This is a genomic window from Flavobacterium sp., assembly GCF_027490375.1.
Lineage (GTDB): Bacteria > Bacteroidota > Bacteroidia > Flavobacteriales > Flavobacteriaceae > Flavobacterium.
Genome location: NZ_JAIXYH010000047.1, coordinates 1 through 57,671, shown reverse-complemented (window position 1 = coordinate 57,671; position 57,671 = coordinate 1). Strand labels below are relative to the sequence as shown.

At 40.9% G+C, this 57,671-nt stretch carries 47 protein-coding genes and 2 pseudogenes (1 of these 49 running past the window's edge); 27 read left to right on the top strand and 22 right to left on the bottom strand.

The window, feature by feature from the left end; translation table 11 throughout:
* On the bottom strand, positions 1 to 99 hold the start of the coding sequence (locus Q0064_RS05715) for a hypothetical protein (RefSeq protein WP_298145614.1). It extends 543 nt beyond the left edge of the window; 99 of the gene's 642 nt are visible here — the first part of the coding sequence; it begins with the start codon at positions 97 to 99; its stop codon lies off the left edge, out of view.
* 59 nt (positions 100 to 158) lie between these two features.
* Positions 159 to 2,033, bottom strand: coding sequence for an alpha-amylase family protein (locus Q0064_RS05710; protein WP_298145611.1), 1,875 nt, complete (start codon positions 2,031 to 2,033; stop codon positions 159 to 161).
* Positions 2,034 to 2,161: 128 nt separating this feature from the next.
* Here Q0064_RS05710 and Q0064_RS05705 point away from each other — a divergent pair, with 128 nt between their 5' ends.
* The 6 genes from Q0064_RS05705 (at position 2,162) to Q0064_RS05680 (ending at position 11,046) form a co-directional block, all read left to right on the top strand.
* Entirely contained in the window at positions 2,162 to 3,790 is a 1,629-nt protein-coding gene (locus Q0064_RS05705) for an OstA-like protein (RefSeq protein ID WP_298145609.1), read from the top strand.
* A 1-nt stretch (position 3,791) separates the two neighbouring features.
* Positions 3,792 to 4,985 (top strand): aspartate aminotransferase family protein, encoded by a 1,194-nt coding sequence (locus Q0064_RS05700; protein WP_298145606.1) that lies wholly within the window; start codon positions 3,792 to 3,794, stop codon positions 4,983 to 4,985.
* 174 nt (positions 4,986 to 5,159) lie between these two features.
* Positions 5,160 to 6,563 carry a tetratricopeptide repeat protein gene (locus tag Q0064_RS05695; protein ID WP_298145604.1) on the top strand — a complete coding sequence of 468 codons (1,404 nt, stop codon included), beginning with the start codon at positions 5,160 to 5,162 and terminating at the stop codon, positions 6,561 to 6,563.
* A 1-nt stretch (position 6,564) separates the two neighbouring features.
* A complete protein-coding gene (gene aroE / locus Q0064_RS05690; protein ID WP_298145602.1) occupies positions 6,565 to 7,317 on the top strand; it encodes a shikimate dehydrogenase in 753 nt (250 codons plus the stop codon).
* A 111-nt stretch (positions 7,318 to 7,428) separates the two neighbouring features.
* Positions 7,429 to 9,618: a DUF349 domain-containing protein gene (locus Q0064_RS05685; RefSeq protein ID WP_298145599.1), complete on the top strand. Its 2,190-nt coding sequence runs from the start codon at positions 7,429 to 7,431 to the stop codon at positions 9,616 to 9,618.
* Positions 9,619 to 10,533: 915 nt separating this feature from the next.
* Positions 10,534 to 11,046: a thermonuclease family protein gene (locus Q0064_RS05680; protein WP_298145597.1), complete on the top strand. Its 513-nt coding sequence runs from the start codon at positions 10,534 to 10,536 to the stop codon at positions 11,044 to 11,046.
* 22 nt (positions 11,047 to 11,068) lie between these two features.
* Here the strand turns inward: Q0064_RS05680 and Q0064_RS05675 are convergent, their stop codons facing one another.
* The 14 genes and pseudogenes from Q0064_RS05675 to Q0064_RS05615 all read right to left on the bottom strand — a co-directional run bounded on the left by Q0064_RS05675 (position 11,069) and on the right by Q0064_RS05615 (position 22,378).
* Positions 11,069 to 11,671: a hypothetical protein gene (locus tag Q0064_RS05675; RefSeq protein WP_298145595.1), complete on the bottom strand. Its 603-nt coding sequence runs from the start codon at positions 11,669 to 11,671 to the stop codon at positions 11,069 to 11,071.
* Between the two features lie 104 nt (positions 11,672 to 11,775).
* Entirely contained in the window at positions 11,776 to 12,333 is a 558-nt protein-coding gene (locus Q0064_RS05670; protein WP_298145592.1) for a GNAT family protein, read from the bottom strand.
* Positions 12,334 to 12,457: 124 nt separating this feature from the next.
* Positions 12,458 to 12,931, bottom strand: coding sequence for a DUF1572 family protein (locus tag Q0064_RS05665; protein ID WP_298145587.1), 474 nt, complete (start codon positions 12,929 to 12,931; stop codon positions 12,458 to 12,460).
* A 1,044-nt stretch (positions 12,932 to 13,975) separates the two neighbouring features.
* A complete protein-coding gene (locus tag Q0064_RS05660) occupies positions 13,976 to 14,575 on the bottom strand; it encodes a ferritin-like domain-containing protein (protein ID WP_298145584.1) in 600 nt (199 codons plus the stop codon).
* Positions 14,576 to 14,602: 27 nt separating this feature from the next.
* Positions 14,603 to 14,785: a hypothetical protein gene (locus tag Q0064_RS05655; protein ID WP_298145581.1), complete on the bottom strand. Its 183-nt coding sequence runs from the start codon at positions 14,783 to 14,785 to the stop codon at positions 14,603 to 14,605.
* Between the two features lie 319 nt (positions 14,786 to 15,104).
* Positions 15,105 to 15,407: pseudogene (locus Q0064_RS05650) on the bottom strand (HepT-like ribonuclease domain-containing protein).
* 7 nt (positions 15,408 to 15,414) lie between these two features.
* Positions 15,415 to 15,750, bottom strand: a complete 336-nt coding sequence (locus Q0064_RS05645) for a nucleotidyltransferase domain-containing protein (protein ID WP_298145579.1) — start codon at positions 15,748 to 15,750, stop codon at positions 15,415 to 15,417.
* Between the two features lie 100 nt (positions 15,751 to 15,850).
* Positions 15,851 to 16,360 (bottom strand): hypothetical protein, encoded by a 510-nt coding sequence (locus Q0064_RS05640; RefSeq protein ID WP_298145576.1) that lies wholly within the window; start codon positions 16,358 to 16,360, stop codon positions 15,851 to 15,853.
* Between the two features lie 282 nt (positions 16,361 to 16,642).
* Positions 16,643 to 17,644, bottom strand: coding sequence for a hypothetical protein (locus tag Q0064_RS05635; protein ID WP_298145573.1), 1,002 nt, complete (start codon positions 17,642 to 17,644; stop codon positions 16,643 to 16,645).
* A 161-nt stretch (positions 17,645 to 17,805) separates the two neighbouring features.
* A complete protein-coding gene (locus Q0064_RS05630; protein ID WP_298145571.1) occupies positions 17,806 to 18,675 on the bottom strand; it encodes a hypothetical protein in 870 nt (289 codons plus the stop codon).
* Between the two features lie 63 nt (positions 18,676 to 18,738).
* A pseudogene (locus tag Q0064_RS14730) lies at positions 18,739 to 18,894 on the bottom strand (hypothetical protein); the annotation flags it as partial.
* A 45-nt stretch (positions 18,895 to 18,939) separates the two neighbouring features.
* A complete protein-coding gene (locus Q0064_RS05625) occupies positions 18,940 to 19,203 on the bottom strand; it encodes a hypothetical protein (RefSeq protein ID WP_298145568.1) in 264 nt (87 codons plus the stop codon).
* A gap of 207 nt (positions 19,204 to 19,410) precedes the next feature.
* Positions 19,411 to 20,055: a hypothetical protein gene (locus Q0064_RS05620; protein ID WP_298145565.1), complete on the bottom strand. Its 645-nt coding sequence runs from the start codon at positions 20,053 to 20,055 to the stop codon at positions 19,411 to 19,413.
* 859 nt (positions 20,056 to 20,914) lie between these two features.
* Entirely contained in the window at positions 20,915 to 22,378 is a 1,464-nt protein-coding gene (locus tag Q0064_RS05615; RefSeq protein ID WP_298145560.1) for an aminoacyl-histidine dipeptidase, read from the bottom strand.
* Positions 22,379 to 22,415: 37 nt separating this feature from the next.
* On the opposite strand from Q0064_RS05615, the gene Q0064_RS05610 reads away from it, so the two are divergent.
* Genes Q0064_RS05610 through Q0064_RS05600 form a run of 3 tightly spaced genes read left to right on the top strand, consistent with a single transcriptional unit; the run spans position 22,416 to position 24,704 of the window.
* Positions 22,416 to 23,507, top strand: a complete 1,092-nt coding sequence (locus Q0064_RS05610) for a DUF3810 domain-containing protein (RefSeq protein ID WP_298145557.1) — start codon at positions 22,416 to 22,418, stop codon at positions 23,505 to 23,507.
* 44 nt (positions 23,508 to 23,551) lie between these two features.
* On the top strand, positions 23,552 to 24,046 hold the full coding sequence (locus Q0064_RS05605) for a sigma-70 family RNA polymerase sigma factor (protein WP_094487118.1): 495 nt from the start codon (positions 23,552 to 23,554) through the stop codon (positions 24,044 to 24,046).
* Positions 24,047 to 24,053: 7 nt separating this feature from the next.
* On the top strand, positions 24,054 to 24,704 hold the full coding sequence (locus Q0064_RS05600) for a hypothetical protein (RefSeq protein ID WP_298145552.1): 651 nt from the start codon (positions 24,054 to 24,056) through the stop codon (positions 24,702 to 24,704).
* A gap of 60 nt (positions 24,705 to 24,764) precedes the next feature.
* Here the strand turns inward: Q0064_RS05600 and glmM are convergent, their stop codons facing one another.
* Positions 24,765 to 26,153 (bottom strand): phosphoglucosamine mutase, encoded by a 1,389-nt coding sequence (glmM, locus tag Q0064_RS05595; protein ID WP_298145549.1) that lies wholly within the window; start codon positions 26,151 to 26,153, stop codon positions 24,765 to 24,767.
* 92 nt (positions 26,154 to 26,245) lie between these two features.
* Between glmM and Q0064_RS05590 the strand changes: the two genes are divergently transcribed.
* From Q0064_RS05590 to Q0064_RS05540, 11 genes are all read left to right on the top strand, one after another.
* Positions 26,246 to 26,830, top strand: a complete 585-nt coding sequence (locus tag Q0064_RS05590; protein ID WP_298145546.1) for an acyl carrier protein phosphodiesterase — start codon at positions 26,246 to 26,248, stop codon at positions 26,828 to 26,830.
* Positions 26,827 to 28,491, top strand: a complete 1,665-nt coding sequence (gene ggt, locus Q0064_RS05585) for a gamma-glutamyltransferase (protein WP_298145542.1) — start codon at positions 26,827 to 26,829, stop codon at positions 28,489 to 28,491. The genes Q0064_RS05590 and ggt overlap by 4 nt, the downstream gene beginning before the upstream one ends.
* Positions 28,492 to 28,494: 3 nt before the next feature.
* Positions 28,495 to 30,279 (top strand): chloride channel protein, encoded by a 1,785-nt coding sequence (locus Q0064_RS05580; RefSeq protein ID WP_094487123.1) that lies wholly within the window; start codon positions 28,495 to 28,497, stop codon positions 30,277 to 30,279.
* A gap of 197 nt (positions 30,280 to 30,476) precedes the next feature.
* Entirely contained in the window at positions 30,477 to 33,308 is a 2,832-nt protein-coding gene (gene uvrA, locus Q0064_RS05575) for an excinuclease ABC subunit UvrA (protein WP_298145536.1), read from the top strand.
* A gap of 110 nt (positions 33,309 to 33,418) precedes the next feature.
* Positions 33,419 to 36,118, top strand: coding sequence for a T9SS type A sorting domain-containing protein (locus Q0064_RS05570; protein ID WP_298145533.1), 2,700 nt, complete (start codon positions 33,419 to 33,421; stop codon positions 36,116 to 36,118).
* A 376-nt stretch (positions 36,119 to 36,494) separates the two neighbouring features.
* Positions 36,495 to 36,629 (top strand): hypothetical protein, encoded by a 135-nt coding sequence (locus tag Q0064_RS05565; protein WP_298145530.1) that lies wholly within the window; start codon positions 36,495 to 36,497, stop codon positions 36,627 to 36,629.
* A complete protein-coding gene (locus tag Q0064_RS05560) occupies positions 36,622 to 36,819 on the top strand; it encodes a type II toxin-antitoxin system PemK/MazF family toxin (protein ID WP_298145527.1) in 198 nt (65 codons plus the stop codon). Before Q0064_RS05565 ends, Q0064_RS05560 begins: the two co-directional genes overlap by 8 nt.
* A 311-nt stretch (positions 36,820 to 37,130) precedes the next feature.
* Positions 37,131 to 37,859: a TIGR00730 family Rossman fold protein gene (locus Q0064_RS05555; protein ID WP_094487004.1), complete on the top strand. Its 729-nt coding sequence runs from the start codon at positions 37,131 to 37,133 to the stop codon at positions 37,857 to 37,859.
* Positions 37,860 to 37,933: 74 nt separating this feature from the next.
* Positions 37,934 to 40,711, top strand: coding sequence for an aminopeptidase (locus Q0064_RS05550; protein ID WP_298145524.1), 2,778 nt, complete (start codon positions 37,934 to 37,936; stop codon positions 40,709 to 40,711).
* Between the two features lie 637 nt (positions 40,712 to 41,348).
* Positions 41,349 to 43,709 (top strand): alpha-ketoacid dehydrogenase subunit alpha/beta, encoded by a 2,361-nt coding sequence (locus Q0064_RS05545; protein WP_298145521.1) that lies wholly within the window; start codon positions 41,349 to 41,351, stop codon positions 43,707 to 43,709.
* A gap of 4 nt (positions 43,710 to 43,713) precedes the next feature.
* Positions 43,714 to 44,232, top strand: coding sequence for a hypothetical protein (locus Q0064_RS05540; protein ID WP_298145518.1), 519 nt, complete (start codon positions 43,714 to 43,716; stop codon positions 44,230 to 44,232).
* A 209-nt stretch (positions 44,233 to 44,441) separates the two neighbouring features.
* On the opposite strand, the gene Q0064_RS05535 is transcribed toward Q0064_RS05540, so the two are convergent.
* Together Q0064_RS05535 and Q0064_RS05530 are read right to left on the bottom strand one after the other, a co-directional pair.
* On the bottom strand, positions 44,442 to 45,221 hold the full coding sequence (locus tag Q0064_RS05535; RefSeq protein ID WP_298145515.1) for a sulfite exporter TauE/SafE family protein: 780 nt from the start codon (positions 45,219 to 45,221) through the stop codon (positions 44,442 to 44,444).
* A 3-nt stretch (positions 45,222 to 45,224) separates the two neighbouring features.
* Positions 45,225 to 47,201 carry a dehydrogenase E1 component subunit alpha/beta gene (locus Q0064_RS05530; RefSeq protein WP_298145512.1) on the bottom strand — a complete coding sequence of 659 codons (1,977 nt, stop codon included), beginning with the start codon at positions 47,199 to 47,201 and terminating at the stop codon, positions 45,225 to 45,227.
* Positions 47,202 to 47,395: 194 nt separating this feature from the next.
* Here Q0064_RS05530 and Q0064_RS05525 point away from each other — a divergent pair, with 194 nt between their 5' ends.
* From Q0064_RS05525 to Q0064_RS05505, 5 genes are read left to right on the top strand one after another with little or no spacing between them, the layout of a single operon-like run.
* Positions 47,396 to 48,346, top strand: coding sequence for a 2-oxoglutarate and iron-dependent oxygenase domain-containing protein (locus tag Q0064_RS05525; protein WP_298145509.1), 951 nt, complete (start codon positions 47,396 to 47,398; stop codon positions 48,344 to 48,346).
* A 53-nt stretch (positions 48,347 to 48,399) separates the two neighbouring features.
* Positions 48,400 to 48,729: a translation initiation factor gene (locus Q0064_RS05520; RefSeq protein WP_298145506.1), complete on the top strand. Its 330-nt coding sequence runs from the start codon at positions 48,400 to 48,402 to the stop codon at positions 48,727 to 48,729.
* Positions 48,730 to 48,731: 2 nt separating this feature from the next.
* A complete protein-coding gene (locus Q0064_RS05515) occupies positions 48,732 to 49,601 on the top strand; it encodes a nucleoside phosphorylase (protein ID WP_298145503.1) in 870 nt (289 codons plus the stop codon).
* On the top strand, positions 49,598 to 50,446 hold the full coding sequence (locus Q0064_RS05510; RefSeq protein WP_298145500.1) for an ABC transporter substrate-binding protein: 849 nt from the start codon (positions 49,598 to 49,600) through the stop codon (positions 50,444 to 50,446). Before Q0064_RS05515 ends, Q0064_RS05510 begins: the two co-directional genes overlap by 4 nt.
* A 14-nt stretch (positions 50,447 to 50,460) precedes the next feature.
* Positions 50,461 to 51,393 carry a transglutaminase family protein gene (locus Q0064_RS05505; RefSeq protein ID WP_298145496.1) on the top strand — a complete coding sequence of 311 codons (933 nt, stop codon included), beginning with the start codon at positions 50,461 to 50,463 and terminating at the stop codon, positions 51,391 to 51,393.
* 6 nt (positions 51,394 to 51,399) lie between these two features.
* Here the strand turns inward: Q0064_RS05505 and ung are convergent, their stop codons facing one another.
* The gene (gene ung / locus Q0064_RS05500) at positions 51,400 to 52,071 is read right to left on the bottom strand and encodes a uracil-DNA glycosylase (protein WP_298145493.1); all 672 of its coding nucleotides are present in this window, start codon (positions 52,069 to 52,071) and stop codon (positions 51,400 to 51,402) included.
* A 107-nt stretch (positions 52,072 to 52,178) separates the two neighbouring features.
* On the opposite strand from ung, the gene Q0064_RS05495 reads away from it, so the two are divergent.
* Together Q0064_RS05495 and Q0064_RS05490 are read left to right on the top strand one after the other, a co-directional pair.
* On the top strand, positions 52,179 to 54,344 hold the full coding sequence (locus tag Q0064_RS05495) for a DNA mismatch repair protein MutS (RefSeq protein ID WP_298145490.1): 2,166 nt from the start codon (positions 52,179 to 52,181) through the stop codon (positions 54,342 to 54,344).
* A complete protein-coding gene (locus tag Q0064_RS05490; RefSeq protein WP_094486365.1) occupies positions 54,341 to 54,772 on the top strand; it encodes a DCC1-like thiol-disulfide oxidoreductase family protein in 432 nt (143 codons plus the stop codon). The genes Q0064_RS05495 and Q0064_RS05490 overlap by 4 nt, the downstream gene beginning before the upstream one ends.
* A gap of 11 nt (positions 54,773 to 54,783) precedes the next feature.
* On the opposite strand, the gene Q0064_RS05485 is transcribed toward Q0064_RS05490, so the two are convergent.
* Complete coding sequence (locus Q0064_RS05485) at positions 54,784 to 56,031, bottom strand: cation:dicarboxylase symporter family transporter (RefSeq protein ID WP_298145485.1); 1,248 nt, start codon at positions 56,029 to 56,031, stop codon at positions 54,784 to 54,786.
* Between the two features lie 168 nt (positions 56,032 to 56,199).
* Positions 56,200 to 57,267, bottom strand: coding sequence for a chorismate synthase (gene aroC, locus Q0064_RS05480; protein WP_298145483.1), 1,068 nt, complete (start codon positions 57,265 to 57,267; stop codon positions 56,200 to 56,202).
* Between the last annotated feature and the right edge of the window lie 404 nt (positions 57,268 to 57,671).

Here is a 57,671-nt window from a genome sequence, read left to right as displayed (position 1 = left end):
GGGTGCTATTCCTACCGAACGTTTTCCCGTATCAAATTGTGCAAAAACACCACCCGATAGCAAAACAAAAAGTGCGATATATAATTTACCAAACTTCATACTACAAATTTAGCGCATCCACGCCAAGTTCAGTGTAAACTAACGTTTTGTTAGCAGTTTTATTTCTGTACTTCCAAAATTACTGACTCTGATGGCGCCAATTTTAGCTTTACAAAACCCTTGCCATTTTTAATTTCTAGCGTAGAAGTATGATTGCCGTACAGCTTTTCTTTCAAAGGATATGAACCATCCTTGAATTTCCAAGTCTTAATCAAGGCTTCAGGAACTTCCAAGGTAAAATCGGCTTCGCTTACCCATGAGAAATTTGTTACAATAATTAATTTTTGCTTAGCAGAATATCGTGCAAACGAATACAAACCGGGCTTATACTGCTCGCCTTGCTTTCTGTTTTCTGTTTGCAATTCCACGAAAGTGCCCGTCATGGCGTCGGCTTCCAAGGTAAAGTTGAGCAATCTCTTGTAAAAATCGCGAAGTTTTTTCTCCGAATCGCTCAATGCACCGCCGTCGAAACGTCCGCTGTTCATCCAACGTTGGTGACTCGGCACTCCAGCGTAATCAAAAATCGTTGTACGCGTCGGCTTTCCAAATCCCGAATCTAAATCGCCGCGCTCCCCTACTTCCTGACCAAAGTAAATCATCGTTGGCGAACTACTGATCGTGGCAGAAAGTACCATCAAAGGCATTCCTTTTTCTGGAGTTCCAGCGAAAGCATCCGAAGCCAAACGCTGCTCATCGTGATTGTCGAGGAAGTGAAGTAAATGATGTTCGATATCTTGAAAACGATTCTGAATATCGGTTACCGGATCAGGTAAACTTTTGCCTTGAATGACTTCTTTTAATTTGTCGTATAAATCAACTTTATCGTACAAATAATCCATTTTCCCCAATTTGATGTAATTGCGGTATTCGTTCGGATTGTAAACTTCTGCCAATAAAAAGGCATCCGGATTCTTCATTTTAATGGAGGAATTCATAAAACTCCAAAACTCATAAGGAACCATTTCGGCCATATCGTAACGAAATCCATCTACGCCTTTAGCAATCCAATACAAGGCAATGTCTCTAAATTTAATCCACGAAGAAGGTACCGACTTATCTTTCCAAAATTCGAAATGAGCTTTGTAATCTTTGGCGTCGTATCCTGCCGGCAATTCTGGGAAATCTTTACTTCCATCGGGACGAATACCGTAATTGATTTTAACTGTTTCGTACCAGTCGTTGATGTCTGGCTGCGCTAATCGGCTGCCATTTCCCGTCCATTTTGCGGGAACTTCATCAAAAAAACCATCTGAACCAGGAGCAGGATCGCCTCCTAATGGTTTGTAATCCGGGCTGTACGGAACTTTAAACGACGAATTTGGAATGTAATAGAAGTTATTATCACGGGCATATTCCACGGAAGTGTCGTCATCCGCACCAAAATCGCGAACTCCCGGCGGATTACTTTTCCCTTCGTAACGGCGCGCCACGTGATTAGGCACGATATCGATCAATAACTTTAAGCCTGCTTTATGTGTTCGAGCAATTAAAGCTTCAAATTCAGCCAAACGATTGGCCGGATCAACAGCCAAATCCGGATTCACGTTGTAGTAATCCTTAACCGCGTATGGTGAACCGGCACGACCTTTAACCACATCCGGATCGTCGTTGGAAATTCCGTATTTAGAGTAATCGCCAACTAAGGCATGATGCGGTACGCCAGTGTACCAAATATGAGTGACGCCTAATTTCTTTATTTCATCGAGAGCAGCTTCGGTAAAATCAGCAAACTTACCTACTCCATTTTCCTCTTTAGTTCCCCAGGGTTTATTGGTCTGATTCGTATTTCCGAATAATCGGGTAAAGACTTGATAAACAACTTTTTTCTGAACTTTCTCTGACACTTTCTTATCTTTTTTTGATTGAGCATTAACCGACTGTGCACTGATTCCGACTAGTGCAGCCAATACCAAAAGCTTGATTGTTTGTTTCATAACTAACTTTCTTTCGCTGCTAATGTCGCAATATTTGGTATTAGCACATAGCCTCTTTGGCAAAAATTTTTGTTAAGCCAACTGCCACCTCTCTGCAAAGCACTATTTTTGCGGCAAATTACAAGTCATTGAAATATTCAATTCTATTCCTTTTTCTGCTTTTTTCGTTTTGCAATTTTGAAGTAAACGCGCAAAACAAACCCATAGTGGTAGAAAATGCCGATAATTTCGATGTAGATGAACTGCAAATGCCCGATGCCGTTTTACTCACGGGCAATGTACTCGTGCGCCACGAAGGAGCTACGTTGCGCTGCAATAAGGCGTACTTTTTCAAGAAAGAAAACTACATTAAAGCATTTGGTGCTGTTGTTTTAAATCAAGGTGATACGCTGCATTTAAATAGTGATTATGCCGAATATGCTGGAAATTTAAAACAAGCATTTGCAACCGGAAACCCCATACTGCGTTCGCCAGAATTTACACTCACTACCGATACGATTAATTTCGATCGGAACATTCAGCAAGCGTACTACAAAAATTACGGGAAAATCGTTAATAAAGAAACTACACTTACCAGTAAATCAGGACGTTACTTTGCAAATGAAAAGAAATTTCGCTTCCTCACAGCCGTAACGGTAACCAATCCAAAAGTGGTTATAAAAAGTAATCATTTGGATTATTACTTTAATTCCGGACATTCTTATCTGCTTGGCGCATCGACCGTTACTAGCAAAGAAGATTTCATTTACACCGAAAAAGGATTTTACGACACTAAAAAAAACATAGCGCATTTCCTCCGAAAGTCATATATCAAATATAGAGACCGCAAAATCGACGGTGATTCGCTGTATTACGATAAAAATCGGGAATTTGCATCGGCTTCACATTACGTAAAAATTACCGATACGATCAATAAAGGTGTGGTACGCGGACATTACGCCGAGCTGTATAAAGCCAAAGATTCGATGTTTGTGACGAGAAAAGCGGTGGCAGTTTCGTTGATGGAAAACGACAGTGTGTACATTCACGGCACGCGATTAATGCTCACCGGAAAACCCGAAAACCGAATTATTCGTGCGTTTAAAAATGCGCGCTTTTTCAAATCGGACATGAACGGAAAATGCGACTCCATTCATTCTTCCACGAAAGTGGGACTCACCAAACTAATCGGCCGACCCATTATTTGGAACAAAAAAAATCAAGTAACTGGAGATGTTATTCATCTGATTGCCGATTTAGAAACTGAAAAAATCGATTCGCTGAAGGTGCTTAACAATGCCTTTATTATTTCGAAAGACACGATTGGAACCGGCTATAATCAAGTCAAAGGCTTGAATCTGTACGGAAAATTCAAAGACGACAAACTGAATGATGTGACTTTAGTCAAAAACACGGAAATCCTGTATTTCATGCGCGACGACAAAGACGAACTCATCGGAATTAACAAGAGCGTAAGTTCAAAGATAAATTTGATTTTGGAAGATTCGAAAATTGAAACGATTACGCAGTACGACCGACCAGAAGGCCAAATGTATCCCGAAAAAGAACTTCCCGAAAATGCACGCCGACTGCGAGGATTTATTTGGAGAGAAGACGAAATGATTAAAAATAAAGACGATGTTTTTCCTGAAGACGAGCTCAAATGGGACGAAATTGCTAGGAAGTACCGCGAAAAAGCAGAGAAATTGGCCGACAAGCCCATAGCCGTTCGAAAGGAAACCAGCGAGTACGATAAAAACGTGAAGAAAGGAAAATAAAATGCTGACGGATTTTTTTAAATATCAAGCCCAAACTACGCCACATCCGCTGGGAATGGAGGTTTCGCATGCCAAAGGAAGCTATATCTACGACATCCACGGACAAGCATACCTCGATTTTGTTGCAGGAGTTTCGGCAACTTCGGTCGGTCATTGCCATCCGTACTTAAACGACGCCATTAAGAAACAACTCGATTTGTACAGCCACGTTATGGTTTATGGCGAATTTGCGCAACATCCGGCTGTTGAATATTGCAAACAATTACAGAAGTATTTACCGGCTCCGCTAGAGAAAATTTATTTGGTTAATTCCGGAACCGAAGCTACTGAAGGAGCATTGAAATTAGCGCGCCGAATTACCGGTAGATCGGAACTGATTTCGTGCCATAACGCCTACCACGGAAATACTATGGGCTCGTTGAGCGTGATGGGTTACGAAGAACGCAAACAGGTTTTTCGTCCGTTAATTCCTGACGTGCGTTTTATTACATTCAATAATTTAACTGATTTAGAGCGCATTACTAAGAAAACCGCTGGTGTAATTGTGGAAAGCATACAAGGTGGCGCGGGCTTTATTCAACCTGAAAACGAGTATTTAATCAAGTTGAGTAAGCGTTGTAAAGAAGTGGGTGCAGTTTTAATTATAGACGAAATACAGCCAGGTTTTGGAAGAACGGGAACCTTTTTCGGTTTTGAAAATTTTGGAATTGTTCCCGATATCGTTATTGTGGGAAAAGGAATGTCGGGCGGTATGCCGGTGGGTGCCTTTATCGCTTCCGCAGAACACATGGATTTATTGCAAGATCAACCCAAACTTGGACACATAACCACTTTTGGCGGACATCCCGTTATTGCTGCCGCAGCTTTGGCTACGCTAGAAATTATCGAGCAAGAAAACTTAATGCCGCTCGCTTTGGAAAAAGAAGCCTTGTTTCGCAAATTGCTTGTTCATCCGCTGATCAAAGAAGTGCGTGGTCGTGGATTAATGTTGGCTGCCATGACGAGCGATGCTGCAATAACCAACGAAGTAGTTTTGCGCTGTTACCGCCGTGGACTCATTTTGTTTTGGCTCCTATTCGAAGGAAAAGCCGTTCGAATAACTCCGCCGCTCACCATTAGTTTCGAAGAAATTGAAGCCGGCTGCGCCATTTTGCTGGAAATTTTCGACGAATTGCTGTCAGAAGGTCATGTTTAATACCTCCTTGCGCCATAAGTAACAACAATTTGCGTTTTAGTAAAGAAGAAGTTAGCCCTTTGCTAATTGGTACGCCTTTTGTTAATTAAATTGTTCACAAGAATCGTGTAACCGAGCAGTTAGGCGGCAAAGTGCTTTCTAATTTTAAATAGCCGAATTCTAAATCCCAGAGTTATGCAATTAAGCAGCGAAGAAGAAGACTACAACCTGTCGTTATCGAAGTTTGAATCGATGCTGAAAACAAACAAAGTTTTGTTTTTCGACAGTGAGGAATTTGAAGACATAGTGCTTCACTACCTCGACATGGGAAAACTCAGCCTGGCTAAAAAAGCGCTGAAATTAGCACTTGAACAACATCCGAAATCCACAGGATTAAAGTTTGTTCAAGTGGAAATGCTCATTTACGACGACAAGCTCGATCAGGCCGAAAAGCTGTTGAACGAGTTGTACGCCATTGAACCTACCAACGAAGAAATTTTCATTCAAAAAGCAAGCATATATAGTAAACGCGACAATCATGACATGGCTGTCGAGATGCTAAAAACTGCTTTAGAATACACCGACGACCTTGCCGATGTGTACAATTTACTCGGTATGGAATATCTTTTTATGGATAATTTGGAACTCGCTAAAGAGAATTTCATCCGCTGTTTGGAAGAAGATATCGAAGATCAAGGCGCCTTGTACAACATCGTGTACTGTTTCGAATTCTTGGATCAGCACGAAGATGCCGTTATTTTCCTAAATTCCTACATCGATAAAAATCCGTACAGCGAAATTGCATGGCACCAACTCGGTCGGATTCTGTATGGCTTGAAACGCTACGAAGAAGCATTGCGCGCCTTTGATTATGCAACCTTAATCGACGAAGAATTTGTAGGTGCATACATGGAGAAAGCGAAATCGCTCGAACGCCTAAAACGCTACGACGAAGCCATCGAAGGCTATAAAAAAACACTCGAACTCGACGACGCAACTTCATATGCCCTTTTGCGCATCGGGAAATGTTACGAACGGAAAGGCGATTCGGCTACAGCCTTGAAATACTACAACCGAACTGTGCATGAAGATCCGCAACTCGACAAAGCTTGGATTGCCATCACCGATTTGTACCTCAATGCCATAAATTACCGCAAAGCATTGTATTTCGTAAATAAAGCGTTGGAAATCGATAACGAGAACTTTCGTTACTGGAAACGCTACGCTACCATAAATCGCGCGTTGAATTTCTTTGAAGAAGCTGAAATGGGCTACAGAAAAGCAGTTGAATACGGCGACGACGAATTAGATACTTGGATTTATTGGGTAGATGTGCTGCAATTTCTAGGCGAATTCGAAAATTGCGTAGATGCTCTATTGCAAGCCAAAGAATTCTATCCCGAAGCACCAGAAATTCTATATCGTTTGGCTGGTTTGTATTTGAGTTTTGATGAAGAAGAAGTTGGTTTAGAATTGTTGGAAGGCGCCTTGGAGCGCGATGCCGAAATGATCACGCTATTCACCGATTATTACCCAACAGCTTGCACCAACAAACGCGTTCGAAAACTTATTGCCAAATACACTAAAACCGATTTATAAATTGAAAATCATTGGTTTAATTGGTTCGAAACTCGGACACTCATTTTCGCAGTCGTATTTTCAAAACAAGTTCGAACAACTGCAAATAGACGATTGGAAATACCTCAATTTTGAGTTAGCATCGATTTCAGAAATTGAACAACTTAAAGCCGATGAATCAGTCATTGGTTTTAACGTGACATTTCCCTACAAAAAAGAGATTTTGCCGTACTTGAGTACGCTGTCGGATACTGCCAAAAGTGCGCAAGCAGTTAATACCGTTTTCATCGATGCAAACAGGCAATTGCACGGTTTTAATACCGACGTTTTTGGATTTTTAAAAAGTGTAAAAAACTGGACCGGCACTTCCGTGGAAAATGCACTTATTTTAGGAACGGGCGGCGCGGCGCAAGCGGTTCGAACTGCGCTCGACAACTTGGAAATCAACAGCGCTTTTGTGAGTCGTGATCCGCATTTCAATTTGATGTATCATGAAATTACACGCGAAATAGTCGAAAATACACAACTGATCATCAATTGCACACCGCTGGGTACTTTCCCTAATGTTTCCGAAATGCCGGATTTTCCAATCGATTTTTTGAATGAAAATCATTTCGTGTACGATTTGGTGTACAATCCCGAGAAATCACTTTTCCTAACGAAAGCCGAGCAGCAAGGCGCGAAAATCAAAAACGGACGGGAAATGCTCGAACTTCAAGCCGAAAAATCGTGGCAAATTTGGACTACCCTACTCGCCCAATCTTCGCTGTTGTAACCGATACAAATTAAAAAATCGACAGTAACGCGTTAAATCAGCTATTTTCTTTGTTTTTACTGCTGCCTTTACTACCTTTCGCCCGTAGTAAAAACTGTAAACATTCTTAAAATGTTAGAAGAAAAACACGATAACCTGTCAGCAGCTGAAAACACGACAGAAGGAAATCCATCAGTAGAAGCAAATACTGAAGAAACGCTGCAAACATCTGAAAACGAATCTACTGAAGTAGTTCAAGCAGAACCAGAAGCGGTAGTTGAACACGTAGTCGCGGACAACGCAACAACTCCAGAAGAACCAACTGCGGTTGCAGAAGAAGTTGTGGAAGAATCTATTTCACCAGAAGCGGAAACAGAAACCGCTGCCGAAGTCGAGCTTGTTGAAGCAGTAGCGGAAACCGCTGTAGAAACCGTTGAACTCAGCGAAGAAGCACTTGCCGACGAGCAACCAATTTTAGAAGAACCACAAGTTTTTGCAGGTGACGAGGCCATCACGCACATAGAGGAACAAAATGCAATTGCGGCCGAAGAACACGAACGCGAAACCAGCATTGAATTACCTGCAATTGACTACGAAACGCTCGACCTCGACCGACTAAATCAGCATTTAGAGCGTTTGGTAAACAGCGAACAAGTAGTTGCGATAAAAGAACACGTAGAATTGATTAAATCGGCTTTTCTAAGCAAATTCAATCATTTACTCGACGAAAAGAAACAGCAATTCCACGACGATCCTGAAAACGAAGGTCAGGAATTTCAATACCACCATCCGGCGAAAGCCAAATTCGACGAACTGTTTAATGCATTTCGCGATTTAAGAAATCAGCATTTCAAACGCCAGGAAAACATTCTAAAAGCCAACTTAGCTTTGCGTTTGGCGATTGTCGAAGAATTAAAAAACTTGCACAATCCGCAGGAAGACATCAAAGACGTTTTGAAGCACTTCAATGAATTGCGCGATCGTTGGAAAAATGCCGGACCTATTCCGCGCGACAAGTACAACCACGTTTGGAACAGCTATCACTTTCATTTAGAGAAGTTTTACGATATTCTCCACTTGGATCGTGAAGCGCGCGACTTTGATTTCAAACACAATTTAGAACTCAAGCAAAACATCATCAATCGGGTGAAAGTTCTGGTTGAAGAAAAAGATATCAATGCCGCTTTGCGCGAATTGCAAGATTTGCACCGAATTTGGAAAGAAGATATCGGACCCGTTTCTAAAGAACACCGCGAACGCATTTGGAACGAATTCAGCGAATTATCGCGTCAGATTCACAACAAGCGCGAACAATTGCAGGAACAAATTCGCGAACGTGAACAAAACAACTTGCGTTTAAAAGAAACGATAATTCAGCAAATTGAAAGCATTATTGCACAGCCTGCATCGAACCACAACGCGTGGCAAGAACAAGTAAAACAAGTTGAAGCACTGCGCGAAGAATTCTTCAAAGTAGGGAAAGTTCCGAGTGAAATCAGCGAGCAAGTTTGGGCTAAGTTTAAAGATATTGCACGCCAATTTAATGTTGGTAAAAACACGTTTTACAAGTCGATTAAACGCGAACAGCAAACCAACATGGATCGCAAACGCGCGTTAGTTGATAAAGCTAACGAATTAAAAGACAGCGATAATTTCAGAGAAACCACCGAAATTCTGAAGCAAATTCAAGAAGAATGGAAAACAATCGGGCACGTTCCGAAGAAATTTTCGGACCAGATTTGGAAAGAGTTTAGAGCGGCGTGCAACCACTATTTTGAGCGTTTAAAGGCGGCTCGTTCGGAAGTAAATCAGGAAGAAACCGAGGCATACGAACGCAAAAAGGCCTTTTTGGAAGACATCAAATCTTTTGAAATGACCGGCGTTCACAAAACCGATTTAGACAATATCAAAGCTAAAATCGAAGAATGGAAAACCTTGGGAAAAGTTGGACCGAACAAACGATACATCGACGGGAAATTCAACAAAGTACTCGACGGATTGTTTGAGCAATTGAGTTTGAGTAAAAAAGACTCAGAAATGATGCGTTTCAACAACCGTATGGGTCAGCTTACCGAAAGCAACGACTCGCGCAGAATTGATCAGGAACGTATTTTCTTGCAGCGCAAAATCGAGGAAGTTCAGGCGGAGATTAATCAGTTAGAGAATAATATTTTGTTCTTTTCTACAGCGAAGAATGCTAAAAAAGAGAACAGTATGGTAACCGAAGTCCGCAAGAGCATTGAACGCCATAAAGAAGAATTGGCCGTTTTGAAAGAGAAACTCAAGCAAGTACGACAGCTGTCTGAAAAGCCAGCCAATTAATAGAAAGCGCCTCCACTTGGGGGCGTTTTCTTTGAAGATTTTGAGATTGAGAGATTGGTCTTCGACAACCTCAGGCACCCACGATACGTGCGTTGGGTTGGGCAAAACGATACGTATAGTGGCGAACGTCGCGGAGTCTAGCTTCTAGCTTCTATCCCGATGGCTATCGGGACTAGCTTCCCAAAAAATGATACGTATAGTGGTGAACGTAACGAAGTCTTAATACTCAAATCTTAATACAAAAATCTCCATTAGCCTTCGACAGGCTCAGGCACCAACGAATTGTGGGTTCAGTTGGGTAAAGCGATACGTATAGTGGCGAACGCCGCGGAGTCTATTTTCTAGCTTCTAGCTTCCCAAAAAATGATACGTATAGTGGTGAACGTAACGAAGTCTTAATACTCACGTCTTAATACAAAAATCTCCATTAGCCTTCGACAAGCTCAGGTACCGGCGATGATTGGGTTAGGGTGGGAAAACGATACGTTTAGTGGTGAAATTATCGATTCCGACAGCTATCGGGACAAACGTCTCCAAAAACGTAACGTAGACTGTGAATTCATCTTATTTTCTGGTAACGATTTTCGCAGCCCGGATAGAGGCGGCATCCTTTTTGTGGCGCGAAGCAGAACAAAAAGATACAGCCGAAAGCCGGAAGAGCTGCCCAAAAAATAACAAGTAAATCTTTTATTTGGGCGGCATTTCGCGCTGTTCGTTTCAATAAACGCTTGCAGCAGCAGTTTCGGCTATTTTTCGCCCAGCTTCCGTTGGTCGCTAGCTAAAAATGCCTCCACAAGCCACTGCCACGCATTTATTTTCACTGCTATCGCGGCCGCGGGCAAACGTTTCCTAGAAAATCGTTCGCAAAATGCAGTACTTTGCAACGCAACTGCTCTAAAAATCGAATTCAAACTAATGCGAAAAAAACTGTACGTACTTTGCTTACTTTCTGTATTGATTGGTTACGCTACCGACAGCTCGGAAGACGCTCGTTCAATTAAAAACTTAACAACAAAAACGAGAAGTTATAAAGTGATTGGTATTAAAGACGGCGACACTTTTGTGGTTTTAATGAACGGCCGCGCACAAGTGGTACGACTCGAACACATTGACTGCCCTGAGAAAAAACAGGCGTTTGGAACCAAAGCAAAACAATTTGCATCGAATTTGTGCTACGGAAAATTTGTGCAGTTACAGTCGAAAAATAAATACGACCGCTACAAACGTTTAATTGCCGAAGTGATTTTACCTAACGGCTTGAATGTTAATAAAGCTTTGGTGAAAAATGGTCTGGCTTGGCATTACAAAAAACACTCGAAAAGCAGTGAATATGCGCAATTGGAACACAGTGCTCGGCAGCAAAGGCGTGGTGTTTGGAGTGATCCGAATCCTGTAGCACCTTGGGAATGGCGAAAGCGAAGGAGGTAAAGTGTGTTGTGAAAAAGTAGAATTACTTGATTTCAAATTGTTTTACCATCCAATGTTGCGAGTGATTTTTTAGTAAATCAGCTTTCAGATTTAACTCTTTAGAATCCATGTATTTATACACCTTTAAAGGTATTGAATTTGGAAAAAGTTGCAAGCCTTTAGAAATTACCTCAGCAGCTTCTGCAAATTGACGATTAGAATTTAATGCCTCAGCTTTGTAGATAAAAACTATAGTTGGAACAGTACCGTAGATGCTGATTATTTCCTTTTCTAAGTCGTTTATGATATCAACTTGAAATCTAGAATCTGGCTCTTTTCCTGCAGCTGCTGTTTCTGAAATATGATTTTGGTATGCAAAAAACATATTAAAGATTGATTTGTTCTTTGAATTTGGATTATTGTAAAACTCATTTATTTTTCGAGAGGTTTCGGTTTTTAATGCTCCGTCGTCTGCCTGCAAACAGTCGTTATAAAATGCCTCAAGAAGGTTATAAACTTCTCGATCTTTTTTGTCGATTACAGTATTTTTCCTCAATTCGACAAGATATTTGGCATATTTATCCGAATACTGTGCAAACAAATTTGACGACGCAAGAATTAGTAAGACAAGCAACCATTTTTTCATAACTCCATTGCAATTAAACGCATTTTAACGTTAAAGATACATGTTTTAATTACTCAAGATTAAGTTAAATAACTTTTGATGCAAAAAAAACATGTATGTTGCAGCTACTCAAAATATTCCCTTCTTAACAACGAAAACGCGATAGAATCTTCATAGCCATCGCCCACCGCGTAATGATCGCGTAGCACACCTTCTTTTATAAAATTCTGACTTTCAATTATTTTCAAGGACGCGACGTTTTCACTTCCCACTAAGGCTTCTATTCGGTTTAACTGCAATGTATGAAAACCGTAGTGAATTATCGCTGCAACGGCTTCCGACATGAGTCCTTTTTGTTTAAAACGCTCGTCGGACATGCTGTATCCAATTTCTGCGCGCTTGTGTTCTTTATTCCAGTTGTGCAGTCCACAGCGACCAATAACCTGCTGTGTTGGTTTGTCGCACAGCAAAAACATGAGAAAACTTCTGTTGTAGGTAGCGTAACCGTTTTGGTGTTTAGAGAGCTCACTTTGGAAGTCGGCTTCGTTTCGATGGCCGAGTACTTTCATGATGTCGGATTTCTCGAATTTTTCGAAAATGTATGAGATTTCTTCTACAGAATAACCGATTAGGTTCATTCTTGGCGTTTCGATAAGAATGGGATTGGGCTGTTTTAGTTGCATTTGCTGTTAATGAGCGTGTTTGATGGAACAATACTTACACGATGAAACGAATGTAACTCAAATTTAGAAAAATCGGATACCGTTTACAGTCATTTGTATTACAATACGTTACAGCTGTGATTTCTTATTGGTTTTGATCTTGGATAATCAGCTTTTTCAACAACGAAATCTGTCCTAAATGATAGTAACTGTGTTCAATTTGTGCTTCGATATTTCGGTGATAGCTGCCGTATTCTTCTTTCACAAAGGCTTGATTTAATGTAGTTTCGTCGAGTGCTTGCACATGCTGAATAAACTTTTCGGCGTTGCTTAAAAACTCTTGAACCAATTGATTCCAGTGGTTTTCACTGCTAATTTCTGGCATGTCGAAGCTGTATTTATCTTTAATGTCAAGAATTCCACCATTAAAAACTTGATTTAAACCTTTGAGATAGTAATTAATATGAAAGGTAAGCAGCGCAATTGTATTGAGATTACCAACTTTTTGTGTGGCTTGTTGCCAAGTAACGCTGGTAATTTGTTCTTTAAAATTAGTATTGGCAATCCACCTGCCGTTGAGTAATACTTCTTGGAGTCGGTTAGCGAGATCTGTGTTCATGGTTTTGATACTAAGTAAAAATAAAGCTATAAAATTCGGGTAGTTTAACTGAATTTTACGCGCATATGGATTAAAGATTTTAAAAATTCTTCTTGGTGAATTTACAGGCTGAACCTTTGACATGCGCAAGCCGTTTCTTTTTTTCGCACACAGAAACCACTGAAACCGGCAGAAATTAGTAGCATGTTTGGGCTGGTAAGGAAAACACAGAACGTGTTAAGTCGAAAAAAAATTGCACTGGCCTTCGACAGGCTCAGGCACCGACGATACGCGGGTCTGTTTGGGAAAATGAAACGTCAAGTGGTGAACGTCACAAAGTCTTAATACTCAAATCTCCATTAGCCTTCGACAAGCTCACTTACCAGCTTTTATAGCGCACAGAAAACACCGAAGTTCACAGATTATTTCGAAATATAGAACCGTTGAGGAAAACACAGAACGTGTCAAGCCACCAATAAATCGCACCAGCCTTCGACAAGCTCAGGCACCGACGATACGTAGATAAGGTTGGGAAGATGATACGTAAATTGGTGAAATCATCAAAATCTTAATACTCAAATTTCAGTACCTAATACTCTAATCTCAATCCTCCATTCCGCTTTGCGACCTTTGCGTAAATCTTCGCGTCCTTTGCGGTTAACCCCTTCATTACGCTGCCTTCGACCCGCTCAGGTACCAGCTTTTATAGCGCACAGAAAACACCGAAGTTCACAGATTATTTCGAAATATAGAACCGTTGAAGAAAACACAGAACGTGTCAAGCCACCAAAAAATTGCACTGGCCTTCGACAAGCTCAGGCAACGACGATACGTGGCTTCAGTAGGACAAAACGATACGTAAAGTGGTGAATTTATCGATTCCGATAGCTATCGGAACTAGCTTCTCGAAAAAGACACGTAAAATGGCGAACGTCACGATCCCGATGGCTATCGGGACTAGCTTCTCCAAAAAGAGTTGTGATAAACGCCAACAGGCGCCCCAATGTTTAAAAACACTGAAGTACCTGTTATACGAATAAAACGAAAACTCTTGAATTTAAATTTTTAGGCTTCGCTTTCTGCTGCTTCGATGTTAACGGCAGTTACCGCAATCTGTGTCAGTTTTTCATCCGCAGCTTTTTCTTCGTCGAGCGTGGTTTGCAATAATTTTGCAGCTGCTGTTAGTCCAAGGGTTTCGGCAAATTGGCGTAAAGTTCCGTAGGTGGCAATTTCGTAATGCTCGACTTTTTGTCCGGCAGATATAATGCCTGCGTCACGCATAGCGCCGGCTTCGCATTCTTCCATAATCTCCTCGCCTTCTTGCAACAAACCCGACATTGCCTCGCATTTCTTGGCAACTGCTTTTTTTCCGAGCAGCTCAAATACTTGTTCGACACGGCTAACTTGCTCTTCGGTTTCGGTTAAATGCGCGGTAAGTGCGTCGACGAGTTCTGTTGATGTCGCGTTTTTAATCAATTTTGGAAGCGCCTTTGTAAGTGCTTTCTCCGCCCAATAAATGTCTTTTAACTCATCTTCGAACAACTCTAGTAATTGCGACGATTTCATCCCGCGATTGGCGGTTCCTTTCTGGCTTCCTTCGGCACTGCTCGATTTTGAACTGTTGCTTTTTTGGTTGCCACCTGTGTTTGATTTTGAATGATCCATTGTAAACTATTTAAAAATTTATAAAAACTAATTGCTCTTTTTGTTTCCAAATCTCCTTATCGCAAAAATGATGATCACAAGAATTACCAGCGTTAAAAACACGCCAATGCCCATGCCTGTTTTGAAAATTCCGCCGATTAATTCGCAGGAATTAAACAAAAACGACATTGAAAATAGGAGCAGTACAGTTTGTAAAGTGGATTTTTTCATCGGTATAGTAGTTTAGAGAATGTCTACCACAAAGATGAACCGATTTGAAGGGGTGGGTATTACACGATTCCGCTAAACACTTACGGCATTCGTTTGGTTTTAATGTAATTAATTAAAAATGAGCGCTATACGATTTACAACAACAGTCTTGATGTGGATTGAAAGGGAAATTTGAAATACGAGGTTTTGTTTTTGGTTCTTGAAGTTCTTAATGTATTTTCTTAAAAGTGCTTAAACGAAGTGGTCATTCTAGCGTTTTTGAAGAATACGTTTTGCGGAGGCATTGTTTGCTGTTCGGTGAGATACAAGACAAGGTGCTTTACATACCTTTATTTTGAATCAACATTTGAATTTCGAATTTCAGTGGTACTAAGTGATTATGTAGAATTGCCCAAACTATGGCATTGTCTATGCTGTTGTAAGCATGCACTAATCGATTTCTAAAGGAAACAATTTGTTTATCGTTTTAAATTTAAATGCATGGCTCTATTTTTTTGAATTGGTTTAGTGCGTCGCCAATGATTGCCAATTGTCTTTCGACTGCACTTTGCGTTTTTCTATCATTTTCATACGAGGTAAAATCAATTCCAGTCGTAAACTCAGCAATTAAATCAATTGCCATCAAAATATCAGAAAGATACTTTTCGCTTTTTTCCGTCATAGATTAAAACTTTTGATGCATCGATACTTTTCCGAAGGATTGGATTTTTTATGGAGGAATTTGTCAGCAGATCAACTCTTCTTTGAAACAATTTTTCAAATTTATCCCATAAATCCATCAAGATTTCACCTCGTTTTATCGGATCTTTTGTGTTGACTTCTACCAACAGATCGATATCGCTTGAACTCTCATTGAATTTATCAGTTGTCGACGAACCAAATGCATACAAGCTAGTAACTTCGTGACTTTCACATAAAGACACAAACTCTTCGGAGTTACTGTATATAGATTCTTTCAGATTCACCTAGCTAAGATATAGATTTTTAAATTTCAATTTTTGGGTTTTAAGGATCCGGCGATAAAAAAAATAGATTGTGTGATGGAGCGGGTTGGCTGTAATTATATTACTTGAAATAAGTTTTGAATTCATTTTCCGAATCTGTCATACTTATTTTTTTAGGTTTCAATCTTGGGTTAAACAGATAAACTTGCCATAATTCATCGTCTCTAGTTAAATCTACAATTGCATAATTTCCGTTCTCCATAACAAACTTGATTATTTTATCTGTTTTTATCTTTAGAACAGGGAGATTGTTTTTACGAAAAGTTTCATACGACTCACTCAAGTACCACATATAATCATCAGCTCCGGTATAAAAATCTTCCTCGCCAATTTCTCTTATACGTTCTTCAATCCGTCTGTCGGTTGGTTCGATAATAATGGCAGTTTGATCTTTAAAAACAATTGTATCGATGCTGTTTTTTGAAAATTCAGAAGTGTCCTTTTCCTTATTCTCAACTTTTTTTTCTGAAATAGTTGTAACGCTTTCCGAATTGTCTTCTTTGTGATTTACTACTTGGTTACACGAAAATAACGTGAAAACTGCCAAAAAAACTGAAGTAAAATTTTTCATTCTTTGTTTTAAAACCGTGCTCTATTAAACTACATGATGCCATTTTAGATGCGCGAAATTGCGGATTTACGTACAACTTTTAATGTGAATAACTGCACTTGAGTGTAATTCAAAACTGTCAATTTGCACTAAACTAGCCATTACGCTAGCCGATGTTCTTGCTTTAGAACTAATAGCTTGAGGTTTAAAAGTACAATTAAATCTTTCTTGTCTAATGCAATAAAAAAACCTCGTTCAAAAGACTTAAACGAGGTTGAAATGGTATGTTTATGAGAAGTGTTTTTAATGGGAATTGTTAAGTGATAAGCTAGTTAAATACTGTTTTTTTTCATTCTCGGAGTTGACTTTAATGTGTGTCAATACTCGTTCGTGTATTTTGTGGATGATGTGGTTGCTCCAAATTTGCCAGTAAAATGTTGGACTTATGTTGTGATAATACCAAGTGGTACCTTCTAAAAGTGTGTTTCCGTTTGGTAATTTTGTTAATTTGAATTGTCCTTGTTTCGAAACAAAATAGTCGTGTAAGTGAGGCGCGTCAATATCCCAAAAACTTAGTTCTTTCATGGGTTCGGGTTGCTCAACAACATTAAATTTTAAAAGACGTGGTTCGTCCCAAACTGTAATTGGTTCTACAAAACTTCCAGTCGTGAAGTTGCAATATCTAACCGCTCCTACTCCGGTTCCTTCAATTTTTGCGTTTATCGGATATGCTATGCCTGTTTTAAAAATAAATTCAGTTGGCTCGTCAAGTTGCGGAAACTCAACAACGTTTTTCCAAACTGTTTGAGGATCTGCGTTAATTTCTATTGCGGTTACAACCGAAGTCAAGGTCGGTTCGTTGTCTTTTTCTATAAATGCCATCGTTGGAATGATACCGAATAAAATTAGGATAGTTGTAGGTGCGTTATCGGGTGATTTCTTAACGATTACATAGCCAATTAAACTTCCAATCCAAGTCAAGAAAAGTCCGATTGGAGCAGCCATTGCAATGCATATTAAACCTTCAATGGCAAGCACTAAAAGCCCAACCGTAAAAACGCCAAGCGAAAGAAGGCCAATTTGCCAAGCTCCTTTCATTGTTAACTCTTTTTTGAGGCCGTATAAAATCGACGAACACGCACCAATGAATACAGGTGTGAAAATAAACATAGCAATTCCATATTCTCCCATGTCGTAAATACCCCACACTGTTAATAGTCCGGAAATGATAACTGTAAGTCCGACTGAAATCAGTTTTCGTTTATTATCATCAGCGGGCAATATTCTTTCTAAATATTTTTTCATTATGGTGTCGTTTTAAATTGATTTAGGCAGTTTTATCGCTACTCGATAATGCCGATTTGGGAGCTTTGCTATCGTATCTTTTTGTTAACCTCAAAGTCGGGAGACTGTGAGGAGCGCAGTAGCTGCTGTTAGCCGCTGTGCTTCGTCCGTCCGTCATTGTGCTACTTGTCAAATGCTTTAGGATTAATTGCGAGAATTTTCTTTTCATAATCTTTCATTTTGTCAAGGTTGCCCATCGCCATTTCAATATTAAGTTTCATGAATAGAAAGTCAATGTCCTTACTGTCCTTTACAAGATATTTGTCCGAAATCAAGCCCGCTTCTTTAAATTGTCCAATTGTAAGTAAGTTGCTTGCTAATTGCAATTGGTTCTCTCTTGTTTCTCCTTCTTTAGTAATTTTTTCTTTTAAGAATTGTATTTCTGCATAAGTGTTTTCTTTTAGTCCTCTGATTTTATAAAGTGTAAGGGAGATTTTTATAACCCAGTCGCTATTGTCTGAACGCTCTATCATAAGTTGTTGCTCTGCTTTCATGTTTGTAGTGTCGCCTATTATGTTGTAGAGATAAGCAAGAGCAATATGTGGTGCTACTTTAGTTTTAATGTCAGGATAATTGCTAATGGTTTTAACCAAAGCTTTTAGTTCATTTGTCGCTGGTGGATAATTGGTTTTAACGATTGCTGCAACATCATTGTCAGGAATTCCAGTGGCTTTTAGTAAAATTGTTTCTGCCTCGTCTATATGTTGAAACATTGAATAAACTGAGGAATGATAGACGGCTAAACCCATGTAAATTTTATTGCCCTCTGATTTGTCTTCAATAGTTCCGATTGCTTTTTCAATGTTGCTCAATGCAGATTTATAGTCCTTTTGGTTAAGTGAATATTCCATTTTTTCAATGTAAGAATCAAAGTCATCCGTTCCATCAATTAATTGTCCTTCTTTATATTTCTTTTTGGTTGTTATTTTTCCATTCTCATCCCACCAAGTCCATTCCCCGTCTTTCACTCCATTTTTAAAAGCCCCAATCATTTTTTGTTTTCCATTCTCATACCAATCTTTCCAAGTTCCATCATTTGTTTCACCTCTTAATATTCCTTCCTGTTTTTTCTGCCCATTTTCATAATACCATTCCCATTTACCATCAGCAATGCCAGCATGGTAAATTCCCTTTTTGTTTATTTTACCATTTTCAAACCACCAAATGTATTCGCCTTCCTCTTTGCTGTTTACAAAAGCACCTTGCCTAATTTTATTTCCATTTTCATACCAAGCAGTCCAAACACCTGTTTTCTGTCAAATGATAAGTTGTCCTTCTACTTGTTTGTTTCCACTTGGATACCAACCTTCAATTTTTCCGCTGATTTTTCCGTCTTTGTATTCGGTTGAACTTTGCTTTTTACCATTCTCATTATAGGCAATAGCTTGTCCGGTGAAAGGCTTATCCTTCCCAACTTCATAAGAAAGTCCATTCCTTTGTTCTAATTCTTTTGCGTCAATCTGTTGTCCTGCCACAAAGAGTGGAAAAAGGAAGCAAAGGAGTAAGTGATATTTTTTCATGTCTAAAAATTATCTTTTATTTCTGTCTTTTTGATGTTGGAATTGTCGTCATAGCATTGCGGATAACAGTTTACGTAATGGCGATGGTGGGGCATTTGAAAAACGTCAGTCCAACATTTGCAAAAATGCCCAATAGAATTATAAATGTTGACTTTACAACTGTCAGCCCCACTATTGCCAATACGATGTTATGGTCAGTTTTTCGTCTTACCATATTTTCCACCACTTCTTTTTTGCCTGTTCTTCTATCATTTGTGTTGTCTTGGTTGGCTCAACTTTGTATTCTTCTAATAGTTTGCCGTCAAAATCAAATTTATATCTGTTATAATCCCAATCAGTCGCTAAAATGTGGTCGTCATAAACAGCAAATTCGTCAATTCCTTCTGCCGTTGTCCAAATGTCACGTCCACCTTGTTGCCAAATTATTTTACCATTTTTATCAAGTCGTGAAATTTCAAGCTCTCCGTGAACAACATAATCTTTGTCAAGGTAGTAAATACCAAAGCAAGATACTGTGTCAGCGATTGTTTTCCATTCCAAGTTTAAGTCAGGAATTGTTAACTTAAATATGGTGTTTGCACAACAGATTACGATTCCTCCATAACTTATGAGTATTGAATTGTCATTTATCCCTGTCACTCCTCCTTCTGAACCTATTAAGCAATTTGTAACCAATTTTTCATCTTCAAATAGCTCGACTCCAATTTGACTTATCAAAACTTCGCTGTCGCCACTTGTAAAAATTTTTTCGTATTTTTTGATGTTGTCAGAAGAGCCAAAAGTGTAATCAGTTTCGTTATAAAACTTAATTATGTGTCTTTCCAAAACTAATATTTCAACTGGTTCTATCATATTATAGTGGTAGTCTTAAAATTGCCGATAACTTAATAATTGGCGAAATCCCTTCCCCTTTTTCAATTTTCAAAAACATGCTTAATTTATTTAATCACAGCGAATTGCAGCGACAAATTTATACACATTTTTAAATATGTTAAATTGAATCCTTTTTTCGCCTTGTATCTTCGTCGAATTTACACTTTATCCACTAAACGTTAGTAACGTATTTCATAGCCCCGATGGCAGCGGCAGCCCGGAGGAAAAGACGGCTAGGTGAACCGCGATAGTAAACGGCGACCTCAGAAGCCGAACGCTGCGCGCGTGAACCTGCCGTATTTTACGAGGACTATAGCGGACAGCGGGAAGGAGCTAAAAATAGAAAAATGGAAAAAAGGGAAAAAAGGGAAAAAAGCTAAAAAGCTAACAGCTAACAGCTAACAGCTAACAGCTAAAAAGCTAAAAAACTAAAAAAGCTAACAGCTAACAGCTAAAAAGCTAAAAAGCTAACAGCTAACAGCTAACAGCTAAAAAGCTAAAAAGCTAAAAAGCTAACAGCTAACAGCTAAAAAGCTAACAGCTAACAGCTAACAGCTAACAACTAACAGCTAAAAAGCTAAAAAAGCTAAAAAGCTAACAGCTAACAGCTAAAAAGCTAAAAAGCTAACAGCTAACAGCTAACAGCTAAAAAGCTAAAAAATAGAAAAAAAGGGAAATGGAGCACAATGTTCCACAAAGTTTTTCACAACGTACACAATGTTCCTTTCGACGTGTTCATTCTCCGACAAATTGCGGGTTAGGATGGGTAAAACGATACGTGATGTGGTGAAATCGTTGGAGTCTCGCTCCTCGCCTCTCGTCTCTAACTTCTAAAAAACTACTTCCTCTCCGGAATGTTCTCCAAAACCGTACAAAACAATTTCCAGAATTTTCGTACCGAAGTAATTGAGGCACGCTCGTCGGGTGAATGCGCTCCTAAAATCGTCGGACCAAACGAAACCATGTCCATCTTTGGGTAATTCTTGCCTAAAATACCGCACTCTAAACCGGCATGACACGCCACAACACGCGGTTTCGAACCAAATAAATCGGTGTACGTTTTGGCGAGCAATTGCACAATATCCGACTCAGGTTTGGGCTTCCAACCCGGATAACTGCCCGAAAACAAAACCTCGCAACCCGCCAACTCAAAAGCCGATTTCAAGGCATTAGCCAAATCGTATTTCGAAGTTTCAACCGACGAGCGCGTTAAACACTGAATGCTCAATTGTCCGTTTTCAATGGTTACTTTGGCAATGTTGTTCGAGGTTTCGACCAAATCGGGCATATCGGCACTCATGCGATACACACCGTTGTGCGCCGCATAAATAGCACGTAACACAGCCTCCTGCGCCGCAACATCCATAACCGTTTCGGACAGCTCGGCCGGCACCAATTCAATTTCCAACTGCGGTTCGGTGGTCGCAAATTCAGCTTTGATATCGTCTATAATTTCTTGAATGTCTAATTGAAAAGCACCGTCGTACAATTGTGCAATCACAAAATGCGCCACGCTCTCGCGCGGAATAGCATTGCGTAAACTTCCGCCCACTATACTCGCAATTTGCAAACCAAAATTGTCGAAACCGCCAAAAAGCAATCGGTTCATGATTTTGTTGGCGTTGCCCAAGCCTTTGTGGATATCCATACCGGAGTGTCCGCCCTGCAAACCGCGCACAATAAGTTTAAAAGCTAGCGAATGTTCGGGCGTAGGTTCCGAATTGTAAACGGCTTGTGCGGTAACGTCTAATCCGCCGGCGCAGCCAATGTCGATTTCATCGTCTTCTTCGGTATCTAAATTTAGGAGAATATCGCCTGTGAGCACGCCGCCTTGCAGATTCATCGCGCCGGTCATTCCCGTTTCTTCATCGATGGTAAACAGTGCTTCGATAGCCGGATGCGGCAAATCGGTACTTTCTAAAACAGCCATGATGGTGGCAACACCTAGTCCGTTATCGGCGCCCAAAGTGGTTCCGCGCGCTCGAACCCAATCGCCATCTACATACATGTCGATACCTTGTGTTTGAAAATCGAAAACCGTGTCGGCATTTTTCTGGTGCACCATATCCAGATGGCTTTGCAGCACAACAGTTTGCCGATTTTCCATACCTGGTGTCGCCGGTTTTTTTATAATGACGTTACCAACCTCGTCGGTGTAGGTTTCCAAGTTCAACTTTTTGCCAAATTCTTGCATAAAAGCAATCACTCGGGCTTCTTGTTTCGATGGTCGTGGCACAGCGTTTAAATCTGCGAAGTTTTTCCAAATCGGGTTTGGAACTAAATTTCTAACTTGCTCGTTCATAAAATGGCGGTTTGAGCCACGAAAATACAACAAGCAAGTGAAGCAGGTCGAGAAATTAAAGCAGTTTTTAGAATTGTACAGCCCGCGTTACGGCAATTTAGCGCGCAGCCTTTCGTATTTGCTTGTTGTTGTGCTAGTTGTGAAAATCCTTGGCAACTCGAATACTTTTATTGCGTTCTATCAATCGAGCTTTTATCCCAAAATCGCTACGGCTTTGCGAACGATTACGGGCTATTTTTCGTTTTCGATTGGCGATATTGCCTACACCCTTTTAGGATTGTACTTGTTAATCTCAACGATTCGGAACCGGAAAAAGTTCATTCAAATTGTATTTCCGTTGTTGCTGCGTACGTGCGCCACTTTGTATTTGCTGTTTCACGTACTGTGGGCGTTCAACTACTACGGACCTTCGCTCGCTGAAAAACAAAACTGGAATTTGGAATACAGCGATACCGAATTGCATGCGTTAACGCGAAAACTGATTCGCGAAAGCAATCGGCTGCAGTTTGCAATTACTAAAAATAAGGCAACAGCTGTTCGGCAAACTGTTTCAGACGCAGCGGTTGAAAATACTGTTTTGAAATACTGGTATTTACCCGATTACGCATTGAACTATGAAACGCCAAGTGTCAAAAAGTCGTTGTACAGTTTGGCCTTAAGTTACATGGGATTTACGGGCTATTTGAATCCGTTTTCAGGCGAATCGCAGTACAATTACGAGTCGCCTAACTTTAACCGAAGTTTTACGATTGCGCACGAAATGGCGCATCAGCTGGGTGTTGGTAGCGAAAGTGAATGTAATTTTTATGCTTTTCAAGTTACGGCAGCGGCAACCGATTTACACTTGCAGTATGCGGCTCATGCCACAGCCTTGCGCTATTGTTTGAATATGTGGAAGTTTAAGAATCCGGTTGTTTTAAATTTCTATCAGAAATCGATTAATAAGGGAGTCCTTCGAAATTTTGAAGAAGCCGATGCGTTTTGGAAGGGAAAGTCCACTTTCGTGGAAAAAATATTCGAAACTTTTTACGATAATTTCCTTAAATTCAACAGTCAAAAAGACGGTATTTCGAGCTACGGAAAGTTTATTAATTTATTGATTGCCTCAAATCGAAATGATAAAATCTAGAGCGAAATTGTAACAAAAATGAGTGAAAACCTACTAATCGAACGATGGAGCAATCTTTAGAAAAAGACTTTGTAGAGAAGCTGAAAATGAATCAGAATTTGATTCACAAAATTTGTCGGCTTTATACGCAAGACGAAGATCAGCACAAAGATCTTTTCCAAGAGATTACGATTCAATTGTGGAAAGCTTACCCAAAGTTTCGAGGCGAAAGTAAATTTTCGACTTGGGCGTATCGGGTAGCTTTAAACACCGCGATTACCTTGTACCGAAAAGACAAGCGCAGCATTCAAACTTCGGATGTGGAAACGGCCAATTTGTTTATCAAAGAAGAGCAGTACAACTATGAAGAAGAAGAGCAGATTAAGCTGATGTATCGCGCGGTGCAGCAATTGAACGACATTGAAAAGGCTCTAGTTTTCATGTATTTAGAAGACAAAGATTATCATGAAATCGCCGAAACGCTGGGGATTTCAGAAGTAAACGCACGTGTAAAGATGAATCGAATTAAGGGGAAATTGAAAAAAATATTAAATCCGTAGCAAGCAGATGGAAGGATTGGATTTATTAAAGAAAGACTGGCAGAAGTCGACCAACTCGTTCACGCAAATCGGTGAAAATGAGTTGAGCAACATGCTGAAATTGCGATCGTCGTCGATTGTGAAATGGATTTTTATTGTTTCCATTTGCGAGTTATTGCTGGGTATTATTTTGGGCATCACGCTGTCGCTGAGCAAAACGCACGACGAAAGTAGCGAGTTACTACAGAAATGGGGAATTTACGAGTTTTATCTGGCTTGCAGTATTGTATTTTACCTTGTTGTTGTTTGGTTCATTTACCGTTTTTATCAGAATTACCGCAAGATATCTGTTGTAAGCAGTACCAAAGAACTCATTACCAACATCATCAACACCCGACGAGTGGTAAAGCGCTACATAGCTTTTAACCTAATTTCATTCGCTGTATTGTTTATCGTTGTTTGTAGTTTCGGATTCTATCACGGTTACACCACAGAAAGTGTGATGCACGACGGCAACGGACAAATGCCTCTCACGGTAATGATTACAGCAATTATCATCTTGATTCTTATCACCGCGGTTTTAACACTTATTTTCTGGCTGATTTACAAATTGATCTACGGAATACTATTGCGCCGTTTGAACCGCAGTTACGAAGAACTTAAGAAAATGGAATTATAAATTATACAACAAAAAAGCCTCCGATTTGGAGGCTTTTTTGTGGAATAAAACGATCGTACTTTAAATTCCGGCGAACGCTTTTAATTCCGATACAAATCGAACAGCCAGTTCATCCGCCGCGGCTTGCGAACCAGCTTCGGTATAAATTCGAATAATCGGTTCGGTGTTGCTTTTCCGCAAGTGCACCCAAGAGTTTTCGAAATCAATCTTCACACCGTCCACAGTAGAAACTTCTTCTGATTGATACTTATCCTCTACTTGCTTCAAAACCGCATCCACGTTAATGCTTGGTGTGAGTTCAATTTTATTTTTACTCATAAAATACGCCGGATAACTATCTCTGAGTTCCGAAACTTTCATTTTCTTTTCGGCTAAATGCGTCAGGAATAAGGCAATTCCAACAATGCTATCGCGTCCGTAATGCAAATCCGGATAAATAATTCCGCCGTTGCCTTCTCCGCCAATCACCGCATTTTGTTTTTTCATCAGTTCCACAACATTCACTTCGCCAACGGCACTGGCAAAGTAGGTGCCGCCGTGTTTTAGCGTAACATCGCGCAAAGCACGAGACGACGATAAGTTAGAAACGGTATTTCCAGAATTCTTCGACAAGATGTAATCGGCTATGGCAACGAGCGTATATTCTTCGCCAAACATCTCGCCGTTTTCGGATACAAAGGCAAGTCGGTCTACGTCGGGATCTACAACAATTCCGAAATCGGCTTTTTCTTCCACAACCAATTTCATGATTTCCGACAAATGTTCTTTCAAAGGTTCCGGATTGTGCGGAAAATGACCGTCGGGCGTGCAATACAACTTCACACATTCAACACCCATTTCCTCCAATAATTTCGGAACAATGATACCGCCGCTAGAATTCACGGCATCAACAACGACTTTAAATTTTGCTTCTTTAACTAAATCGATATTCACGAGCGGTAAATTCAATACCTCATCAATATGAATATCCATGTACGAATCGTTAACGATTAAAGTTCCCAGCGAATCAACATCGGCAAACTGATAATCGCCTGCATCGGCAATTTTTAGAATTTCTGCACCGTCGGCGCCACTCAAAAATTCACCTTTATCATTCAATAACTTTAACGCATTCCATTGCTTAGGGTTGTGCGAAGCGGTAAGAATAATTCCTCCGTCGGCTTTTTCTAAGGGAACGGCCACTTCAACGGTTGGTGTAGTCGATAATCCGAGATCAATCACGTCGATTCCCAAACCGATTAAAGTATTGGCTACTAAGGCGTGAATCATGGGGCCGGAAATGCGCGCATCGCGACCAATAACCACTTTGATGTCTTCTTTACCCAGTGTTTTCTTTAGAAATGTTCCGTAAGCGGCAGCGAATTTTACAGCATCGATCGGCGTTAGGTTGTCGTCGATCGCACCACCAATGGTACCGCGGATTCCGGAGATAGATTTAATTAATGTCATCGATTTTAACTTTTTTACAAATATAAGTTTTCGCTTTGCCTAGAAAAGAAAAAAGTGGCGATACGAATTAAAAAAAGGTTATATTTAGGCGTATGAATTTTCTTGCACATTTATATTTATCGGGCAGCGATACCGAAGTTCAGCTGGGGAATTTCCTAGCAGAAGGAATTCGAACCAAAGCGTATTTAGATTTTCCGAAAGGCATACAGCGCGGTATTTTATTGCATCGAGAAATCGACACCTTTACCGATGCGCATCCTGTTTTCAGACAAAGCACCAAACGATTACATGGCTCCTACCACCACTATGCACCCGTGATTGTTGATTTGTATTACGATCATTTCCTAGCGAAAAACTGGAGCGTGTATTCCCAAAAACCGCTCAACGAAGTCGTGCAAAACTTTTACAATTTGCTCAATAAAAATGCCGAATTATTAACGGTTAAAGCCAAATCTATTGTGCCGTACATGATCAAATACAATTGGCTACTTTCCTATGAATCGATTAACGGATTATCGAATATTTTCCGACAAATGGACGCAAGAACGAAGTTTCTATCGGGCATGAGTTCGGCAACCGAAGAACTTACAGCCGATTACTTTTTGTTTGAAGAAGAATTCACGAAGTTTTTTCCCGAAATTCAATTGTTCTGCGAAAAAAAGTTGAACGAATTATGAAGTCTTGGCAAATTGTACTGGTACTTTATCCTTTTCTAATATTCGCACAGCAACAGCAAATTTATTCGAAAGCTGCGGTGAGCTCGGCACGAATTGAAGCTTCTGAAATCGGCGCAGAAATTTTAAAACAAGGCGGAAATGCTTTTGATACGATGATTGCCGTAGAATTGGCCTTAGCCGTTTCGTATCCGTATGCGGGCAATATTGGCGGCGGCGGATTTATGGTTTACGCACAAGCCGATGGTTCAGTAGGTTCGTTAGATTATCGAGAAATGGCGCCGGAAAAGGCAAGTGAAAACATGTACTTGAGTGCGAATGGCAGCGTAAATACAGATAAAAGCAGCAAAGGTGCGCTTGCCGTTGGCGTTCCAGGAACTATCGCTGGGATTTTTGAGGTTCATAAGAAATTTGGTTCGCTACCTATCGAGCTGCTTTTTAAACCAGCTATTCGTTTAGCGCGCAAAGGCGTTCAGATCTCGGCGCTGCAGTATCAGCAGTGGCAAACACATCAAAAAACTATCATTGAAGTTTCTGGAAAAGAACTTCCTTTTAAAATCGAGCATAAAATTGGCGATCGAGTTACCTTTCGCGCACTAGCAAAGACGTTGGAACGAATCTACAAAAACGGTTCAGCCGAATTCTATTCGGGAAAAACGGCCCGAAAATTAGTCTCGGCACTGAGAAAACGAGGGGGAATCATTACGGCTAACGATTTGAAGAACTATCGTGCCACATGGCGAAAACCGCTGTGCTTCCGTTTTAAAGAATACACGATTTGCAGCATGCCGCCACCTTCATCGGGAGGCGTAGCATTGGCACAACTTTTTGGCATGCTCGAGAATTTCAAATTAGACACTTTACGCGTTAACAACTTAACATACATTCAGTTGCTAACCGAATTAGAACGACGCGCTTACGCAGATCGCAGCAAGTTTTTAGGGGATCCGGATTTTGTAAATGTTCCCGTTACAGAATTAACTGCTTCGAATTACCTTAAAGAACGGGCAGCCAGCATTAACTTTGATCGCGCCACTGCGTCGAAGGATATAGAAGCGGGTGCGATTACGATTTCAGAATCCGACGAAACCACGCACTATTCTATAGCCGATTCGTTCGGAAATGTCGTTGCCGTTACCACCACGCTAAATGGTGCCTTCGGTTCGAAATTGTATTTACCTGAACTTGGTTTTTTCTTGAATAACGAAATGGACGATTTCAGCGCCAAGCCGGGATTTCCAAACAGCTACGGACTTACCGGAAGCAGTGCCAACAAAATTGAACCCGGAAAACGCATGTTGTCGTCGATGACGCCCACGATAGTGCTTAAAAACAATAAGCCTATCTTAGCCTTAGGATCGCCCGGAGGTTCAACCATTATTACCACAGTTTTCCAAACTTTATTGAATGTACTTCAGTTCGAAATGCCGATTCAAGCTGCCATTGATAGTCCGCGATTTCACCACCAATGGCTGCCCGACGAAGTTTTATTCGAAAGAAATTTTCCAAAAGAACATTTTCATGCGCTTGAAAACAAAGGCTATAAAATAAAAGTCGGCGAAAGCCCGGTTATTGGGAAAGTTGATGCTATTTTTATAGATTCGCTTGGAAACAAACACGCCGGAGCAGATAAGCGCGGCGAAGATGCCACAGCAGGATTTTAACTCATGATTAGAACGATAAAAAAACGGTTTGAATTTGCTATTCATCTGGCCAAAGCCAATTTAACTGCCAAGCAATTTATATTTTTGGCCGCGGTTTTGGTAGGCATTTCGGTTACAGCAGCTGTAATCGTGCTTAAAACATTTGCACACAAAGTTTTCGAAATTGCCACCTATCTGAGTTCTAAGCTGCATCTCGGGTTTGTGAACGGTTTACTTCCGATCATCGGTATTTTACTGACGGTTTTAGTTGTAAAAAAATTACTCGGTGGCAGCATCGAAAAAGGTACGAGTCAGATTTTGTATGCCGTTGCCAAAAAAGCAGGAATTGTTCCGCGAAAGCAAATGTATGCGCAAATCATGACAAGCTCGCTCACCGTAGGATTGGGAGGTTCGGCTGGTTTGGAGAGTCCGATTGTAATTACCGGCGCCGCTTTTGGTTCGAATTTCGCGCAACAATACCGACTCGGCTACAAAGAACGTACCTTATTGATTGGCTGTGGCGTGGCGGCAGGAATTGCAGCAGCATTTAAAGCTCCGATTGCTGGCGTACTGTTCGCTATTGAAGTTTTATTAGTCGATGTAAGTATTGCCGCTTTTACACCGATTATGATTTCAGCTGCAACGGGAGCGATTTTGTCGGCCATTATATTAGACGACACCATTTTATTGACATTCAATTCCGAAAATTCGTTTAACTACAAGAACGTTCCGTATTACGTTGGCTTGGGCTTACTTACGGGCTTTGTCTCGGTTTTTTACATGCGGAATTTTCAAAGAGTTGAACGCGTCTTTGGGTTAATTCGGTGGAAACCCTATAAAAAAGCATTGATTGGTTCGAGTTTATTGGCTGTTTTGATATTTGTATTTCCACCTTTATTTGGTGAAGGTTACGAAGGTATTCGACTTCTTTCTGCCGATAAGGCTGCGCTGTTGCTCGAAGGAACGCTCTTTGAATCTTGGGAAAACAACAAATTTGCTATTTTGATTTTCGTTGGATTAATCTTATTTACCAAAGTTTTCGCGACAGGTTTAACCATTGGTAGCGGCGGAAACGGCGGAAACTTTGCTCCTTCCCTATTCATGGGATCGTACACCGGATTTTTATTTGCGAAACTGATCAACGTTCTCGGAATTCAATCGCTACCGATCGGAAATTTTACCATTGTTGGAATGGCAGGGATATTAAGTGGTGTTTTTCATGCACCGCTAACAGCTATTTTCCTTATTGCAGAAATTACAGGAGGTTACGATCTGATTGTTCCCTTAATGATGGTATCGTCGATCAGTTTAGCGGTAGCAAAACGATTCGAAAAGCATTCGCTTGACGTTAAAAATCTCGCTAAAAAAGGACAAGTGTTCACGGGAAATAAGGATTCAAACATACTTACAACAATCGATTTAAATTCACTGATTATTCCTGATGAAATGGTTCTAAAACCGGATGAAAATTTACAGCGATTGGTAGAATACGTATCGCACTCAAGCCAATCGATTTTTGCAGTTACGAATCACGAAAAAGAGCTTATTGGTTTGATTTACTTCGACGATATTCGCGAAATTATTTTCAGTAATTTCAAAGTCAAATACACCAAAGTTCAAGAAATTATGAAACCGGTTTTGTATTCGGTTCAAAACGACGAGTCGATGGCAGCTGTAATGAATAAATTCGACTTAACCGGTTTGGCATATTTGCCTGTACTTTACAAGAAACAGTACAAAGGTTTTATTTCTAAATCGATTGCTTTAGAAGCGTATCGCGACCGACTAAAAGCTTTAACAATTGACTAATTTACGATTGTTGAAGATCAATAAATGAACATTGTTTTCTAGCGCTTTCGCGGAATTTTCAGTAGCAAAAGAACTTCAACAAAGTGCGATTTGGATTGTGTTTTTAAACTCAAAAAAGAACGAATATTTTATTTGAAGCTTTGTTTTTGAGATAGTTTTTAGCAAAGATTAGCCGTATTTTTGCCTTTTTGAAAAAAATGCCTGAAATAGAAAATCATATAGAGGTTATTGGCGCTCGAGTTCATAACCTCAAAAACATAGACGTTAAAATTCCGCGCGACAAGCTCGTTGTAATTACTGGGCTGAGTGGTTCGGGGAAATCATCCTTAGCTTTTGATACCATTTACGCCGAAGGTCAACGGCGGTACATCGAAACCTTTTCGGCGTACGCGCGTCAGTTTCTCGGCGGTTTGGAACGTCCGGATGTGGATAAAATCGACGGACTTTCGCCTGTAATTGCCATTGAGCAAAAAACAACCAGTAAGAGTCCGCGTTCAACCGTCGGTACAATTACAGAAATCTACGACTTTCTTCGTTTACTTTACGCACGTGCCGCAGACGCTTACAGTTACAATACGGGCGAAAAAATGGTAAGCTACACCGACGACCAAATCAAAGATTTGATTTTGAGAGATTTCGCCGGCAAGAAAATCAATGTTTTGGCTCCCGTTATCCGAGCCAGAAAAGGACATTATGCTGAACTCTTCGTACAGATTGCCAAACAAGGATTTCTGAAAGTACGCGTAAACGGCGAGTTACGCGATATCGTACACGGCATGAAACTCGATCGGTACAAAACACACGACATCGAAATTGTTGTTGATCGATTGTTGGTAGATAGCTCGCCGGATCTCGAGAAACGATTGAGTCAAAGTATTGATACTGCGATGCGTCACGGCGAAAACGTCTTAATGATTTTAGACCAAGACAGCCATGAAATTCGCTATTTCAGTAGGAATTTAATGTGTCCGACAACGGGGATATCGTACGAAAATCCGGAGCCAAATCTCTTTTCGTTTAATTCCCCGAAAGGAGCTTGCAAAACCTGCAACGGCTTGGGAACGATTAACGAAATCAACTTCAAAAAAATTGTTCCAGACACTAAAATGTCGATTAAAGACGGCGGATTCCTACCGCTCGGTCCGTACAAACAAAGCTGGATTTTCAAACAATTAGAAACCATCGGCGAAAAATTTGGTTTTAAACTCACCGATCCGATTGAGAAAATTTCTGCGGAAGCGATTGATATTATCCTAAATGGTGGAAAAGATCGATTTTTAGTAGAATCGACCACTTTAGGCGTTACTAAAGAATACCGAATTGAATTTGAAGGTATAGCGCAATTTATTAAAAATCAATACGATGAAAGCGGTTCCGCATCGATAAAACGCTGGGCGAAAGATTTCATGGACGAAATTCCTTGTCCGGATTGCGGCGGAGCTCGTTTGAAAAAAGAAGCTTTGTATTTCCGAATTGATGAGAAAAACATCGCTGAAATGTCGGCTTTAGATATTTCCGATCTCGCAGCAGTTTTTCGCGATATCTCTAAAAAACTAAACGAGAAACAACTCATTATCGGTTCCGAAATCATCAAGGAAATTAACGACCGTTTGGCGTTTCTTCTAAATGTTGGTCTAGATTATTTGTCTTTGAATCGGAGTTCGAAAACACTGTCGGGTGGTGAAGCACAACGCATTCGATTGGCAACGCAAATTGGTTCGCAATTGGTAGGTGTTTTGTATATCCTCGACGAACCAAGTATCGGTTTACACCAACGCGATAACGAAAAACTCATTACTTCTTTAGAACAATTACGCGATATAGGAAATTCCGTTTTAGTCGTTGAACACGACAAAGACATGATTTTACGCGCGGATTATGTAGTAGATATCGGTCCGAAAGCAGGTCGACACGGAGGTGAAATCATTAGCATCGGAACGGCAAAAGAATTATTGACGCACGATACACTAACTGCAGCTTATCTCAACGGAAAAAAATCGATTCAAATTCCTAAGAAAAGACGCGAGGGTAACGGTAAATCTTTGAAGTTAACAGGCGCTACGGGCAATAACCTCAAAAATGTAAGTATCGAAATTCCGCTGGGGAAACTGGTTTGTGTTACAGGCGTTTCGGGTAGCGGAAAATCGACTTTAATTAATGAAACCTTGTATCCGATTCTGAATGCACATTTTTTCAACGGAGTTAAGAAACCACAACCGTACAAAAAAATCGAAGGTTTAGAACATCTGGATAAGGTAATCGACATTGATCAAAGTCCGATTGGGCGAACACCACGCAGTAATCCGGCGACATACACAGACGTATTTTCTGAAATCCGGAACTTATTTACGATGACCCCCGAAAGTATGATTCGCGGTTATAAGGCTGGGCGATTTAGTTTCAATGTAAAAGGTGGTCGTTGCGAAACTTGCGAAGGAAGCGGTGTTCGAACGATTGAAATGAACTTTCTGCCTGATGTTTATGTGGAATGTGAAACCTGTCAGGGCAAACGATTTAACAGAGAAACCTTAGAAATTCGATACAAAGGAAAATCGATTTCCGATGTGTTGAACATGACCGTAGATGAAGCCGTTCCGTTTTTTGAGAATATTCCAAAAATCTATCGCAAGATAAAAACCATTCAAGATGTTGGTTTAGGTTACATCACTTTGGGTCAGCAGAGCACGACATTATCCGGCGGCGAAGCACAACGCATTAAACTAGCTGGTGAACTTTCGAAAAAAGATACAGGTAATACTTTTTATATCCTCGACGAACCAACCACAGGATTGCATTTTGAAGACATACGCGTATTGATGGATGTAATCAACAAATTGGTTGATAAAGGCAATACGGTTTTGATTATCGAACACAATCTCGACGTAATTAAACTTGCCGATTACGTGATCGATGTAGGTTACGAAGGTGGAAAAGGCGGTGGAAAAATTGTAGCCACGGGAACTCCTGAAGAACTTATAAAAGACAAAAAGAGCTATACTGCAAAGTTTTTGAAGAGCGAGTTGCCTTAAAAATTAAAAATATATATAGTTGTAAAATTTTTCCGAAGCCATACTGTTTAAAAAAACTACTTTTGAAAACTTTTTGCTAAACCTAACTACTGCCGCTACGGCAAATTTCTATGAATAAAAAAATTACCTTTTTACTGAGTTTCCTTTTCTCAGTCGGACTATTGTCTGCCCAAAACAGTGGCGATCTGGATGTAACTTTCGGAAATAACGGAAAATTACTTACAGATATCGGGCAAGCCGATTTCACAATTACCAGTCAGGCTACACAAACCGATGGAAAAATTATACTCGCCGGCCGATTCAATAACTTTAATAATGTGTACGGATTTATAATTCGTGTCAATACCGACGGCACACTCGATACTACTTTCAATGGTACGGGAAGAGTGCTAAACGAAAGTGTGGCTGGTTTTCAAAAACTAATTCTACAGTCGGATGGTAAAATACTTGTTGGTGGTGGCGACAGTTCCGGCGTTGCAGTAGCAAGATACTTAACCGATGGCACACCCGATGCATCGTTTGGCGACAACGGCCAAATTATTTCCGATACAGAAAACAACTCAAGCTTTGTTTACTTTGTAGACTTTGCACAACAAGCCGATGGAAAAATTGTAGTACTATCCTATTACAACGCAAACCAACAGGATTACCGCTTAACGCGACTAAATACCAACGGCACAATTGATACAAGTTTTGGGACAAATGGCGCTACAATATCAAATATCGGAGCTGCAGAAATAACTAATTCTATCGCGATTCTAGGTAACGATAAAATAGTTGTAAACGGTATCAATATTGGAACCGACACACAAGCTTTCGTTGCAAAGTATACCGCGTCGGGAGTTCTCGATACTACCTTCAACACTACTGGTTTTCGATTGTTTACCTTCACGGGAACTGTAGGAACACGCCCTTCCAATGTTATTGCACAAGCCGATGGCAAGCTGCTATTCGCGAACGAAGTTTACTCGAACAGTTTACCACGGGTTTACTTAATCCGACTCACAGTTAACGGAAATTACGATACCACTTTTGATAGTGATGGCATTGCTATAGCTAATGCTCCGGATGACTTTTTCTCAAACAAAGGCATCCTCAAATTACTTCCTACTGGAAAATATATGTACTTTACCGAAACTTCAATTACTTTAAATACAATAAGTTATAGAAAAGCAACTGCCTTTCGCTTTAACTCGAACGGCAGCGCTGATGCTACATTCGACAACGATGGTCAGACGGTTTATACAATTTCGAATTTAAACGACAACATCGCCGACTTTTCTGTGGCTAACGATGGAAATGTCGTATTTTCTGGAAATGCCGATTTATCCTTCTTTCAAGATGGAATATATCTATGCAAAATCAACGGCAACGGCTCCTTAAACACAGGTTTTAGTACCGACGGTAAAGTGGAACTGTTCTTCCCATATCCCGCATACGACGAACTAAAAGTAGCTAAATTGCAAGCCGATGGGAAAATTGTTGCAGCTGGAGTAGCCTTCTTTAACGACGAGTTACGCTCGGTGGTACTGAGATATAACGCCAACGGAACTCTCGACACTTCTTTCGCAGATAACGGAATTCTGCGCTTATTTAATCAAGCACCTTACTACAATATTACCGATATTGAAATACTGCCAAACGGAAAAATTATAGTTGCTGCTGGCGACGTTTATTCTTACGTTTTGCAACTTAATGCAAACGGAACTGTCGATACAACTTTCGGAACAAACGGCTTTGTTCTTTTTACAAATAATTTCACAACTATTTACGATGTCGAGGTACTTAGCACCGGAAAAATACTACTTGCCGGAGATGAAGTTTATAGCATTGGATCAAGCTTTACAGAAAACTACAAACTAACGCGCTTAAATGCGAATGGTACCTTTGACACTACCTTTGGAACCGGCGGAACTTCAAACATACCCTCAACGACTGCCGTACAAGAAACCATATTCAAAATCAAAGCCCTTGCCTCGGGAAAAATAATCGCCGCCGGAACCATTTTTAACGGTAACGATGCCGATGTGATTGTTTTCCGATACAACTCTAACGGCACGCTCGACACCACCTTTAATGGAAACGGATCGGCTACATTCGGTGGCCCAGAATACGATTACCCAACAGCACTTCTCGCTAGCCCAAATGGTAAAATCACCGTTTGTTCATCCATCGGTGAAAACGAAGAAGCACTTATTACCCGATTCAATTCTAACGGCGAATTCGACACCACTTTTGATACCGACGGTAACCTACCTTTCGCTTTTGAAACGATAAACTTTCCAAAAGACTTGCACGAAGATACAAACGGGAAACTGCTAATCAGCGGAAGTTCTAATGCCAACAATGATAGCAATTTCGATTTCACGATAGTGCGCGTAAACAATAACGGCGATCTCGACGGTACGTTTGCCGATGGCGGAAAATTAACTATTGATTTCGATAATACAACAGATGGGGTTATGAGTTTGCTCGTTTCCGGAAATACAGCTATCGCCGCAGGCTTTGGAGGCGAAACACAAAGTACAACCGATTTTGCATTTGCTAAGTTCTTTATCGACACGGTTTTAAGTACATCGGAGTTTGAAAAAGCGCAAAACACATTTTATCCAAACCCCGCCGCTCAATTCATTACTCTTAACGAAACAATCACAAAAGCAGAAATTTTTACTATCGATGGCAAATCTGTTCCTACAAAAATGAACGGAAATCGAATTGATGTAAACCAGCTTCCAAACGGAATTTATTTGGTTAACTTAACGTATGCAAATAACGAAACTAAAACCGAAAAACTGATTGTAAGACACTAATAATTAGGGCAACTGCCTGGCGCGAAGTAGTGGAAACAAAAACGCCAGGCACCGCGCTTTCCAAGTAAAGGTACGGCAACAAAAACTACTGCTGCAGCAGGTCTTTCGGCTTCCGCTGGTCGCCAAAATCCGCTACGCAGCAGTACGTTTTTGTTCACCGCACGCTTTCTTTTCCAATCGCTGTTGCAGAAAATCGTGCACATTACACACATTATTTATCAAATGCATACCTAGGCAGATAAAATAAAATCCGAAAAATCGTAAATTTGAAAAAAAAGCAACGACTCGCCAAGCTATAATTGACAAAACGATACAAGCTATAAATCAGCTGCCCGAAGATAAAGCACTGGAAATTTTCAACTTTGCCGACTTCATCATGAAAAAATACAAAGAAAGAAGAATCAACGAAGGATTACAACAGCTTGCTTCACAATCAGCGACTTTCGACTTCCTACATGACGAAGAAGAAATTTACACCTTGAATGATTTGAAAGAACAGTATCGTGGTTAAAGGAGATATCATATTAATTACATTTCCATTCACCAATTTTAGCGGCAGTAAATTAAGACCCGCCATTGTTTTGATTGAAAACGATCTCGATATAACCGTTTGCTTTATCACTACTCAAACCACATGGCAAGAAGAAACCGATTTTATTCTCAAACCAAATAGCACTAACGGAATAAAAAATAGTCATTAGTCAAAACAGGGAAGATTGCAACAAATGACAAAAAATTTGCACAAGGACTATTAGGCCGACTCTCTAAAAGTGAAATTACGGTTTTGAACGAAAACCTAAAAATAGTGTTACAGCTTTCCTGATATTACCGAATGTGTCTATATATGTCCGTTTTTTCTCTATAAAATTGCTGACGAAGTACATTTACACCTTTCAAATACCCGCACATATCGCACAAAAACATTTACTAAAACCAAGGCTTTTTCACTAAATTTGCGGTCGGCTTTTTCGAAAACGATATTTTTCTGAGAAAGCTCATTAAAATTTAAACTATGCGAGTAGAAGATTTCGACAACGACGACGATAGAATCATCCAAGACCGATTAAAACAAAAAACATGGACGGAAATCCGTACCAACGACAGCTGGGCCATTTTTAAAATTATGGCCGAATTCGTTAACGGTTACGAAACCATGGGACGTATCGGTCCGTGTGTATCTATCTTCGGTTCAGCACGTACCAAACCCGATCAACACTATTACCAATTAGCCGAAAAAATTGCTTTCAAAATCAGTAAAGCGGGTTACGGCGTAATTACCGGCGGCGGACCAGGTATCATGGAAGCCGGAAACAAAGGGGCACACTTAGGTGGTGGAACTTCTGTGGGTTTAAACATCGAACTCCCTTTCGAACAACACTTCAATCCGTACATCGATCACGATAAAAACCTAAATTTCGATTACTTCTTCGTTCGAAAAGTAATGTTTGTAAAATATTCGCAAGGCTTCGTGGTTATGCCCGGCGGTTTCGGAACACTCGACGAAATGTTCGAAGCAATCACGCTAATTCAAACCAAGAAAGTAGCAAAATTCCCTGTAATTCTTGTCGGAAAAACCTTCTGGAGCGGATTAATGGATTGGATTAAAACCATTTTAGTAGAAAAATACGCGACTGTAAGCCCTGGGGATCTCGATTTGATCAAAATTGTAGACACCGAAGATGAAGTCGTTGAAGTACTCGACAATTTCTACAAGAAATACACGCTGAGTCCGAACTTCTAATTTTTGTAGGTACGCATACAATAAAGCAAGGCAAAACGAGTTTTTGTACTTGGCTATAGGCTATTCCCTAAAACATGTTGCTATTGCAAAGAGCTTTACGAATTGCTTTATTATTGTTTTCCGTTGTTGCCTGGTCGCAGCACCAAACTTCTATTGTAGCAACCGTAATAATCGAAAAAAAGATTGTTGACGTCAAACAATCATTCACCTACCAAAACGATTCGCAACAGCCACTTACCGAACTTATTTTCTACAATTGGAATAACGCATATTCACAAAAGAAATCGGCACTAACCCAACGATTTTCCGACGAGTTTGTGCGCAGTTTCTTTCTTGCCGGTCGAGCAGAAAAAGGATACACGCGAATAAATGCCATTACAGGAGCCGTTGCGAGCTACTCCGAAATGGGCAACGGAAAAGATTTGCTAAAAATTGTTTTAAAAGAGCCGCTCTTACCGGGAAAATCCGTCGAACTTAATTTCGATTACCAACTTCGAATTCCATCCGCAAAATTCAATGGCTTCGGCTACGAAAAAAACGGTAGTTTGCTGCTGCGCGACGTATTCTTAATGCCAGCCGCCCTTAAAGACGGTCGTTTCTTGGCCTACGAAAACGACAACGGTTCCGACGCTGCCGTAGCACCAACTCATGTACATTTCACCGTTAACAATCCGTATCAACTCGAATTAACAACCGATTTGATTCCAACCAGTGAAAACGTTTTCATTCAAAACAACAGTAAAAACTTCGATTTTTTCATCACAGCAAAAAACCGATTCACCACGGTGCAGCACAACGATTTAATGGTTGTAACCGACATTAAGCTCAGCGGAAAAAACGAATTCGAGAAAATCATTTCGATGAATCGCATCATCGATTTTACCGAAAATTTCCTTAATAGAAATCTGCAAGGAAAAATTTTGGTTACCAAGGCCGATTACGACCAACGACCTTTTTACGGACTTAACCAACTTCCAAAATTCTTGCGTCCGTTTTCCGACGAATTTGTTTTCGAAATCCAATTTGCAAAAGTATTCATTCAAAAATATCTTGAAAAAAATACGGAGATTGACAAACGCACCAATGGTTTTCTGATCGACGGGATCGCTCATTACATGCTTATGGCATACATCGACCAGTTTCATTCAAATCAAAAAATGCTCGGCCGATTAAGTCGATTTAAACTTTTGTCGAGTTTCAACCTTTCAAAGGTGTCTTTCAACGAGCAGTTTCATTACCATTACTTATTAATGGCGCGTAAGAACTTAGATCAAGCACTAAATTTGCCCGCCGATCAGCAAATTAAATTCAACCACAATATCGCCAATCGAGCAAAGTTTGCTACAGTATTACGATATTTAGATGGCTATCTCGAAAACAGTACCGTTACAGAAAGTATACGTGAATTTCTCGCACAAAAAGAACAATCTTTCGAATCGTTCAAGAGCATTTTGTCTCAAAAATCAAAGAAAAAAACAGACACTATTGTTGAAAATCTGATTACAAAAAGAGATGCAACCGATTTCATTTTCAGTGATATAAAAACCGAAAACGACAGTGTGTCTTTTAGATTACAGTCAACTAGTAACGTCTCGTATCCAGTTCCCGTTTACCTGCTACGTAAGAACCAGATCATCGACAAGAAATGGTTATGGACGAACACCGACACCATTTACAAGCTTCCAAAAAATGGCGCCAAACGTCTTGCGATAAATTACAAAAACGAGTTCCCGGAGTACAACCTACGAAACAACAGTACTTCTATCGATAATTCATTGCTCAATAAGCCCTTTAGTTTTGCGATAATGAAAGATCTTGAGGCGCCGTTCTACAACCAAGTGCTTTATGTGCCTTCGCTGTCTTATAACCTGTACGACGGTATTTCGCCTGGACTGCGGTTTCACAATAAAACCATGCTCGACAAGCCGTTTAATTTCGACGTGAATCCAATGTATTCACCAAACACACAACGACTTATTGGACATTTCTCTTTTGCGGGAAACCACAATTTTCGAAACAGTAATTGGTTCAATATACGATATCAGTTCGCCGGTTCGTTTCTTCATTACGCGCCCGACGCATCGTATTTAAAGTTAAATCCAGCTGTTTTTCTACGCTGGCGGAATCCGGATTTCAGAAACAACGAAAAGCAGTTACTTCTGGTCCGTAATGTGTTTTTGCAAAAACAGCCGTACATCTTAAATCCGCCGGACGACGTAAACAACTACAGCGTTTTCAATGTGCGATATGCTTATAGCAAGTCGGAAGTGCTAAAACACTTTTCCTTCACTCCCGACTTTCAACTGTCGCAAGACTTTAGTAAAGTATCGTTAGAGGTTGATTACCGGAAGTTGCTCACCAAAAACCATCAACTTACCTTGCGATTTTTCGGAGGAACGTTTTTATCAAATCGAACAACTTCAGATTATTTTAGTTTTGGTATCGACCGACCGACAGATTATTTATTTGACTACGTATATTACGGCCGATCGGAGAGTACGGGCATTTTCAGCCAACAAATCATTTTAACTGATGCAGCGTTTAAATCTATTCTTCCACAGCGATTTAGCAACCAATGGATCACCTCGCTCAATGCCGGAATTGGTGTTTGGAATTGGATCGAATTATATGGAGATGCTGCTGTTACTAAAAGTAGAAACACCAACGCAACTTTTATTTACGACAGCGGCATACGACTAAATTTAGTAACCGACTTCTTTGAAGTGTATTTGCCTGTAAACTCATCGAACGGCTGGGAAATTGCGCAACCCAACTACCAAGAGAAAATTCGGTTTATAGTTACTCTTGATCCTAAAATCCTATTATCGCTTTTTACAAGAAAGTGGTTTTGATGGCATTTCAGCGAGCACCGTTTCTGCCAGAACACAAAGAGAACCAGACATTGTGTGTTATGAAGTATTCTGTGGAACGTTGTAGCATTTCTAGAAGCTTGTCTCAATGAATTCAACCTTTTACGGATCATATTCCCGGTTCAACCCACGTATCGTCGGTGCCTGAGCTTGTTGAAGGCCGGTGCCTGAGCTTGTCGAAGGCCAATCTTTCTTTTTCTATTTTTCCCATTTTTTCGCTTCCGATAGCTATCGGAATTCGCTTTTGCACCTTCCCCGCGCGAACGGGTGCAGCGCTATCCTTTTGGCGCTAAGCTATTTCCACTGCTGTTTCGCCAAAAGATTTAGCGGAACACGTGACGGCGTGAACAACTTTTGCGCAGCGACGACTCGTTTGCCGGCGCGCCCAAAAAATTAAAAACAAGGCTTTTTTGTATACTTTTCGAGATTTTCTACCGATTTTAGCGGTAAGCCTCAATAAAACAAGTAGTTAAAATGCTAAAATCTCGTAGCTTTTTAACATTCAGAGAACTATTTCTGCAAAATCTAATTTCGATCGGGGACAAAACTGCAATTACAACGTTTTCGCTTTTAACAGATACCGCTTTTCGTTACATTTGTTTTTTCAAGACCTGTGAATATGACAGCATTAGAACACGCTTCAACCCTATCTTTCGAAGATTTCAAAAAAGCCGTTTTAGACGATTATAAATTGGCCGTTACCAGTCGCGAATGCAGCTTGTTAGGACGAAAAGAAGTGCTGAGTGGTAAAGCAAAATTTGGAATCTTTGGCGACGGTAAAGAAGTTCCGCAGCTCGCTTTAGCAAAAGCTTTTCAGAATGGCGACTTTCGCTCGGGATACTACCGCGACCAAACGTTTATGATGGCCATTGGTGCTTTGAATATTGAAACTTTCTTCGCTGGATTGTATGGAAATACCGACTTAAATCTGGAGCCGATGAGCGCCGGACGTCAGATGGGTGGCCACTTCGCTACGCACTCGCTCGACGAAAACGGGAACTGGAAAAATCTCGCTGAACAAAAAAACTCTTCTGCTGATATTTCGCCTACCGCTGGTCAGATGCCGCGATTACTCGGTTTAGCAGAAGCTTCAAAATACTACCGCCAGTTAACCGACTGGGACGAAGCTTCGAAATTTTCAAACCAAGGAAACGAAGTTGCTTGGGGAACCATTGGAAACGCAAGCACATCGGAAGGTTTATTTTTCGAAACCATAAATGCCGCTGGAGTACTGCAAGTGCCGATGGTTATGAGCGTTTGGGACGACGAATACGGCATTTCGGTACACGCGAAACACCAAACTACCAAAGAAAGTATTAGCGAAATTCTAGCCGGTTTTCAGCGCACCGAATCGAAAAAAGGTTTCGAGGTTTTAACTGTTAAAGGTTGGGATTACGCCGCATTGATTAAAACTTACGAAGAAGCCGCTCGCATAGCACGAACCGAGCACGTGCCTGTACTGATACACGTTCAGGAATTGACGCAACCGCAAGGACACTCAACGTCGGGTTCGCACGAGCGTTATAAATCGGCCGAGCGCTTGAAATGGGAACAAGAATTCGACTGTATTCGCCAAATGCGTTTGTGGATGATTGCAACCAATATCGCAAATCCTGAAGAATTAGACGCCCTAGAATCGGACATTAAGAAAGACGTTTTAGAAGGTAAAAAACAAGCTTGGAAATCGTTTTTAGATCCGATTAAAGCTGAAGTTCAGCAACTTTTAGAAATCGTGACGCAAATGCCTGGTTTGAGTCAGGAGCTTATCGACAATATCGCCGATCTGAAAGCAACGCGCGAACCTATTCGAAAAGATATTTTAAGCTTGGCGCGAAAAATACTGCGTAAAACTAGCGCCAATAATGAGCAATTGCGCGCGTGGACTGTTGCTTACGCAGAAAAATGTCAGTTGCTTTTTAGCAGTAATTTGTTTTCGGAAAGCGATAAAAACATTGCATCAATCCCTGAAATTGCCCCGATTTTAGATGCTAATGCAGAAACTGTCGATGCACGAATCGTGCTGCGCGATAACTTCGATGCACTTTTTACAAAATACCCACAGGCGCTTATATTTGGTGAAGATTCGGGAAATATTGGCGATGTTAACCAAGGTTTAGAAGGATTACAACAAAAGTTTGGCGCACACCGTGTGGCCGACGTTGGAATTCGTGAAGCTACAATTCTCGGGCAAGGAATTGGTTTGGCGATGCGCGGTTTGCGTCCTATCGCAGAAATCCAGTACTTGGATTATTTGCTTTACGCGATTCAAATCATGAGCGACGATCTTGCCACCTTGCAATACCGCACCAAAGGAAAGCAGAAAGCCCCCGTGATTATTCGTACTAGAGGTCACCGTTTGGAAGGCATTTGGCATTCGGGCTCACCCATGGGAATGATTATCAATGCTGTGCGTGGGATTCACGTTTTGGTTCCGAGAAACATGACCAAAGCAGCCGGTTTTTACAATGCGTTAATGCTCGCCGATGAACCTGCACTGGTTGTTGAATGCTTGAACGGCTATCGATTAAAAGAGCAACTTCCAGAAAATCCGGGTGAATACACTACACCGATCGGAATTGTAGAAGTATTACGCGAAGGAAAAGACATCACGGTTGTTTCGTACGGCTCGACTTTACGACTTGTACAAGCCGCAGCCACTGAACTTGCTGAACAAGGCATTGAAGTGGAAATCGTTGATTTACAATCGCTTTTACCCTTCGATTTAACGCACATTTGTGGAGCAAGTGTTTCGAAAACGAATCGTTTGTTGGTTGTAGATGAAGATGTTCCGGGAGGTGCCTCGGCCTATATTTTGCAGAAAATAGTTGAAGATCAAAATGCCTATCGTTTTCTCGATTGCAAACCGCAAACACTAACGGCTAAACACCACCGACCTGCATACGGAACCGATGGCGATTATTTCTCAAAACCATCGACTGATGATATTATCGAGAAAATTCTAGACATGTTAGCCGAATAACTTTATGAAACAACTTTTGCTTCTGGCAGTATTGCTTACCAACTTTTTTAGCTTTGCTCAACATTCATTTCCAGAGAGTTGGATTGGTAATTGGAAAGGAGAACTGGAGATTGTTGCGCCTGCGTCGGGTGCTGTGCAAGCAAAATTTCCGATGGAAATAAAAATTGGAACTACTGAAAAGGCAGGAGAATGGTCGTGGACAATTATTTATAATCACAAAGACGTTCGAAATTATCTGCTGCGCATGAAAGATAAAAGTCGCGGTTTGTATGAAATCGATGAATTGAATAAAATTGTCTTAGATCTCGCTGTTTTCGGAAATACCACGGTAAGCAGTTTCGAAGTTGATAAGATGCGTATTGTTGATTTCCACGAACTCAAAGACGGCAAAATGTACTTTTCGTTGATTTCTTACAACGAATCACAAACCAATTTATCGGGAAGCGGAACTGCCGAAATTCCGACGGTAAAAAGTAATGTCGTAACTGCGATGCAGCGCGCCGTTTTAGAACGAGAAAAATAAATTCAGTAACGTGAGTTCGATATAAAAATCACAGTTAGAAATCATTTAAATAGTTGATTACAAGGCGTATTTTCTTTGGGATACCGAAGTATCTCAAAAAAATACAACGACGTAAGCGACTGTTTAAATGATTAGCTATAAATAATAGTGCAATAAAATTATTAGTATCCAATCTATAGTTTTCATTTCAAGCGATCTAACAAAGGTTTTTATCTCGAACTCACGTTAAGAAGCAATACGAATCCGATCAGCAAGATAATTAACGCCAAGATTTTCTTGAGGAAGAAAACGTCGGCTCGCGATTGAAAACGCAATCCAATAAGCATTCCGGCGAGTGTTAGTGTCGTAAATGTAATCAGTAATTGCAAGTCGGGAATTTGCATTTGCGATAAATCGGCGATAAACCCTACTAAACACTGTACTCCAACTAGCGTTAAGCTCATTGCTGTAGCTTCTTTGAATGTCAATCCTCCAAAAAAGAGCAAAGCGGGTACTATTAGAAATCCGCCGCCAGCGCCCAAAAATCCTGCTGTAAACCCGATTAGAAATCCGAGTACCAACAAAATTCGCGCTGATGTTCGCTGCGTTCGAGCGCCTTTATTATTTCGCAACAATAGAATTGCCGCTGCAAGCATTAACAACGAAAAAAGAAACACCAGCAAATCGCCCCGTTTAATGGAAAGACTTGCAAACAGAATATTTTCGGGTATGCGTGGTAAAACGAACGAACGCGCAACAACGACACCTAAACTGGACGGAATTCCGAATAAAAACAGTTTTTTCCAAACGATATTTCCGGCAAACATCTGCTTGACACTTCCAACAATCGCCGGCACGCCAACAATAAAAAGCGAATAGGTTGTCGCTAAAATGGGTTCTAAACCAAAGAAGAAAATTAGTGCAGGAAGTGATAAAATACTTCCGCCGCTACCGAGTAATCCTAAACTTACTCCGATTAAAACGGCGGCGATGTATCCTGCAATTTCCATTTTTTAATACGCTAATAGCTCTTGAATTTGCATTCTAAAGCGCGATTTCGGTAAATACTGATCTTCTAGAACTTTAGTGAACGGAATCGGCGTTTCCAAACTGCCCACACGCAACACCGGAGCATCTAAGTATTGGAAACAATTTTCCATAATCATTGCCGATAAATCGCTCGCAAAACCACCAAAAATAGAATCCTCTTGAAGAATAATGCAACGAGAAGTTCGCTTAACCGACTCAAAAATCGTTTCCGTATCCAGCGGTTGTAACGTGCGTAAATCAATAACATCAATATCTGTTAGTTGTAGTTCGTCAATTACTTCTAAAGCCCAATGAATACCGGCGCCAAAACTTAAAACGGTAAGTCTGTTTCCGCTTCGAAGTGTGGCTGCTTCTCCTAAGGGAATGGTGTAATAGGATGTCGGTACATCTTGATAAACAGAGCGATAAAGCAATTTATGTTCAAAATAAATTACTGGATTCGGATCGGCAATCGAGGTGTTCAACAATCCTTTTGCATCGTACGGAAAGGCAGGATACACCACTTTAAGTCCGGGAGTTTTTGTAAACCAAGCTTCGTTAGTTTGCGAGTGGAAAGGTCCGGCTTGAGTGCCGCCGCCGCAAGGCATACGCACAACAACGTCGGCGTGTTCACCCCAGCGGTAGTGCGACTTCGCGAGTAGATTCACAATCGGATTAAATCCTGTGGAAACAAAATCGGCAAATTGCATTTCAACCACCGCTTTGTATCCGTTAATACTTAATCCCATTCCGGCACTTACAACGGCGCTTTCGCAGATGGGCGTATTTAAAATTCGTTCTTTTCCAAATTTCGCAACAAAACCGTCGGTGATTTTAAAAGCTCCACCGTATTCGGCAATATCTTGACCCATGATCACCGAATTCGGAAAACGCTCGAACGATTGCGACAAACTTTCAGAAATGGCGTCTACAAAACGAATATTTTTCACTTCAGCTTCAGGCGCAGTAATCGCTAATTCAAACGGCTTATAGACATCGTTTAGCTCTTCTTCCAAAACGGCTTCAAAATCAGGTTCCGAAATGGCTGCTTGCCAATTAGTGTCGATTTCAGATTTTAAAGCTGCGCTGATTTCCGCTTCTAATTCCGGATTTAAAACAGCATTATCTGTGAGGTATTTTCTAAAATTAGCAACCGGATCTTTCGCAGCCCAAGCATCCATTAGTTCTTGTGGTACGTATTTGGTTCCGCTGGCTTCTTCGTGTCCGCGCATGCGAAACGTCTTGAATTCGAGCAAGACCGGACGCGGATTCTCCATCATCGAGTGCTTCAAATCTTTCAACAAATGGTAAATATCTAAAATATTGTTTCCGTCGACGATGTAACTTTCCATACCATAACCTGCACCGCGATCGGCTAAATGTTCGCAATTGTATTGTTCGTTAGTTGGTGTCGATAATCCGTAGCCGTTGTTTTCAATAACAAACATTACAGGAAGCTTCCAAACGGATGCAATATTTAAGGCTTCGTGAAAATCGCCTTCCGAAGTTGCACCTTCACCCGTAAAAACTGCAGTTACTTTTTTCTCTTTGCGAAGTTTGTGTGCAAGGGCAATACCATCGGCTATTCCCATTTGTGGACCCAAATGCGAAATCATTCCAATAATTTTGTGCTCTTGCGTTCCGAAATGGAAACTGCGGTCGCGACCTTTAGTAAAGCCCGAGCGTTTTCCTTGCCATTGTGCAAACAACTTCTGCAGCGGAACTTTTCGCGTAGTAAACACCCCTAAGTTTCGGTGCATCGGTAAAATGTATTCATCTGCATCTAAAACCGAAGCAATTCCCACAGAGATAGCTTCTTGACCAATGCCACTAAACCATTTGGAAACTTTTCCTTGGCGAATAAGAATGAGCATTTTTTCCTCAATCATTCGCGGAAGCAATAAACTTTTGTAAAGGGAAATTAATTCTTGATCGCTGAGCGTTTTTCTATCGAAGTGCATAGGGTTTTGAGTCGTTTTTTAACGAGCGTAAAAGTAGGTATTTTATCAACTTCAATCGATGTAGTTAACAAGGTAAATTAGCGTTTTTTTGTTTTGACCGATTGAAAAACTCGGTTGCTGATGCTGCTTCAAATACTGAAAATACTATCTTTGTTTAAGAGCTTCGGCTCGATTATCGAAATTTTTAAAAGACTATGCAAAACATTCCAAGTGTTGACCTGCGTGATTTCCTTTCGGAGAACCCGGAACGCAAACAAAAATTTGTAAATGAAATCGGAAAAGCTTTTGAAGAAATTGGCTTTGTAGCCTTAAAAGGGCACTTTTTAGACGATCGTTTGGTAGACGATTTGTACAGCGAAGTTCGACAGTTTTTTGCACTTCCCGTAGAAGTGAAAGAAAAGTATGAAATTCCTGGAATTGGCGGACAACGCGGTTATGTTTCCTTTGGAAAAGAACACGCAAAAGGAAGAAAAGAAGGCGATTTAAAAGAATTCTGGCACTTTGGTCAGTATGTCGATGAAACTTCGCGCTGGAAAGATGAATATCCAGACAACGTGGAAGTTACGGAGCTTCCAAAATTCAATGAGATTGGAAAAGAAGCTTACAAAATGCTTGAAAAAACCGGCGTATATGTGCTTCGTGCCTTAGCTTTACACTTAGGACTCGACGAAAAGTACTTTGATGAATTTGCGTACGAAGGCAACTCAATTCTTCGTCCGATTCACTACCCGCCTATTACAAAAGAACCTGAAAATGCCATACGCGCAGCCGCACACGGCGATATTAACTTGATTACTCTACTGATGGGCGCGCAAGGAAAAGGCTTGCAAGTGCAAAACCATAATGGCGAGTGGATCGACGCTATTGCGGAAGACGACGAACTTGTTATCAATGTGGGTGATATGCTTTCAAGGCATACCAACAACAAATTGAAATCAACGATTCATCAGGTGGTAAATCCGCCGCGCGAATTGTGGGGAACATCAAGATATTCCATTCCATTTTTTATGCATCCGGTGAGCGACATGAAGCTGAATTGTTTGGAAAATTGCATCGACGAAAACAATCCGAAACTTTACGAAGATATTACTGCTGGCGATTTCCTTAACGAGCGTTTGATAGAATTAGGATTGATCAAAAAATAATATAGAACTTAATCGAAAAAGAGTGCGAATTAGCGTTCGCACTCTTCTTTTTTATGGACTTACAAGAACAACTCAAAAAACTGTTTCCCGATCACCAACCCTTACCTGAGGAAAAAACTGAACCTGAGCCCATTAGCGTTCAATTGCAAAAAGAACCGCTGATTTGTAAATACGAAAAGCGAAAAGGTGCGGCAACTACACTCATTGAAGGCTATGAAGGCAGCGAAGCCGAATTAAAAATATTAGCTAAAGAACTCAAAACATTTCTAGGCGTGGGCGGTAGTGTGAAAGATCATGTAATTATCGTTCAAGGCGATTACCGAGATAAAATAATGCAAAAACTAAAAGAAAAAGGATTTAAAGTAAAACGTGTAGGAGGATAATTATGATAGCAAACTCAGAACTAATATTAAATCCAGATGGCAGTGTTTACCACTTAAATTTACTGCCCGAACATATTGCAGATACCTTCCTATTTGTAGGCGATCAGAACCGTGTGGAAAAAATTACGCGGTATTTTGACCACATCGAATTTTCAACCCAAAAACGCGAGTTTAAAGCACAAACAGGAACATACAAAGGCAAACGAATTACCGTTTTAAGTACAGGTATTGGTCCGGACAATATCGATATTGTACTGAACGAACTCGACGCATTGGTGAATGTCGACTTAAAAACACGTACCGTAAAGTCGGAACTTAAAAAACTGAAAATCATTCGTGTAGGCACTTCTGGAGCGCTCCAACCCGATATTGCAGTAAACTCTTTTGTGGTGTCGCGCTTTGCCGTTGGAACCGACAATATGTTGCGTTCTTACGTTTTGAATGATCAAATTCTTGAAGATTTGTCCGACCATTTCGTTCAACATACAGCTTGGGACTTGCAAAAAGGAAAACCGTACGCGGTAAGTTGCAGCGACGAATTGCTTTCTTGGTTCGATAATCCGAAGTTTAAAAAAGGAATTACGGCAACGGCGGGTGGTTTTTACGGACCGCAAGGACGCGAAGTTCGCTTAACTCCTGCCGATAAATCCATCAATGAGAAATTACAAGGTTTTGGTTATGATGCCATTCCAATGACGAACTTAGAGATGGAAACGGCGGCGATTTACGGACTTTCCGCTTTATTTGGCCACGAAGCCCTGTCACTCAACGCAATTATTGCCAATCGAGCAAACGGTACTTTCAGTGAAAATCCGGAAGAAGCCATCGAAAATTTGATTCAAGAAGTTTTAGCCGTACTCGCCAAGCAATGAAAAAAGTAACGCTCGCCGGAGTTCCCGAACACTTTAATACGCCCATTTTATTAGCTTTAGAAGATGGTGCTTTTGCAGAAAAGGGAATCGATTTACAATTTATTACCGTAAAAGAAGGCACTGGAAAAATGTGCCAAATGCTCGATGCCCAGGAAGCCGATGTGTCGATTTTACTCACCGAAGGCATTTGCAAGCACATCATAAACGGCGGTAAAGCAAAATTGGTTCAGTGGTATACTAAAACACCGCTACTTTGGGGCGTTCATGTGGGATATGCTTCGAAATTTCAAAAGGAAACCGATTTAAAAGGAACTGTTGCTGCAATTTCCAGAAAAGGTTCAGGTTCTGAATTGATGAGCTTTGTACATGCCGCAAATATGGGCTGGAATACAGCAGAAGTGCGTTTTGAAATTGTACATACGATAGACGGAGCCGTGACGGCATTGACCGCTGGAACGTCGGACTACTTTATGTGGGAACAGTTCATGACACAGCCGTTGGTTGATCAAAAAATTTTTAGACGACTTGGCGTTTGCGCATCGCCTTGGCCTTGTTTTGTGATTGCCGCAAACACCAAATTTGCTTCTGAAAATCCGACCGATTTACAAACTGTTTTGGCTGTCATCAATCGTTATACATCGTCCTTTAAAAATCGAGCCACTGCGACAGCAGATATTGCCGAACGCTTTCATTTAGAACCTGCACAAGTACACGATTGGCTTCAGGTAACCGAATGGTCGCAGGAGCAAATTACTTCAGAAACGTTAAACAAAATTCAAAATCAACTCGTTTCATTTAACATCATCGATAAAAAAGGTACATTTGAGGAAATGGTAATTTCTTAATTCGAACGCAGCTGATGTCCACTTCCGTTAACATCAATTTTCAACAACTGAAAAGCAAGCTGCAACTTCCCAAGCCGTGGGATTCGATTATTATTTTCGTGCTCAACATCTTACTCACAATTCCCGTGTTTATTATTGTGCATCAGAATATTATCGATCCGCAATGGCCGTTTCATCTCGATCAAGTTTTTCTCTTCCTAATCATTGTTATCCTTTTTCAATTGTTGCTTCGCGCGCTGCGAACAATCATCATTATTGCCATTTTTGTTTACTTACTTGTTCTACTTTTCGGTACTGTAATCGGCGGTTATGGTTTTAACGCTGTCGCGGAAGATTATCGAGCGATGATGTATAGCATGGCCGACAATCCGAATCCGCAAGATGTGATTATCGCCAAGCTACTCCCCTTTCCAAATAAATCACAGATTTTAGAATCCATCGAATTTAACAATCCAAAAGTTCGAAACTTCGCACTTTACGCCACAACGCAGCATTTTAAAGACGTGAAAGGATATCACAAAGACCGAAGAATGATTCAATGTTTCGCCGTTTTTAAAGAAATTCGAAACCGCTGGAACTACGTAAACGATCCGAAAAATACGGAGTATATTGCAAGTGCTAGCGAATCGCTGGTGCATTTTTCAGGTGATTGCGACGATCATGCAATTTTGATGGCGGCTTGCATTCGTGCCATTGGTGGAACACCGCGATTGATACATACGGGCGGACATATTTATCCTGAAATGCTCATCGGAAAAAAAGCCGATCTTGAACAAGCGAACTATTTGATCAAAAACGTCTTGTTTAAAGAAGAAACACGCGGTAAGGAAATCCACTATCATGTCGACGAACGCGGACAGATCTGGCTCAACCTTGATTATACGGCGCGTTTTCCAGGCGGACCTTTTATGTCTGAGGAAATTCTCGGTGCGCTAACATTGAATTAAACGCACTTACTGCACCCATTTTATCGGTTCTTTTCCGAGGGAAACCAAAATTTCATTGGTCTTGGTAAAATGTTTGTGACCAAACCACTTGCCGTTATTTGCACTTAATGGCGACGGATGCCCAGCTTCTAAAACAAAATGTTTCTTTCGATCGATAAATTTGGCTTTTTTACTTGCGAAGTTGCCCCAAAGCAAAAAGATGATCTGTTCCGTTTCCTCGTTGATGATTCTAATAGTTTCATCTGTAAACTCCTCCCAACCTTTGCGCGAATGCGAGTGCGCTGTACCTCCGCGAACCGTAAGCGTACTGTTTAGTAACATCACACCCTGTTTGGCCCAATGCCGTAGGTTTCCGCTTTTTGGAACGGGAAGTCCGGTATCGCTGTGTAATTCCTTAAAAATGTTCACCAAAGAAGGCGGAGGCGGAATTCGATCGTTTACCGAAAAACACAATCCGTTTGCCTGACCTTCTCCGTGATACGGATCCTGTCCGATAATAACCACCTTAATTTTGTCGATCGGACATAAATCGTATGCCGCAAAGATTTCTGCCTGAGGTGGATAGCAGTGATAAATACGGTAATCACGTTTGAGAAAAGTCAGCAACTGTACAAAATACGGTTTTTCAAATTCGTGCTCTAACTTCTCGCGCCACAACGGATGTATACTCAGATTCATAATTAAGGGTTCCGATTTACTTAAACTGATGCTAATGCTTTCTTAAAAGAGCATAAAGTTATTAATTGCATCGCCGTATCTTTGTTAAAAAATACGAGTAACCGCGAATGTTATCTATAAGCCCAAAAACCATAACCGATTTACAATTTCCAACCATACTCGAAACGCTTGCCGAGAAATGCAATACCGAGCTCGGAAAAGAAAAAGCATTGCAAGTTACACCAATTGCCGATAAACTCGAGCTGCTCAAAGCTTTACAACACACATCAGAATACCGCTCCTCATTCGATAATAACAACGCCATTCCCAATCACGGGTTTGAAAGTATTGTCTCCGATTTAAAAATGTTACATATCGAAGGCAGCATGCTGGAAGTGAGCAGCTTTCGAAAATTCTTGTCGATTTCAGAAACTGCGGCAACTTTAATAAATTTTCTAAAGAAATTCGAAGATTATTACCCAGAATTAGCAGCAAAAGCTAGTGAAATTACTATTTCAAAAGACATCGCTAAACTTATTGATAGTGTGATTGATAAGTATGGCGAAATACGCGATAATGCTTCGCCTGATTTGGTGGAAATACGTCGGAATATGCAACAGGTTCGCGGAAAAGTGAACCAGAGTTTTGGTATGGCGCTCACCCAATACAACAGTTTGGGATATTTAGACGACATCAAGGAGAGTTTTGTGGATAATCGGCGCGTTCTTGCCGTGTTGTCCATGTATCGAAAAAAGGTAAAAGGCGCCATTTTAGGAACGTCCAAAACCGGAAGCATTTCTTACATTGAACCCGAATCGACTTACAAATACTCGCGTGAATTAGCCAATTTAGAATTTGAAGAACGCGAAGAAATTCGACGAATTTTATTGTTACTCACCGCTCAGTTGCGCCCTTTCGGGGAAGTTTTGGGAGCGTATCAAGACTTTTTGAGTGATATCGACGTGATTGCTGCCAAAGCCAAATATGCGCGTAAAATCAATGGCATTCTACCCGAAATCGATAATACGAACCGGCGTGTTTACTTTCGCGAGGCCTACCACCCTATTTTATTTCTGAATAATCTGGCCGAAAAGAAGGTAACCTATCCACAAACGTTTGAGCTTACGCAAGAAAATAGAATCATCGTTATTTCAGGTCCGAATGCAGGAGGAAAAACCATTTCCTTAAAAACCATTGGTTTACTGCAATTGATGTTGCAAAGCGGATTTTTGATACCCGTACACGAACGCAGTTCTACGTTTTTATTTGATCGAATTTTAACAGATATTGGCGACAATCAATCCATTGAAAACCACTTGAGTACGTACTCTTACCGACTCAAAAACATGAACTACTTTTTGCGCAAGTGTAACAAAAACACTTTGTTTTTAATTGACGAGTTTGGTACTGGTTCCGATCCGGAATTAGGTGGTGCTCTAGCAGAAACATTTCTGGAAGAATTTTACCATCGAGATGCTTTTGGGATCATCACTACGCATTACGCCAATTTAAAAATGCTCGCTAATGAACTCCCCGAAGCTACAAACGCTAACATGCTTTTCGACGAGCAATCGCTGGAGCCGATGTTTAAACTGGTTATCGGTCAGGCCGGAAGCTCGTTCACCTTTGAAGTAGCTCAGAAAAACGGCATTCCATACGGTTTGATTAATCGGGCAAAGAAGAAAATCGAGTCGGGAAAAGTTCGTTTCGACAAAACTATTGCCACACTGCAAAAAGAACGCTCGAAAATGGAGCAAACCGCGCAAAGTTTGAAAGAAGTTGAATTGAAAAAACGCGAGGAAAGCGAAAAACTCGAATCGATAAACGCGCGAATCAAACAAAAGCTCGAAAGCTATCAAGAATTATACGATCAGAACCAGAAACTGATATACATTGGTCAGAAGGTCGACGATTTAGCGCTTAAGTACTTTAACTCCAAGAATCGTAAAGAACTTATCGGCGAATTGGTGCGTTTGGTTGAAGTAGAAAATTCGAAACGCAAGAAAATTGCTCCGAAGATTTTACAAGTTGAAAAGAAAAAGCAGGAAAAAACAGCCGCCGAAGTTGCCGTGAAAGTAGACGAAATTCGGAAAGAAAAGAAAGCGAAGAAAGAGAAAGAAATCGTAGAAAAACCGAAAGCAATTTTAAAAATTGGCGACCGTGTACGCATGCACGACGGCCGAGCGGTTGGTGTAATCGACAGTATAGAAAAAAACAAGGCTACGGTAAATTACGGCGTCTTTACCTCGAAAGTTGCAGTTGATTTATTAGAACTTGTAGAAGCAAAAAAATGAGCGAAAGTGTAGTTTCAAGAATTCCGCAAGGGAAAAAGTTAATCTTGTTTGACGGTGTTTGCACCTTATGCGATTCGGCTGTTCGATATGTTATTACTCACGACAAAAAAGATGAATTTCGATTTGCTTCGTTACAATCGGATTTTGGACAACAAATTTTAAAGCACATCGGCATTGACAATCGGCAGATAGATAGCATTGTTTTATACGAGCCTCATGTGGCGTATTACTATAAATCGGCCGCAGCGCTGCAAATCGCAAAAAATCTGGGAGGTATTTTCTCCTTGGCGGGAATATTCCGCATTATACCCACGGGATTAGCGAACATTGTTTACGATTACGTGGCCAAGAATCGATACAAATGGTATGGTAAAAAAGAAGTTTGTGGGATCGACGACGCTAACTTACGTTACAAAATAATAGCGTAAGGTGTATTCGATTAATCCTTTTCCCATTTACCGACGACCGCTGTAGCTAAAGCGTTTCCTAAGACATTGGTGGCGCTGCGGAACATGTCGCAAAAGTGATCAATGGGTAAGATAAGTGCAATGCCTTCAACAGGAATATCGAACATACCACAGGTTGCTGCCACAACAACTAAACTTGCTCTCGGAACTCCCGCAATACCTTTACTGGTGAGCATTAACACCAACAGCATGGTTAACTGCGTGGGTATATCGAGGTGAACGCCGTAAACTTGTGCTATGAAAATCGCTGCAAAAGTCATGTACATCATGCTGCCATCGAGGTTGAACGAATAGCCTAAAGGCAACATAAACGAAACGATTTTGTCTTTGATGCCGAAACGCTCGAGTTCTTCGGTTAATTTTGGAAAAACTGCTTCGCTACTTGTGGTTCCAAAAGCAATAAACAGCGGACCCGTTATGCGTTGTAAAAGCAGTTTCATTTGGCCGCCCAAAAACAGGAAACCAATTAACAGCAATACCACCCATAAACTTCCGATTCCGACCATAAACGAGCCAAAGAACTTTGCATAAGTTAACATCAGTTCGCTGAAATCGCGTACGGCAAATACGCCGGCAATGGCTCCAAAAACTCCGACTGGTGCGAACTTCATGACGTAGTTTACCATTTTAAGAACGATGTGTGAAGCCGTATCAAGCGCTTTGATGATCGGTTTTGAATGATCGCCCATAGAAGCAGCTGCGAGTCCAAAGAAAATTGAAAACACAACGATTTGCAAAATTTCGTTTGTTGCCAAAGCTTCGAACAGACTTTTTGGAATGATGTGTTCGATAAAGTGCTGTGCGGAGAAATCGGCTGTTTTTGCAGAAACTTCGGACGCGGAAGCTGTATCGATATTTCCGAGTGTTAATCCGGCGCCGGGTTCGAGTACGTTAACCCAAATCATACCAATTAGCAACGAAATGAGTGAGGCAGTAAAAAACCAGCCCAGTGCTTTACCACCAATCCGACCAACCACTTTGATGTCGCCCAACTTAGCAATACCTACGATTAGCGTGGTGAAAACAAGTGGTGCAATGATCATTTGAACTAAGCGGATAAAAATCGTTGCTAAGATTTTGATGTAACTACTAAAATCTTTGGCTGCAGTTGCATCGAAGTTTTGGTGAACGAAGATTCCCAAACCGATACCGGCAATCATTGCGATAAGAATTTGTACGGTGAGATTAGCGAAAACGCTCGGCTTTTTTTCTTGTGTCATGATAGTTTGGTTACGATTGCAACAGCCCCGATTGCAGCGAAAAGCGCGCAAAGCCCGTTTTTACAGCTTGCCGATTTTTGCGGGCGACCGAAGGAAGCCTAAAAAAAGCGGTGCAAGCGTAAAAAAGGGGCTGCGTACTTGTAGCGAAAAGCGGGAATAGCTGCCTCATTATATGGAAGATTGTATTTTTTGTAAGAGATAAAAATCGGCTAAAACTAGTGCGGTCATAGCCTCGACGATGGGAACGGCGCGGGGAACGACGCAAGGATCGTGGCGACCTTTAGCTTCCAATACCACTTCTTCGCCCAGGGCGTTTATCGTTTTTTGATCTTGCATGATGGTTGCAACGGGCTTAAAAGCCACTCGAAAGCAAATATCCATGCCGTTGGAAATTCCGCCTTGAATCCCGCCGGAGTGATTGGTAGTGGTAGTGCCGTCGGGCAGAAAAGTATCGTTATGCCGGGAGCCAAACATGCCTGCTGCTTGAAAACCGCTGCCGATCTCGAATCCTTTTACGGCATTTATGGACAACATGGCGCGCCCAAGAGCAGCGTGTAGCTTGTCGAAAATCGGCTCTCCGAGTCCAGCCGGGACGCCTTTTACAATGCAATCGATGACGCCGCCCACGCTATCGCCTTTTTGTTTGAGATCGGTTAATAATTCGAGCATTTGTTGGCTTAGTTCGGGAACGGGGCAACGAATTTCGGACTGATCGACCAGGGATCTTGTGACGTTATTTTGGTACGAATCGGTTTTAATGGAACCGATTTGCGACACGTAAGCGGTTATCTGCACGTTTGGCAAGAGTTGTTCGACTAGGGCACCTGCGGCAACGCGTACGGCGGTTTCACGAGCGGAACTTCGGCCACCACCACGGTAGTCGCGAAAACCGTACTTTTTATCGTAGGTGAAGTCGGCGTGCGAAGGTCGGTATGCGTCTTTAATCTTGTCGTAATCAACTGATTTTTTGTCGGCATTAGGAATGATGAAACCGATGGGAGTTCCGGTGGTTTTCCCTTCGAAGATACCGGACAGGAAAGTAATGGCGTCGGACTCGTTTCGTGGGGAAACCCACTGGCTTTGTCCGGGTCGGCGTCTATTCATCTGATTTTGAATAGCTTGAAAATCGATTTGCAGACCAGCCGGAACGTGATCGAGAATACCACCGATGGCTTCGCCGTGCGATTCGCCGAAGGTAGTAAGCGTGAGCAGAGTTCCGAAAGTATTTGCTGCCATGTTGAAGATTTGGTCAAATATAAGGAATACGGTTGTGAAGTAGATTTGAGATTGGAAATTGGTAGAGAAATTACGGATAAAACGAATGTAACGAACATAGTTGTTCTTGGTTGGATACCGGTCTTCACCCTTTTGCGTTCTTGAATTTTCTTCTTTTCCTACTTTCTCACCAACTTAGTTCCGTGGACCACATAGGCACAGAGGCGACATAGTTTGGTGTGTGAGAAAACTTATTTGTTTCTTCACTTCAGACAGCTTTCGGATTTAACTTTTTTAGCTTCCGATAGCTATCGGAATTCGCTTTTTACATTCTTACTAATTCATTCCGTGGACCACATAGGCACAGAGGTTACATAGGTTGGTTTGGAAAAAACTTACTTGTTTCTTCACTTCAGATAACTATC

What these genes read in the sequence shown, in the direction of transcription:
- Q0064_RS05710 (WP_298145611.1), bottom strand. Translation starts at nt 2,033, where the DNA reads ATGAAACAAACAATCAAGCTTTTGGTATTGGCTGCACTAGTCGGAATC.
- Q0064_RS05700 (WP_298145606.1), top strand. Translation starts at nt 3,792, where the DNA reads ATGCTGACGGATTTTTTTAAATATCAAGCCCAAACTACGCCACATCCG.
- Q0064_RS05695 (WP_298145604.1), top strand. Translation starts at nt 5,160, where the DNA reads ATGCAATTAAGCAGCGAAGAAGAAGACTACAACCTGTCGTTATCGAAG.
- Q0064_RS05685 (WP_298145599.1), top strand. Translation starts at nt 7,429, where the DNA reads ATGTTAGAAGAAAAACACGATAACCTGTCAGCAGCTGAAAACACGACA.
- Q0064_RS05680 (WP_298145597.1), top strand. Translation starts at nt 10,534, where the DNA reads ATGCGAAAAAAACTGTACGTACTTTGCTTACTTTCTGTATTGATTGGT.
- Q0064_RS05675 (WP_298145595.1), bottom strand. Translation starts at nt 11,671, where the DNA reads ATGAAAAAATGGTTGCTTGTCTTACTAATTCTTGCGTCGTCAAATTTG.
- Q0064_RS05670 (WP_298145592.1), bottom strand. Translation starts at nt 12,333, where the DNA reads ATGCAACTAAAACAGCCCAATCCCATTCTTATCGAAACGCCAAGAATG.
- Q0064_RS05665 (WP_298145587.1), bottom strand. Translation starts at nt 12,931, where the DNA reads ATGAACACAGATCTCGCTAACCGACTCCAAGAAGTATTACTCAACGGC.
- Q0064_RS05660 (WP_298145584.1), bottom strand. Translation starts at nt 14,575, where the DNA reads ATGGATCATTCAAAATCAAACACAGGTGGCAACCAAAAAAGCAACAGT.
- Q0064_RS05655 (WP_298145581.1), bottom strand. Translation starts at nt 14,785, where the DNA reads ATGAAAAAATCCACTTTACAAACTGTACTGCTCCTATTTTCAATGTCG.
- Q0064_RS05640 (WP_298145576.1), bottom strand. Translation starts at nt 16,360, where the DNA reads ATGAAAAATTTTACTTCAGTTTTTTTGGCAGTTTTCACGTTATTTTCG.
- Q0064_RS05635 (WP_298145573.1), bottom strand. Translation starts at nt 17,644, where the DNA reads ATGAAAAAATATTTAGAAAGAATATTGCCCGCTGATGATAATAAACGA.
- Q0064_RS05630 (WP_298145571.1), bottom strand. Translation starts at nt 18,675, where the DNA reads ATGATTGGGGCTTTTAAAAATGGAGTGAAAGACGGGGAATGGACTTGG.
- Q0064_RS05625 (WP_298145568.1), bottom strand. Translation starts at nt 19,203, where the DNA reads ATGAAAAAATATCACTTACTCCTTTGCTTCCTTTTTCCACTCTTTGTG.
- Q0064_RS05620 (WP_298145565.1), bottom strand. Translation starts at nt 20,055, where the DNA reads ATGATAGAACCAGTTGAAATATTAGTTTTGGAAAGACACATAATTAAG.
- Q0064_RS05615 (WP_298145560.1), bottom strand. Translation starts at nt 22,378, where the DNA reads ATGAACGAGCAAGTTAGAAATTTAGTTCCAAACCCGATTTGGAAAAAC.
- Q0064_RS05605 (WP_094487118.1), top strand. Translation starts at nt 23,552, where the DNA reads ATGGAGCAATCTTTAGAAAAAGACTTTGTAGAGAAGCTGAAAATGAAT.
- Q0064_RS05600 (WP_298145552.1), top strand. Translation starts at nt 24,054, where the DNA reads ATGGAAGGATTGGATTTATTAAAGAAAGACTGGCAGAAGTCGACCAAC.
- glmM (WP_298145549.1), bottom strand. Translation starts at nt 26,153, where the DNA reads ATGACATTAATTAAATCTATCTCCGGAATCCGCGGTACCATTGGTGGT.
- Q0064_RS05590 (WP_298145546.1), top strand. Translation starts at nt 26,246, where the DNA reads ATGAATTTTCTTGCACATTTATATTTATCGGGCAGCGATACCGAAGTT.
- ggt (WP_298145542.1), top strand. Translation starts at nt 26,827, where the DNA reads ATGAAGTCTTGGCAAATTGTACTGGTACTTTATCCTTTTCTAATATTC.
- Q0064_RS05580 (WP_094487123.1), top strand. Translation starts at nt 28,495, where the DNA reads ATGATTAGAACGATAAAAAAACGGTTTGAATTTGCTATTCATCTGGCC.
- uvrA (WP_298145536.1), top strand. Translation starts at nt 30,477, where the DNA reads ATGCCTGAAATAGAAAATCATATAGAGGTTATTGGCGCTCGAGTTCAT.
- Q0064_RS05570 (WP_298145533.1), top strand. Translation starts at nt 33,419, where the DNA reads ATGAATAAAAAAATTACCTTTTTACTGAGTTTCCTTTTCTCAGTCGGA.
- Q0064_RS05565 (WP_298145530.1), top strand. Translation starts at nt 36,495, where the DNA reads ATGAAAAAATACAAAGAAAGAAGAATCAACGAAGGATTACAACAGCTT.
- Q0064_RS05555 (WP_094487004.1), top strand. Translation starts at nt 37,131, where the DNA reads ATGCGAGTAGAAGATTTCGACAACGACGACGATAGAATCATCCAAGAC.
- Q0064_RS05550 (WP_298145524.1), top strand. Translation starts at nt 37,934, where the DNA reads ATGTTGCTATTGCAAAGAGCTTTACGAATTGCTTTATTATTGTTTTCC.
- Q0064_RS05545 (WP_298145521.1), top strand. Translation starts at nt 41,349, where the DNA reads ATGACAGCATTAGAACACGCTTCAACCCTATCTTTCGAAGATTTCAAA.
- Q0064_RS05540 (WP_298145518.1), top strand. Translation starts at nt 43,714, where the DNA reads ATGAAACAACTTTTGCTTCTGGCAGTATTGCTTACCAACTTTTTTAGC.
- Q0064_RS05535 (WP_298145515.1), bottom strand. Translation starts at nt 45,221, where the DNA reads ATGGAAATTGCAGGATACATCGCCGCCGTTTTAATCGGAGTAAGTTTA.
- Q0064_RS05530 (WP_298145512.1), bottom strand. Translation starts at nt 47,201, where the DNA reads ATGCACTTCGATAGAAAAACGCTCAGCGATCAAGAATTAATTTCCCTT.
- Q0064_RS05525 (WP_298145509.1), top strand. Translation starts at nt 47,396, where the DNA reads ATGCAAAACATTCCAAGTGTTGACCTGCGTGATTTCCTTTCGGAGAAC.
- Q0064_RS05520 (WP_298145506.1), top strand. Translation starts at nt 48,400, where the DNA reads ATGGACTTACAAGAACAACTCAAAAAACTGTTTCCCGATCACCAACCC.
- Q0064_RS05515 (WP_298145503.1), top strand. Translation starts at nt 48,732, where the DNA reads ATGATAGCAAACTCAGAACTAATATTAAATCCAGATGGCAGTGTTTAC.
- Q0064_RS05510 (WP_298145500.1), top strand. Translation starts at nt 49,598, where the DNA reads ATGAAAAAAGTAACGCTCGCCGGAGTTCCCGAACACTTTAATACGCCC.
- Q0064_RS05505 (WP_298145496.1), top strand. Translation starts at nt 50,461, where the DNA reads ATGTCCACTTCCGTTAACATCAATTTTCAACAACTGAAAAGCAAGCTG.
- ung (WP_298145493.1), bottom strand. Translation starts at nt 52,071, where the DNA reads ATGAATCTGAGTATACATCCGTTGTGGCGCGAGAAGTTAGAGCACGAA.
- Q0064_RS05495 (WP_298145490.1), top strand. Translation starts at nt 52,179, where the DNA reads ATGTTATCTATAAGCCCAAAAACCATAACCGATTTACAATTTCCAACC.
- Q0064_RS05490 (WP_094486365.1), top strand. Translation starts at nt 54,341, where the DNA reads ATGAGCGAAAGTGTAGTTTCAAGAATTCCGCAAGGGAAAAAGTTAATC.
- Q0064_RS05485 (WP_298145485.1), bottom strand. Translation starts at nt 56,031, where the DNA reads ATGACACAAGAAAAAAAGCCGAGCGTTTTCGCTAATCTCACCGTACAA.
- aroC (WP_298145483.1), bottom strand. Translation starts at nt 57,267, where the DNA reads ATGGCAGCAAATACTTTCGGAACTCTGCTCACGCTTACTACCTTCGGC.